51 protein-coding genes, 1 tRNA gene and 1 pseudogene (2 of these 53 only partly in view) are annotated in these 56,647 nt (G+C 73.2%); 22 read left to right on the forward strand and 31 right to left on the reverse strand.

The window, feature by feature from the left end:
- Together LIX60_RS12750 and LIX60_RS12755 are read right to left on the reverse strand one after the other, a co-directional pair.
- On the reverse strand, nt 1-473 hold the 5' portion of the coding sequence (locus tag LIX60_RS12750; protein WP_227962744.1) for a YdcF family protein. 142 nt of this gene lie to the left of the window's left edge; the window shows 473 of its 615 coding nt (coding positions 1-473); its start codon is at nt 471-473; the stop codon falls past the left edge of the window.
- A gap of 53 nt (nt 474-526) precedes the next feature.
- Nucleotides 527-1,321 (reverse strand): GntR family transcriptional regulator, encoded by a 795-nt coding sequence (locus LIX60_RS12755; RefSeq protein WP_227958524.1) that lies wholly within the window; start codon nt 1,319-1,321, stop codon nt 527-529.
- A 389-nt stretch (nt 1,322-1,710) separates the two neighbouring features.
- Between LIX60_RS12755 and LIX60_RS12760 the strand changes: the two genes are divergently transcribed.
- The 12 genes from LIX60_RS12760 (at nt 1,711) to LIX60_RS12815 (ending at nt 11,624) form a co-directional block, all read left to right on the forward strand.
- Nucleotides 1,711-2,022 (forward strand): hypothetical protein, encoded by a 312-nt coding sequence (locus LIX60_RS12760; RefSeq protein WP_227958525.1) that lies wholly within the window; start codon nt 1,711-1,713, stop codon nt 2,020-2,022.
- Nucleotides 2,019-2,660 carry a GGDEF domain-containing protein gene (locus tag LIX60_RS12765; protein WP_227958526.1) on the forward strand — a complete coding sequence of 214 codons (642 nt, stop codon included), beginning with the start codon at nt 2,019-2,021 and terminating at the stop codon, nt 2,658-2,660. Before LIX60_RS12760 ends, LIX60_RS12765 begins: the two co-directional genes overlap by 4 nt.
- Nucleotides 2,657-3,676: a DUF2637 domain-containing protein gene (locus tag LIX60_RS12770; RefSeq protein WP_227958527.1), complete on the forward strand. Its 1,020-nt coding sequence runs from the start codon at nt 2,657-2,659 to the stop codon at nt 3,674-3,676. Before LIX60_RS12765 ends, LIX60_RS12770 begins: the two co-directional genes overlap by 4 nt.
- The gene (locus LIX60_RS12775; protein WP_227958528.1) at nt 3,676-4,011 is read left to right on the forward strand and encodes a hypothetical protein; all 336 of its coding nucleotides are present in this window, start codon (nt 3,676-3,678) and stop codon (nt 4,009-4,011) included. The genes LIX60_RS12770 and LIX60_RS12775 overlap by 1 nt, the downstream gene beginning before the upstream one ends.
- An 83-nt stretch (nt 4,012-4,094) precedes the next feature.
- A complete protein-coding gene (locus LIX60_RS12780; protein WP_227958529.1) occupies nt 4,095-6,287 on the forward strand; it encodes a cell division protein FtsK in 2,193 nt (730 codons plus the stop codon).
- Between the two features lie 140 nt (nt 6,288-6,427).
- On the forward strand, nt 6,428-6,679 hold the full coding sequence (locus LIX60_RS12785; RefSeq protein ID WP_227958530.1) for a hypothetical protein: 252 nt from the start codon (nt 6,428-6,430) through the stop codon (nt 6,677-6,679).
- Nucleotides 6,680-6,702: 23 nt separating this feature from the next.
- Nucleotides 6,703-6,891, forward strand: coding sequence for a hypothetical protein (locus tag LIX60_RS12790; RefSeq protein WP_227958531.1), 189 nt, complete (start codon nt 6,703-6,705; stop codon nt 6,889-6,891).
- Nucleotides 6,892-6,908: 17 nt separating this feature from the next.
- Nucleotides 6,909-7,505 carry a hypothetical protein gene (locus LIX60_RS12795; RefSeq protein WP_227958532.1) on the forward strand — a complete coding sequence of 199 codons (597 nt, stop codon included), beginning with the start codon at nt 6,909-6,911 and terminating at the stop codon, nt 7,503-7,505.
- Nucleotides 7,506-7,507: 2 nt separating this feature from the next.
- Nucleotides 7,508-7,873, forward strand: coding sequence for a hypothetical protein (locus tag LIX60_RS12800; RefSeq protein WP_227958533.1), 366 nt, complete (start codon nt 7,508-7,510; stop codon nt 7,871-7,873).
- 88 nt (nt 7,874-7,961) lie between these two features.
- Nucleotides 7,962-9,758 (forward strand): DnaB-like helicase N-terminal domain-containing protein, encoded by a 1,797-nt coding sequence (locus tag LIX60_RS12805; protein WP_227958534.1) that lies wholly within the window; start codon nt 7,962-7,964, stop codon nt 9,756-9,758.
- A 283-nt stretch (nt 9,759-10,041) separates the two neighbouring features.
- Complete coding sequence (locus LIX60_RS12810; RefSeq protein WP_308101259.1) at nt 10,042-10,251, forward strand: helix-turn-helix domain-containing protein; 210 nt, start codon at nt 10,042-10,044, stop codon at nt 10,249-10,251.
- Nucleotides 10,251-11,624: a tyrosine-type recombinase/integrase gene (locus LIX60_RS12815; RefSeq protein ID WP_227958535.1), complete on the forward strand. Its 1,374-nt coding sequence runs from the start codon at nt 10,251-10,253 to the stop codon at nt 11,622-11,624. The genes LIX60_RS12810 and LIX60_RS12815 overlap by 1 nt, the downstream gene beginning before the upstream one ends.
- Before the next feature lie 184 nt (nt 11,625-11,808).
- On the opposite strand, the gene LIX60_RS12820 is transcribed toward LIX60_RS12815, so the two are convergent.
- Nucleotides 11,809-11,890, reverse strand: a tRNA-Tyr gene (locus tag LIX60_RS12820).
- 192 nt (nt 11,891-12,082) lie between these two features.
- On the opposite strand from LIX60_RS12820, the gene LIX60_RS12825 reads away from it, so the two are divergent.
- A complete protein-coding gene (locus LIX60_RS12825; RefSeq protein WP_227962745.1) occupies nt 12,083-12,571 on the forward strand; it encodes a YajQ family cyclic di-GMP-binding protein in 489 nt (162 codons plus the stop codon).
- 187 nt (nt 12,572-12,758) lie between these two features.
- Here the strand turns inward: LIX60_RS12825 and LIX60_RS12830 are convergent, their stop codons facing one another.
- Nucleotides 12,759-13,658, reverse strand: coding sequence for an AAA family ATPase (locus LIX60_RS12830; protein WP_308101260.1), 900 nt, complete (start codon nt 13,656-13,658; stop codon nt 12,759-12,761).
- 350 nt (nt 13,659-14,008) lie between these two features.
- On the opposite strand from LIX60_RS12830, the gene LIX60_RS12835 reads away from it, so the two are divergent.
- Nucleotides 14,009-14,665: a GNAT family N-acetyltransferase gene (locus LIX60_RS12835; RefSeq protein ID WP_227958537.1), complete on the forward strand. Its 657-nt coding sequence runs from the start codon at nt 14,009-14,011 to the stop codon at nt 14,663-14,665.
- 94 nt (nt 14,666-14,759) lie between these two features.
- Here the strand turns inward: LIX60_RS12835 and LIX60_RS12840 are convergent, their stop codons facing one another.
- From LIX60_RS12840 to LIX60_RS12900, 13 genes are all read right to left on the reverse strand, one after another.
- Nucleotides 14,760-15,152, reverse strand: a complete 393-nt coding sequence (locus tag LIX60_RS12840) for a YccF domain-containing protein (protein WP_019707798.1) — start codon at nt 15,150-15,152, stop codon at nt 14,760-14,762.
- A gap of 216 nt (nt 15,153-15,368) precedes the next feature.
- A complete protein-coding gene (locus LIX60_RS12845; protein WP_227958538.1) occupies nt 15,369-16,733 on the reverse strand; it encodes an SGNH/GDSL hydrolase family protein in 1,365 nt (454 codons plus the stop codon).
- Between the two features lie 318 nt (nt 16,734-17,051).
- Nucleotides 17,052-17,909 (reverse strand): zinc metalloprotease HtpX, encoded by an 858-nt coding sequence (htpX, locus tag LIX60_RS12850; RefSeq protein WP_227958539.1) that lies wholly within the window; start codon nt 17,907-17,909, stop codon nt 17,052-17,054.
- Nucleotides 17,910-18,349: 440 nt separating this feature from the next.
- On the reverse strand, nt 18,350-19,999 hold the full coding sequence (locus LIX60_RS12855; protein ID WP_227958540.1) for an NADH-quinone oxidoreductase subunit N: 1,650 nt from the start codon (nt 19,997-19,999) through the stop codon (nt 18,350-18,352).
- Nucleotides 19,996-21,585, reverse strand: coding sequence for a NuoM family protein (locus LIX60_RS12860; protein WP_227962746.1), 1,590 nt, complete (start codon nt 21,583-21,585; stop codon nt 19,996-19,998). The genes LIX60_RS12855 and LIX60_RS12860 overlap by 4 nt, the downstream gene beginning before the upstream one ends.
- A gap of 30 nt (nt 21,586-21,615) precedes the next feature.
- A complete protein-coding gene (locus tag LIX60_RS12865) occupies nt 21,616-23,826 on the reverse strand; it encodes an NADH-quinone oxidoreductase subunit L (protein ID WP_227958541.1) in 2,211 nt (736 codons plus the stop codon).
- Nucleotides 23,823-24,227, reverse strand: coding sequence for an NADH-quinone oxidoreductase subunit NuoK (gene nuoK / locus LIX60_RS12870; RefSeq protein WP_227958542.1), 405 nt, complete (start codon nt 24,225-24,227; stop codon nt 23,823-23,825). The genes LIX60_RS12865 and nuoK overlap by 4 nt, the downstream gene beginning before the upstream one ends.
- Complete coding sequence (locus tag LIX60_RS12875) at nt 24,227-24,970, reverse strand: NADH-quinone oxidoreductase subunit J (RefSeq protein WP_227958543.1); 744 nt, start codon at nt 24,968-24,970, stop codon at nt 24,227-24,229. The genes nuoK and LIX60_RS12875 overlap by 1 nt, the downstream gene beginning before the upstream one ends.
- Nucleotides 24,967-25,593: an NADH-quinone oxidoreductase subunit I gene (locus LIX60_RS12880; protein ID WP_227958544.1), complete on the reverse strand. Its 627-nt coding sequence runs from the start codon at nt 25,591-25,593 to the stop codon at nt 24,967-24,969. Before LIX60_RS12880 ends, LIX60_RS12875 begins: the two co-directional genes overlap by 4 nt.
- A complete protein-coding gene (locus LIX60_RS12885) occupies nt 25,593-26,558 on the reverse strand; it encodes a complex I subunit 1 family protein (protein WP_227958545.1) in 966 nt (321 codons plus the stop codon). The genes LIX60_RS12880 and LIX60_RS12885 overlap by 1 nt, the downstream gene beginning before the upstream one ends.
- Nucleotides 26,555-27,640: an NADH-quinone oxidoreductase subunit C gene (locus LIX60_RS12890; protein ID WP_227958546.1), complete on the reverse strand. Its 1,086-nt coding sequence runs from the start codon at nt 27,638-27,640 to the stop codon at nt 26,555-26,557. Before LIX60_RS12890 ends, LIX60_RS12885 begins: the two co-directional genes overlap by 4 nt.
- Nucleotides 27,637-28,578 (reverse strand): NADH-quinone oxidoreductase subunit B, encoded by a 942-nt coding sequence (locus LIX60_RS12895; RefSeq protein ID WP_227958547.1) that lies wholly within the window; start codon nt 28,576-28,578, stop codon nt 27,637-27,639. Before LIX60_RS12895 ends, LIX60_RS12890 begins: the two co-directional genes overlap by 4 nt.
- Nucleotides 28,569-28,979 (reverse strand): NADH-quinone oxidoreductase subunit A, encoded by a 411-nt coding sequence (locus tag LIX60_RS12900; RefSeq protein WP_227958548.1) that lies wholly within the window; start codon nt 28,977-28,979, stop codon nt 28,569-28,571. The genes LIX60_RS12895 and LIX60_RS12900 overlap by 10 nt, the downstream gene beginning before the upstream one ends.
- 262 nt (nt 28,980-29,241) lie before the next feature.
- Here LIX60_RS12900 and LIX60_RS12905 point away from each other — a divergent pair, with 262 nt between their 5' ends.
- The 6 genes from LIX60_RS12905 to rarD all read left to right on the forward strand — a co-directional run bounded on the left by LIX60_RS12905 (nt 29,242) and on the right by rarD (nt 37,971).
- Nucleotides 29,242-30,474 (forward strand): sensor histidine kinase, encoded by a 1,233-nt coding sequence (locus LIX60_RS12905; protein WP_227958549.1) that lies wholly within the window; start codon nt 29,242-29,244, stop codon nt 30,472-30,474.
- A gap of 333 nt (nt 30,475-30,807) precedes the next feature.
- Nucleotides 30,808-32,145: a sensor histidine kinase gene (locus LIX60_RS12910; protein ID WP_227962747.1), complete on the forward strand. Its 1,338-nt coding sequence runs from the start codon at nt 30,808-30,810 to the stop codon at nt 32,143-32,145.
- A 226-nt stretch (nt 32,146-32,371) separates the two neighbouring features.
- A complete protein-coding gene (locus LIX60_RS12915; RefSeq protein ID WP_227962748.1) occupies nt 32,372-33,031 on the forward strand; it encodes a response regulator transcription factor in 660 nt (219 codons plus the stop codon).
- A gap of 580 nt (nt 33,032-33,611) precedes the next feature.
- Nucleotides 33,612-35,561 (forward strand): 2-oxoacid:acceptor oxidoreductase subunit alpha, encoded by a 1,950-nt coding sequence (locus LIX60_RS12920; RefSeq protein WP_227958550.1) that lies wholly within the window; start codon nt 33,612-33,614, stop codon nt 35,559-35,561.
- Nucleotides 35,554-36,693, forward strand: coding sequence for a 2-oxoacid:ferredoxin oxidoreductase subunit beta (locus LIX60_RS12925; RefSeq protein ID WP_374117847.1), 1,140 nt, complete (start codon nt 35,554-35,556; stop codon nt 36,691-36,693). The genes LIX60_RS12920 and LIX60_RS12925 overlap by 8 nt, the downstream gene beginning before the upstream one ends.
- A gap of 183 nt (nt 36,694-36,876) precedes the next feature.
- Complete coding sequence (gene rarD / locus LIX60_RS12930; RefSeq protein WP_227958551.1) at nt 36,877-37,971, forward strand: EamA family transporter RarD; 1,095 nt, start codon at nt 36,877-36,879, stop codon at nt 37,969-37,971.
- Between the two features lie 63 nt (nt 37,972-38,034).
- On the opposite strand, the gene LIX60_RS12935 is transcribed toward rarD, so the two are convergent.
- The 3 genes from LIX60_RS12935 to LIX60_RS12945 all read right to left on the reverse strand — a co-directional run bounded on the left by LIX60_RS12935 (nt 38,035) and on the right by LIX60_RS12945 (nt 39,937).
- Complete coding sequence (locus LIX60_RS12935) at nt 38,035-38,445, reverse strand: ester cyclase (protein WP_227958552.1); 411 nt, start codon at nt 38,443-38,445, stop codon at nt 38,035-38,037.
- Nucleotides 38,446-38,523: 78 nt separating this feature from the next.
- Nucleotides 38,524-39,114 carry a Uma2 family endonuclease gene (locus LIX60_RS12940; RefSeq protein WP_227958553.1) on the reverse strand — a complete coding sequence of 197 codons (591 nt, stop codon included), beginning with the start codon at nt 39,112-39,114 and terminating at the stop codon, nt 38,524-38,526.
- 160 nt (nt 39,115-39,274) lie between these two features.
- Nucleotides 39,275-39,937 (reverse strand): alpha-ketoglutarate-dependent dioxygenase AlkB, encoded by a 663-nt coding sequence (locus LIX60_RS12945; protein WP_227958554.1) that lies wholly within the window; start codon nt 39,935-39,937, stop codon nt 39,275-39,277.
- A gap of 431 nt (nt 39,938-40,368) precedes the next feature.
- On the opposite strand from LIX60_RS12945, the gene LIX60_RS12950 reads away from it, so the two are divergent.
- Nucleotides 40,369-41,748 (forward strand): M28 family peptidase, encoded by a 1,380-nt coding sequence (locus tag LIX60_RS12950; protein WP_227958555.1) that lies wholly within the window; start codon nt 40,369-40,371, stop codon nt 41,746-41,748.
- A gap of 138 nt (nt 41,749-41,886) precedes the next feature.
- On the opposite strand, the gene LIX60_RS12955 is transcribed toward LIX60_RS12950, so the two are convergent.
- The 10 genes and pseudogenes from LIX60_RS12955 to LIX60_RS13000 all read right to left on the reverse strand — a co-directional run.
- Nucleotides 41,887-42,948 (reverse strand): sulfite exporter TauE/SafE family protein, encoded by a 1,062-nt coding sequence (locus LIX60_RS12955; RefSeq protein ID WP_308101264.1) that lies wholly within the window; start codon nt 42,946-42,948, stop codon nt 41,887-41,889.
- On the reverse strand, nt 42,945-43,541 hold the full coding sequence (locus LIX60_RS12960) for a rhodanese-like domain-containing protein (protein ID WP_227958556.1): 597 nt from the start codon (nt 43,539-43,541) through the stop codon (nt 42,945-42,947). The genes LIX60_RS12955 and LIX60_RS12960 overlap by 4 nt, the downstream gene beginning before the upstream one ends.
- 274 nt (nt 43,542-43,815) lie before the next feature.
- Nucleotides 43,816-45,204, reverse strand: a complete 1,389-nt coding sequence (locus tag LIX60_RS12965) for a rhodanese-like domain-containing protein (RefSeq protein WP_227958557.1) — start codon at nt 45,202-45,204, stop codon at nt 43,816-43,818.
- Nucleotides 45,205-45,437: 233 nt separating this feature from the next.
- Nucleotides 45,438-46,664, reverse strand: a complete 1,227-nt coding sequence (locus tag LIX60_RS12970; protein WP_374117974.1) for an FAD/NAD(P)-binding oxidoreductase — start codon at nt 46,662-46,664, stop codon at nt 45,438-45,440.
- A 162-nt stretch (nt 46,665-46,826) separates the two neighbouring features.
- Nucleotides 46,827-47,813, reverse strand: coding sequence for an ABC transporter permease (locus LIX60_RS12975; protein WP_227958559.1), 987 nt, complete (start codon nt 47,811-47,813; stop codon nt 46,827-46,829).
- Nucleotides 47,800-48,939 (reverse strand): ABC transporter ATP-binding protein, encoded by a 1,140-nt coding sequence (locus tag LIX60_RS12980; protein WP_227958560.1) that lies wholly within the window; start codon nt 48,937-48,939, stop codon nt 47,800-47,802. The genes LIX60_RS12975 and LIX60_RS12980 overlap by 14 nt, the downstream gene beginning before the upstream one ends.
- 155 nt (nt 48,940-49,094) lie before the next feature.
- Complete coding sequence (locus tag LIX60_RS12985) at nt 49,095-50,462, reverse strand: DUF2092 domain-containing protein (protein ID WP_227958561.1); 1,368 nt, start codon at nt 50,460-50,462, stop codon at nt 49,095-49,097.
- A 332-nt stretch (nt 50,463-50,794) separates the two neighbouring features.
- Complete coding sequence (locus LIX60_RS12990) at nt 50,795-51,805, reverse strand: polyprenyl synthetase family protein (RefSeq protein ID WP_227958562.1); 1,011 nt, start codon at nt 51,803-51,805, stop codon at nt 50,795-50,797.
- A gap of 274 nt (nt 51,806-52,079) precedes the next feature.
- Nucleotides 52,080-53,273: an FAD-dependent oxidoreductase gene (locus LIX60_RS12995; RefSeq protein WP_227958563.1), complete on the reverse strand. Its 1,194-nt coding sequence runs from the start codon at nt 53,271-53,273 to the stop codon at nt 52,080-52,082.
- 472 nt (nt 53,274-53,745) lie between these two features.
- Nucleotides 53,746-54,966, reverse strand: a pseudogene (locus LIX60_RS13000) (ATP-grasp domain-containing protein); the annotation flags it as partial.
- Between the two features lie 285 nt (nt 54,967-55,251).
- Between LIX60_RS13000 and fahA the strand changes: the two are divergent.
- The gene (gene fahA / locus LIX60_RS13005; protein WP_227958564.1) at nt 55,252-56,475 is read left to right on the forward strand and encodes a fumarylacetoacetase; all 1,224 of its coding nucleotides are present in this window, start codon (nt 55,252-55,254) and stop codon (nt 56,473-56,475) included.
- Between the two features lie 153 nt (nt 56,476-56,628).
- Here fahA and nuoN read toward each other — a convergent pair whose 3' ends face one another.
- Nucleotides 56,629-56,647, reverse strand: the final stretch of a protein-coding gene (nuoN, locus tag LIX60_RS13010) for an NADH-quinone oxidoreductase subunit NuoN (RefSeq protein ID WP_227958565.1). 1,634 nt of this gene lie beyond the right edge of the window; only the last 19 of its 1,653 coding nucleotides appear in the window; its start codon lies beyond the right edge, outside the window; the stop codon is at nt 56,629-56,631.

Here is a 56,647-nt window from a genome sequence, read left to right on the forward strand (position 1 = left end):
AGCGCACCGACGAGCATGTCAACCACCATTCGCACGTCGTGAATTGACTCGACGTACTGCTCGAAGCTCATTGGTGTTGAGGCGCAGATGAACTCAGCTTCGGGCCACAGCTTGCACGCAGTGGCGTATGCGCGGCGCTCTTCGTACGGCTTGCTGACCAGCAGGACAGAGGAGACTTCGGCGCCGGCCTCTTCCAGAAGCGCGCGTGAGAAGCGGATGTTCTCGCCCGTGTTGCGCGCACGCGGCTCCACCAGGACGGCCGAGCTGGGCACGCCCAGCTCCAAGGCCCGTTCCCGGTAGTGCACGGCTTCGCCCCTGGGCATACGTTCGCGCGTCGTCGGGCTGGTGGCGCCGGTGAACACGATCAGGGGGACCATTCCGCGGCGGTATAGGTCCACCGCGGTGTCTGCCACGCCCAAGTCGTGACTCCCCAGGCCGATAGCGACAGAGCACGGGCGGACCTCGTGTCGCATGTGGTGGTAGTCCCACAGCAACTGCGCGTCTGCCCACGCCTGCTCAGAGATCCTCACGGCGTTTCCTTCCCGTCCCGCGCCGTGTCCGGCACCTTGAACTCGTACTCCCAGGCGAAGCGCGATGCGGCATGAAGGCCGATGGCGAACTCCACCACGGTGCCATCGGCGGTGTACGTGGTCCGGTGAAGCTCAACGACTGGTTCGCCCGGGGGCAACTGCAGCAGCTTGGCCTCATCCGTTGTGGGGATCCGCGCGAACAGCTCTTCCTTCATGTGGTCGATCTCGTATCCCGCGTCGTACAGCACGCGGAAGCCACCGCCCCGGCCGGCCGGACCAGGAGCCGGATCCACGATGCGGGTCCCCTCGACGTGCTCCGGGCGGTAATAGCTGGTCAGCGTGTGCGTGGGCTGATCGCCTTCCTTCACAAGACGTGCCCGTGCATAGACCTGCGCGCCTTCCGGTAGCCCGTGCGCAACCGCGACCGCTGGCGGTGCCTCGACAAGGCTCACTGTCTGCGTCTGCTCATTGCGTCGGTACGCGCGGCCGGAGGCGACACGGTCGGCGATGAAGGCCACTTCGTCGCCGTCCCGCCACTTGGCCTTGTCGTACCGCATGATCCCGAGCCGCTTCAGCGGAGTCTGTTGCCGCACGACGGTGCCGTGCCCACGGGACGAGGTGACAAGGCCCTCTGCTTCCAGCGCCTTGTAGGCCGCGTGAACGGTGGACTTGGAGCCCTCACCCGCTTCGACGAGGTCTCTGATGTGCGGCAGCTGTTGCCCGGGCGCGTACTCGCCACTTCTGATCGCCTGGGCCAGCTTGTCCGCCAGCTCTCGCCATTTCGGCGCCATGTGGGACTCCTCTCCTCAAGGGCAAGTCAAACACAGTCCCAGGACTGTTGACAGTCCCGGGACTGTGCGCCATTGTCTTGCTCAAGCGGTTCGCAGTCCCAGGACAGCGCAACTGAAGGGCCTTCTTTGGGCTGCCTTCGGTGCGTATGTGACCCGCTGCAAGCGCCCGGAGGGCCCGGTGACAGGGGCCCGAAGGAAGCGCCTGTCCCTTGAGAACTCCAAATGGCCACCGCCTCCACTGAAAAGGCGGCCCGCTCGGCCTTGAGACGAGCGCACGTCCCGGCACTCCGCCGGGATCGATCGACCAACCCCACAGCACCAAGGCGGCGGCACACCCGTGCAAGGACAGCCCGCCGCCTTGGTGCTCCCAACCCATCTGGAGAGACACGATGCGCACCTTCATTGGCGGACAGGAGGCGGTCACCGCCTCCGAGTTCGAAGAGCTGGCGCTCGGCTTCGATGAGCGGCCCATGGGGCTCGACCGTGAGCTGTTCCTCGGGGCCGCCGAGGAGACGCCGGCCGAACGCGCGGCCCGGCTGGACGCGGCGTGTGACGTGCTGGCCGACCTGCGGGAGCAGGGCGAGACGGACGAGATCGCCGCGTGGGACGCGCTGTACGCCGACGCGCTGTCGCGGACCGTGCCGCTGCTGCGGTCCGCCGCCCGCGTCCGTCGTGCCCCGTGGACGGGGGAAGCGGCATGAACAGCCTGTTCCCCGCTATGGCGGCTGCCGGTCCGATGGCGGCGGCCTGGACGGCTCACACGGTGTGGATGCGGCGCAGGCTCGACGCTGCCCGCCGCGATCCTTTGACCGGGCTGGACACCCGTGCTGCGTTCGAGCGTCGGGCCGTGCGTGGGCTGGCCAAGGGGCCGCATGTCGTCCTGGTGCTCGATCTGGACGGCTTCAAGAAGCTCAACGACACGTTCGGACACGCGGCCGGGGACGAGGCGATCCGCTCCACTGCCGCGAGCCTGGACGACACGCTTACCGACCGGCCGGGCAGTGTGGCGGCCCGCTTGGGCGGGGATGAGTTCGCCGCCATCGTGCCGCTGCCGGATGCGGCCGTGCTGCCGTGGCTGCTGGGGGGCCTTCACGGCGAGATCACCGCCCCGTTCGCCTACCGGGGCCGCACGCTGGCCGTGGGCGCCTCCATCGGCGCCGCCCTCACCGCCGCCCTGCCGACGCCGTCCCTGTCGCTGGCACTGCGGCGGGCAGATGAGGCGATGTACGCGGCCAAACGGAGCGGCGGCGGCTGGCGGGTGGCCGAGGGCATCGAGCCGCTGCCGACCGTCAACGGCCGCCGGGCCGGGCGGTCCGGCACCCATGGGGGTGCGCGATGACCGTCAAGCTCACCAAAGACCAGCCCGCGCCGGGAGCTGCGGCCGGGGTGCCGCCGCTGTCCAAGCCGGAACGGGTCCTGCTCGGCACGGTGGCCGTGGCGGCCGGCGCGGTCGGCATCCTCGGTCTGGCCTCGTCCTTCGACGCCGTGTCGGCCGCGGCCGCGCGGTGGGGGTTCGGGGCGCCGTGGATGCTGCCGGTCGGCATCGATGTGGCGATCCCGGTGTTCACGGCCGCCAACCTGCTGCTGATCCGGGTGAACATGCCGCTGGCGTGGGTCCGCTTCGTGCCCTGGGCGCTGACCCTGGTGACGTGCTGGCTCAACATCGCGGCCGGGCACAGCCTGTCGGCGAAGCTGGCGCACGGCACCATGCCGCTGCTGTGGGTGGTGCTCTCCGAGATCGCCGCCCACGTCTACGCGAGCCGCATCGGCGCGGTGACCGGGCGCCGGATGGAGAAGATCCGCCGCTCCCGCTGGCTGCTCGCCTTCCCCTCCACCTTCGCCCTGTGGCGGCGGATGACGCTGTGGGAGATCACCTCCTACTCCGACGCCCTGGCACGGGAGCGGCAGCGGCAGTTGGACCGGGCCGAGCTGCGCGAGCGCTACGGGCGCCGGTGGCGCAAGCACACCCCGCACCGCACCCGCGTCCTGCTCAAACTCGGCGAACTCGCCCCGGCCGCCGAGGCGGACACCCCGCCGCCGCTGCCGCCCGGCAACAGCGACCAGGAGCAGCCCGAGCCGAAGCCGGAACAGCCGGTCCGGCGCCCGCGCAAGACCGCTGGCAAGGCCAAGCCCAAGCCGAAGGGGAAGTCGGTGCGGTCAGCGGATGAGCTGCTGGCCGAGGCCCGGACCGTGACCGCCGCGTGGGCGGGTGAGGACCTGACGGCCGAGGCAATCCGCAAGACCGTCCGCACCTCCCAGGCCAACGCCCGCACCCTCCGCGACGCCCTCAAGGCTGAGCGAGCCGAGGCGGCCCGGTTCCGTCGGGAGGCCGAGGCCGGGGCGGAGGCCGCGTGATGGCTGAGCCGATCGTTGGGGCCGCTCTGTGGCGGCGCGTGATGGAGGCCGCGGGCTACCGCTGCCAGTGCGCAGGGCAGTGCGGCAACCCGCACACCAAGGGCGAAGGCCGTTGCTCCAAGGTGCACGACAAGTACGCCAGCAGGCACAGCGGCCCGGTCCGTCTGTTGGCCGCCGCTGCCGACCCGGCCACTCCGTCCCGCGCGGCGGCCCTGCTGCCGGTGGACGACCTCCGGGCATGGTGCCCGACCTGTTTCGACGCCGCCCGCCGCGCCGCCCAACGTCTGACCCGGGCCGCTCCGGATCCCGCGCAGGGCGGCTTGTTCGACCTCTGACCTGTCATTCACGGGGCCCGGCCGCCTGCCGGCCAAAGCGTCGGCCGGGCCCCGCTCACCTATCCGCAAGGGAAGGAACCTCAGTGAAGCACGCAGATGACTACGGCTCCGAGCACGGCCGGTCGGCTGACCCCGGAGCCGAGGTAGTTGACCTCAGCAAGGCGCGGTCGGCCCGCGCCGAGTCGGCCGACCCGACCGCCGACCGGTCGGGCAACCGGGGCGCGGCGGAGTCGGGTGGGGAGTCGGCCGACTCCCGCACCCTCCTGGTGGACGGTCCGGACCCGACCGGGCCGGGGTTCATGGCGCGGGTGATGGGTGCCAAGCGGCATCCGATCGTGCCCGCGTGGCTGCGCTCCCGCGCCGAGCTGGCGACGGCCGCGCGGTGGGCGGCCGGGCACTACGGCCACTTGGCCGGGTACCACGCCTTCCGCGCCCCGGTGTACGCCGGTCGGTTGCTGATGCAGTCGCCGCGCGGCACGGCCCGGTTCGTCGGGGGCACGATGCGGTGGGTGGCCGACCGGGAGGGCGAGCCGGTCCGGCTGGCCGCTGTCGGGCGGGAGGACGCGGCGGAGTACCTGAAACTGTCCCGGCAGCGCGACGCCCGGGTCCGCCTGCGGACCCTCGTCACCGTGCTCGCCCTGCTCGTCGGGACCGGTACCGCGCTGGCGCTGTACGTGCTGGCACCGGGGTGGCTGCAAGGGGTATCGGTGGGCGCGCTGCTGCTGGCGCTGGGTGCGGCCGGCACCGCCCCGGATGCCCCGGTGGCCACCCGCGCGGTGGATGTGCCCAAGGTGCAGAAGCTCACCTCGGACATCGTGCTGCGGGCCCTGGGGGCGCTGGGCATTCCGGCGATCAATCAGGCGATGGGCAAGGGCCGGGACGGCTTCACCTTCACCGCACCCATCACCCGGGACGGGCCCGGCTGGCGGGCGGAGGGCGATCTCCCCTACGGCGTCACCGTGACGGACGTGATCGACAAGCGGGACAAGCTCGCTTCCGGACTGCGGCGCCCGCTGGGCACCGTGTGGCCGGAGGCCGTGCCCGAGGAGCACACCGGGCGCCTGGTGCTGTGGGTGGGGGATCAGGACATGGCCAAGGCCAAACAGCCCGCCTGGCCGCTGCTCAAGGGCGGCAGCGTGGACCTGTTCAAGCCGGTGGCGTTCGGCACCGACCAGCGCGGCCGGTGGGTGGAACTCACCCTGATGTACATCGCGGCCGTCATCGGCGCCATCCCGCGCATGGGCAAGACCTTCCTGCTCCGCCTGCTGCTGCTCATCGCGGCCCTGGACCCGCGGGCGGAGCTGCACACCTACGACCTCAAGGGAACCGGCGACCTCGACCCCGTCGGCGACCGCGTCTCCCACCGGCACCGGGCGGGGGACGAGGACGAGGACATCGAGTACGCCATCCGCGACATGCGCGCCCTGCGCCAGGAGCTGCGCCGCAGGGCGAAGATGATCCGCTCCCTGCCCCGGGACATCTGCCCGGAGTCGAAGGTGACATCGGAGCTGGCCAGCAAACCGAAGCTGGGTCTGCATCCGATCGTGGTCGGGGTGGATGAGTGTCAGGTGTGGTTCGAACACCCCAAGTACGGCGGGGAGTTCGAAGAGATCTGCACCGACCTGGTCAAGCGCGGTCCGGCCACCGGCATCGTGCTGATGCTCGCCACGCAGCGCCCGGACGCCAAGGCCCTGCCGACCGGGATCAGCGCGAACGCCTCCGCCCGGTTCTGCCTGAAGGTCATGGGCCAGCTGGAGAACGACATGGTGCTGGGGACCTCCGCCTACAAGCGCGCGGTGCGGGCCACGATGTTCGCCTGGGCCGACAAGGGCGTGCACTACTTCGTCGGCGAAGGCTCCGACGCCCGGATCGTGCGGGCGGTGTTCGCCGACGCGGTCGCCGCCGACCGGATCGCCCTGCGGGCCCGCAAGCTCCGGGAGGACGCCGGAACGCTGTCCGGGCACGCACTCGGAGAGGACCCGGAGGCGGACGAGGGCACGGGTTTCGACCTGCTGGCCGACATCCTGGCCGTGGTCCCGGCGGCCGAGCCGAAGGTGTGGTCGGAAACCCTGGTGGAGCGGCTGGCCGAGCTGCGGCCGGAGGTCTACCAGGGCTGGGCGGCCGAGCAGCTGACGGCCGCGCTCAAGCCGTACGGCATCGACACGGTGCAGATCGGCCGGCGTGTGGACGGCAAGGTCGTCAACCGGCGCGGGATCGACCGCGCCAAGGTCACCACCACTGTTGCGGAGCGTGACGGAAACCAGGTCGCGGGATGACGCTTCGGGGCCGCTATCGCTAGCAGCGACCCCCGCTAACGTTAGCGGCCCCGCTAGCACCGAACATCCCGCCTGATCAGGCCGCTAGCGGATAGCGGCCCTCCCCGGAAACACCCTGAAACCGGCTCTGGGAGGCCCTTGTGACCCCCGTTCTGGGCGCTATCGCCTGCCTGCTCGCCATCACGCTTGGTTACGCGGCTCTGTGTGCCGCTTCGCCGTTCGGCAACTGCCGCAAGTGCCGCGGCTTCGGCTACCGGCTCACCACCGACCGGCGCGGGCGGCTCAAGCCCGGGCGCACCTGCCGCCGCTGCCGAGGCGACCGCAAGCGCATCCGCTTCGGCCGCCACCTGTTCAACCTCGCCGCGCGCATCCACCGCGACGGCACCCGCTGACACCCACCAGGAAGGGACCAACCGTGGTCGTCACCATCTCCCTCGTCGTCCTCTTCGGCGCAGCCCTGGCCGCGCTGCTGAAGTTCAAGTCCCTCGGCTTCGGCTCCGCGTTCGTCGCCGTGATGTTCGGCTTCTACCTCGCCTCCACCGGCGCCGCCGAGCCGGTCAACAACCTCACCGCGGCTGTCGTCAACGCCGTCCGCGACCTCTGAAACGGAGGGCACCGCCGATGCACGAACACACCACCGCCGGCCACTGGCTCACCGCCGCACTCCCCAAGGCGGCCCCGGCCCTGGCCACCTCCACCGTGCTCATCCTGGCCCGGATCTGGAACGCCAACGGAGCCGAACACAGCACCGGCAACGCCGTGCTGATGACCGCTCTCTCCCTCGGCGCAGCAGCGGCCGGCGCCTGCGCCTCCGTCGGCCGGGCCGGGGACTCCACCATCGCCGCAACCGCGTTCGCCACGTCCGGTGGCCTGGCTCTGGCCGGGGTCGCCGGATACGCCGACGGGCTGTCCCTGCCGCTGCTGCTGTGGGCGCTGTCCACGACCGTGGCCTACGGCCTGGCCGCCCGGTACTGGCGCACCGACCGCCGCACCGCAACAGCCCACGACCGGCGCACCGCCGAGCGGCGTGAGGAGCACGCGCACGCCGAGCGCATCGAAGCGCTGCGCTGCCGCACCCAAGTCGAAGTGGCCCGGGAGGGCACCACCTACGCGGCCGCGTTGGCCGAAGCCCTCACCGCCCGCGCGGCCCTGCCCGGCTACGACCCGGCCGCCCTCACCCGCGCCGGACTTCCGGCACTTCCCACCAAGGAGCACTGACCATGACCAGCCCCACCACGTCCGCTGTCGAACTCGCGCAGCAGGCTGCGGACGCCGTCCAAGGCCTCAACCACACCACCTACCGCAGCGGGACGCCCGGCTGGTACCAGCCCGGCGACGCTTACGACACCGTCGGCAAACTCGCCGCGCTCTCCCGCCGCCTGCCGCAGACCTTCCAGCAGATCGCCGCACTCCTGGAGACCCTGCACACCGCCGGACACCTCACCAGCAGCGACCACCGCATCCCCGGCGAACACGTCGCAGCCCTCGCCCGGGCCCTGGAATCCGCGACCGCAGCGTCCCAGTTCATGACCGACGCCCTGGACAAGGCACACGCGGCCCTCAGCCCCATCGGCCACGCCGAATAGCGGCGCCCGGGGCGGCGGCACACCCGTGCAAAGGACAGCCCGCCGCCCCGGTTCTCCCATCCCAACCAGGAATCAGGAGGCGTCCAGCATGACAGCTGACCCCGCTCCACCGCAGTACGGCAACGTGCTGCCGATCCACGGCCCGGCGGCCCGTCCCGCAGGGCCACCGCAGGACCTCGACGCCGAGCAGTGTGTCTTGGGCGCCATGCTGCTGGACCCGGCCGCCATCGAGGACGTGGCCGCCGTCATGGACCCGGCCGACCACTACCGGCCGGCACACGAGACGATCCACCGGGCCATCCACGAGCTGCATGACACCGGTCAGCCTGCCGACCCCATCACTCTGGCTCACCACCTCGACCGGCGCGGCGATCTGGCCCGGGTGGGTGGCGCCTCGTACCTTCACACGCTCGTACAGGCTGTGCCGACGGCCGCCCATGCCGAGTACTACGCGGAGATCGTGCGGGACAAGGCCGAGCGGCGCCGCCTGATCGAGACCGGTACCCGGCTCGTCCAAGCCGCCTCCGCGCCGGACGCCGATGCGGAGGAGATCCGGGCCGCCGTGCTGGCCCAGGTCACCGAGCTGACGGCTCGCGACGCTCTCAGCGACGGCCCGGCCGAGGAGACGCCCACGGGGCCGCCCAATCCGCTCTACGACCCCGCGCCGGGCCTCCGCCGTCCGCACCGGCCCGGACCCACTCCCCACCCTGACGTGTTCTGCGGGTGGGTCGGCGAGACGGTGCGGGAGCTGGACCCCACCAGCGAGGCCGATCCCGTCGCCGTGCTCGTCAACCTGCTCTCCGCCGCCGGGGCCATCATCGGCCGCCGTCCGCACGTCATGGTGGGCAACGACCGGCACCCCACCCTGATCTGGGCACTCACCATCGGCCCGACCTCCACCGGCCGCAAGGGCTCGGCGACCTCGACCGCGCGCCGCGTGCTCGCCGAGGCCCTGCCGGACTTCTTCGGCCCCGAGCACACACCGCGCGGGCTGAACTCCGGGGAAGGGCTGATCGAGTACGTCAAGGACGACGACAGCGACACCGCCTCCCACGCCAACATCGACAAGCGGCTGTGGGTGGTGGAGTCGGAGTACGCCGTCACGATGAGCCGGGGCCGCCGGGAAGGCAGTTCGCTGCCCGGCGTGCTGCGGCAGGCGTGGGACGGGGATTCGCTCGGCTCGATGATCCGCGACTCCCTCAAGGCCACTGATCCGCACATCGCGATCCTCGGGCACATCACCCCGGAGGAGTTCCGGGCCAAGATGCAGGACTCCGAAATGGCCGGCGGCACCTACAACCGCTTCCTGCCGATCTTCTGCCAACGCAACCTGATCCTCCCCGGATCACGCGGCGCGAGTCCCGAACTGGTGGCCAACCTCGCCGCGGGCTGGCGCACGGTGCTGGAGGACGCATCCCGAGTCGAACACGTCCGGTTCAGCCCGGAGGCGTGGGCGCTCTACTGCGACGCCGTCTATCCCGCGCTCAGCGACGATTCCGCCGGAGGCGTCATCGCACAGTTCACCGCCCGCGCCGCCCCGTACGTGCAACGAGTCGCCATGGTCTACGCCCTGTGCGACCACACCGACACCATCGCCGAGCACCACATGCGCGCAGCATGGCGCCTGCTCGACTACGCCCGGGCCTCCGCCGTCCACCTGCTCGGCAACGTCACCGGTGATCCCAAGGTGAACAAGCTCGCCGACGCGGTACGGGCCGCCGGGGCGGACGGGCTGAGTGCCGACCAAATCCGGCGGCTGTTCAAGAACACCAGCCGGGCCGAGCGGGACCGGCTCACCGCCGAACTGCTCGACCAGCCCGGATACGTCCGCACTCAGCGGCCGACCAAGGGACGCCCGACCACCGTCATCAGCTACGCGGGCTGAGGGCGGTAAGGGCGGAAAGGTCGATAAGCCCACTGACCTGCGGAAACGGTGGGGCGATAAGGGGTGCGAAAAGAGGGCGGTAAGCCCTTCGGGCCGGAACCCTCAAGCGGGGAAGCGCTCCCCTTCACGGGGTCCGGAACTCCGGTCGCTGGACTTATCGCCCCACTTACCGCCCCCCTTATCGCCCCCGGGAAATCGCAGGTCAGGCGGCTTATCACCCTTACCGCCCTTACCGCCCCGCCCTCCGACATGCCGAACGCCACGCACCCGAGGAGCAAGCACCGTGAGCACGCCTGCCCGCAAGCGCCGTGCGCCCGCCGATGAACTGTTGCCCCTGAAGGACGTTCTGGAGGAACTGGGGATCACCCGGGCCTCTTGGTACCGCTGGCGCAACCGTGGCCAGTGCCCGAAGACCCATCGCCTGCCCAACGGTCATCTGCGTATCCGCCGCAGTGATCTCGACGCCTTCAAAGCGGACCTGGAGGTCGCGTAGTGGAGTGGAGTTACACCGTCCGCGTCTGGAGCATCCGGAAACGGCCGTACCGCAAGCCGTACCAACTCCGCTGGCAGGTGGGGACGCGGCCGCATTCGGAATCGTTTCTGACCTCCGGTCTGGCCGAGAGCCGACGCGCGCAGTTCATCACTGCTGCGCGCGCCGGTGAACCATTCGACGTGGAGAGCGGCCTGCCCAAATCGATGCTGCGGGAGCAGCAAGACGTGTCATGGTACGAGCACGCACGCCAGTACATCGAAATGAAGTGGGCGCACTCCCCCGCGTCCACGCGGAAGACGCTGGCCGAAGCCATGGCCACCGTGACGCCCGTGCTCGTCCGGGACACCAAGGGCATGGCCGATCCGCGCACCGTCCGGGCCGCGCTCTACGGCTGGGCGTTCAACGTGAACCGCTGGGACGAGGAACCGCCCCCGGAGTTCAAGGCGGTGCTGTCCTGGTTCGAGCGGAAGTCGAAGCCGACTTCCGCACTGGCGGACAGGATGCTTGTCCGCAGGGTTCTGGACGCTCTCACGAAGAAGTTGGACGGGGGCACGGCCGCCTCTTCCACGATCCGCAGGAAGCGGGCCATCTTCCACAACGCTCTCGTGTACGCCGTGGACGCCGGACTCCTGGCGGAGAATCCGCTCCCGCAGGTTCGATGGAAGCTGCCCGAACCGGTGGAAGAGGAAATCGACCCGGCCTGCGTCCCCGACCCCGAGCAAGCCGCGGAACTGCTGGCCGCCGTCCGGGCCCAGGGACAGCGCGGCCGGCATCTCGCCGCGTTCTTCGGCTGCATCTACTACGCCGGTGCGCGGCCCGCTGAGGTCGTGGGGCTGCGCCGGGAGGACTGCACACTCCCCCGGCGCGGCTGGGGTCTCCTACAGCTTCAGGAGACCCGCCCACGGGCGGGAGCAGCGTGGACCAATGACAGGGAAGCGCACGACCGGCGAGGGCTGAAGCACCGGTCGCGCAAGGCCGTGCGGCCGGTGCCGATACCGCCGGAATTGGTGGCCATGCTGCGCTGGCACGTCTCCGCCCACGGGGTGGCGCCGGATGGCCGGCTCTTCCGCACGCTGCGCGGCGGACTCGTCCAGGAGAGTGGCTACGGGGAGGTCTGGGCGCGCGCCAGGGAGAAGGCGCTCACCCAGGCCGCCGCAGCGTCGCTCATGGCCAAGCGGCCGTATGACCTCCGCCACGCGGCTGTCTCCACTTGGCTCAGTTCGGGGGTGGAGCCCCAGCTCGTCGCCAAGCGGGCCGGGCACAGCGTCGCCGTGCTCTTCCGGGTGTACGCGAAGTTCCTGGGCAACAGCGACGACGCGGCGAACGCCAAGATTTCCGCTCGTCTGCGGGAGCGCAGGACTCCCCCGGCTTGACCACGGCCGCGCCCCTTCCGCCTCCGCAGGTCAGGGCGGAGAATCCCGTCCACGCACCGTCCAGGAGCACTGGTAGAGGGCGGGAACGAACGAGACAGAGCGAGACAGTTCGCACCGCACGACCCTCGCAAGAGAGAAGGCCCCTGCCTGCGTATTCGCAGGTCAGGGGCCTTTTCTGTTCCTGTGGCGGCGCCAGGATTCGAACCTGGGAAGGCTGAGCCGGCAGATTTACAGTCTGCTCCCTTTGGCCGCTCGGGCACACCGCCTAGGAGGTGTCGCCGCCGTCCCGCTCGGTGGCGGTGCCCGGTGGCAACGTCGTAAACCATACCCGATGAACCGGGGTGGTCCGCCACCCGGTTGATCGCGGTTGGATCATGGATCGGATGGCTAGGCTGGGCGCTGCGGACCGGGATGGTTCCGCGGTACCGGATGATCTAGGGATGAGGAGCCAACTCACGATGGCCGACTCCAGTTTCGACATCGTCTCGAAGGTCGAGCGGCAGGAGGTCGACAACGCTCTCAACCAGGCCTCCAAGGAGATCTCGCAGCGCTACGACTTCAGGAACGTCGGCGCGTCGATCGAGTGGTCGGGCGAGAAGATCCTGCTGCAGGCGAACTCGGAGGACCGGGTCAAGGCGATCCTGGACGTCTTCCAGTCCAAGCTGGTCAAGCGCGGGATCTCGCTCAAGGCGCTGGACGCCGGGGAGCCGCAGCTCTCCGGCAAGGAGTACAAGATCTTCGCGAGCATCCAGGAGGGCATCTCCCAGGAGAACGCGAAGAAGGTCGCGAAGATGATCCGAGACGAGGGCCCCAAGGGCGTCAAGGCGCAGGTGCAGGGCGACGAGCTGCGGGTGTCGTCCAAGAGCCGGGACGACCTGCAGGCGGTGCAGCAGCTCATCAAGGGCGCGGACCTGGACTTCGCGGTGCAGTTCGTGAACTACCGGTGAGCCCCGTGGCCTGAGGTCCGCGTCCGCGCGGTCGGCTGCGGCACAGCGAGGGCAGTACGTCGGAATCGCCGTCCGACGCACTGCCCTCGTTGTGTGCTCGGGTGACGTACGTACGCGCGGGCGGCGAGGAGCTTCCGTTCATGTTCCGGCGCTCGCTCGCCGGTCTGGACCGCGGGCACGCCGGGGGTCAGCCGGCGGCGAGTTCCGCGGGTGGGCCGGCGGTCAGGGTGCGGGCGACGGCCAGGGCGCGGGCCGGGTTGCCGCCGGAGGCCCGGTGCACGGCGTCGGTCAGCCGGCGCGGCAGCCGGTGGCGGGCGAGGAGTTCGGCGGTCGAGGCCGGGTCGAGCGGCGGCACGGGGATGGTGTCCCGGGGGGTGGCGCCGCAGAGGGCGTGGGCGACGGGTTCGCGCGGGTCGCCGGGCGCGGTGCGTTCGGCGATCAGCAGGCGCAGCTCCGCCGGCACGGTCCCGGCGCCCGGGTGCAGGACGGAGCGGAGCAGGAGCACGCTCTCCTCGTCCAGCCACTGGGCGTCGTCGATGACGAGGAGCACCGGCCACTCCCCCGCCAGTCTGCGGAGCAGCGCCGGAACGGAAGCGGCGGGGCCGGCGCCGAGCGGGCCGCTCCCGCGGGCCCGGCCGGTGCCCGCGCCCGCAGTGCGGCGGGCTCCGGCGGTACGGGTGCTCCGGCCGCCGCCGGTACGGGGGGTGGTGCGGGCGCTTCCGGCTGCGAGGGCGCCCGGACGCGTACCGCTGCCGGGGCGGGGACCGGTGCCGGGAACCGCGCCGAGGGCCGGGCTCGCGCCGAGGGCGGGCAGGCTGCCGGGGCCCGCGCGGAACGACATGCCGGGCAGGGGGGCGAGTGCCGCGGTCGGAATGGCGGCGAGGAGTTCGGTGGCGGCGGCGCCGGGCACCGTACGGTCGCGTTCGGCCGGGGTCAGGCGCAGTACGGTCTCGCCGTGCGACTCGGCGGTCGCGGCGACGACGTCCAGGACCGCCGACCGGCCGGCTCCGGGCGCACCGGTGAGCACGGCGCGGCCGTGGCTGCGCAGGGTCTGGTGGAGCCGGTCGAGAAGTTCCGAGCGTCCCACGGGGGCTCCGGGTCGTCCGACGGGTACTCCGCCGTGCACTGTCGACCGCATGACACGTCCACCGCCTTCGCGCGTCGTTGCGTCGCCGCATCGTTGATCCACGGGCCGCGATCCCGTGTCCCGTTGGGGAGTTGGGGTGGAGACGGGATCGCGGAGCGCGGGGGACCAGCCGGACCGGGTCACCACAGAGGGGGAGGCGGTGACCGGTTCTCCGAGCGTAGGTTCGGGCTCGCGGACCCGATACGGGGAAAACCCTTGTCGGGACCCTGAACCCCCGGTGGGGGCAGGGGAGGGTTCCGTGGCTGGTGAGGCCCGTGGACGGGCTCCGACGGTGCGTCAGAATGGCGGGCATGGGCGGCATGGACGGCACCCCGGCGGACGGTGTGAACGGCATGGCCCGCGGCACGGCGGGCGGTCGTCCCGACGCGGTGGCGGCCGGCCTTCCCGGCGGCGCCGTCGTCCGGGAAGCCCGGGACGAGGAGTTGGCGGCCGTCGCCGCGCTGCGGTGGGAGTGGCTGCTGGAGAACGGGGGAACGCCCGTCACCACGCGCGAGGAGTTCCTGCGGTACTTCGTGGACTGGGCGCGGGAGAACGCGGGGTCGCACCGCTGTCTGGTCGTGCTGCGGGGCGCGGCGGTCATCGGGATGGCGTGGCTGGCGGTCGTGCGGCGGGTGCCGAGCCCGCGGGCGCCGGCCCGTGCGTCCGGCGATGTGCAGTGCGTGTACGTCGTCCCGGCGGAGCGGGACCGCGGTCTGGGCGGGCTGCTCATCGAGGCCGTGCGGGAGCTGGCGCGGGAGGCGGGGCTGGAGCGGGTGACGGTGCACTCCAGCCCCCGGGCGGTCCCGGCGTACCGCCGGCACGGGTTCGTGGCCTCGCCGCGGCTGCTCCAGGCGCCGGGAGGCGGGGTGGCCGGCGCGGGTCCGGCCGGTCCGGCCGGTCCGGCCGGTCCGGCCGGTGGTTCGGGTGGTACTCCGGAATCTCCGGCTTCCGGTGGCTCCGGCAGGTGAGCCGCCGTCCCGCCGACCGGAAACGCCGGGCCCGGTGGCGGGTTCGGGCCGGTGATACGGGCGGCCGCGCGTCACCGCTGCGGCGGCCGCCGCCTCAGCGGGTGGCGAACGGGCGGTCCGAGGGGACGATCTCGCGGCCGAGCGGCATCAGGGAGATCGGGATCATCTTGAAGTTGGCGATACCGAACGGGATGCCGATGATCGTCACGCAGAGGGCCAGTCCGGTGACGATGTGCCCCAGCGCGAGCCACCAGCCCGCGAAGATGATCCAGAGGACGTTGCCGATCAGCGAGCCCGCGCCCGCGTCGCGCCGCTCGACGGTCGTCTTGCCGAACGGCCACAGGGCGTAGCCCGCGATCCGGAACGACGCGATGCCGAACGGGATCGTGATGATCAGGACGAAGCAGATGAGCCCCGCCAGCACATAGGCGAGGGCCAGCCAGAAGCCGGAGAGCACGAGCCAGATCAGGTTCAGGAGTGTCTTCACCCCTCCAGCCTGCCAGGGGTGCCGCTCTTGTGCTCGCTCCCCGCTCGGTCCCTGCCCGGCCGTGCGCACGGCGGGCACGGCAGCGGGGGCGCGTACGGCAGCAGGGGCGCGTACGGAGGGCGCCCGCGCGGTGCACGGGCGCCCTCGGCGCGCTCACTCGGTGTGCGGAGGCGCCCTCCCTGCGTCATTCGACGGGCGGGACCGCCGCGTTGGCGTTCATCCCGCCTGTGAGTCCGTCGGTCCGCTGTCGGCGGTCCGGCCGCCGCGGCGGCGTACCGCGAAGACCATGCCGGCACCGGCCGCCAGCACCAGCACGGCCGCCCCCGCGACGATCGGGGTGGTGCTCGACGAGCCCGCGGTGGCGAGGCCGCCCTTGGGCCCGGGCCCGGAGCCCTCGCCGGAGCCGGCCGTTCCGGCCTTGTCGCCGTCGCCGTCGTCTCCGCCGCCGCCCTTGCCGTCGTCGGTGCCGTCCGGGGCGGGCTTCTTGCCGTCCGTCCCGGTGCCCGGGGCGCTACCGTCCCCGGAGGGCTCCGCCGACGGGGTCCCGCCCGGGTCCGTGCAGTCGTCGCCGGGCGCGGTCCGCGGCAGGACCTCGGCGAAGGTGGCGGCGATCAGCTCGTGGCCGGCGGCGTTGGCGTGGATGTCCTGATGGGTGCACTGCCAGGTCAGCTCGCAGATCTTGGCGACGTTGGCGGGCACCGATCCGATGCCGGGCAGTTCGACGCGGGTGTCGAAGTCGTCCGAGCCGAAGGCGGCGGCCACATCGGCGACCTTGTAGTCGGCGGTGCGGTAGACCCCGGCGATGGCCTCGTTGCCGGCCTTGACGACGGCGGCCGAACTCTTGGCGGTCTGCTGCCCGGACTCGCCGAGGAGCCAGGCGGCCAGGAACGGGTTGTAGTACGTCATGCCCGCGTACTGGGTGCTCGCCGAACCGGCCTTGCGGAGCTTGCCGGTGATCTCGGTGAGGTTGGTGCCGATGGTCCGGGACGCCTCGGCCATGCAGGCGGGGTCGATGGCGCCGGTGGCGCCGGAGCAGGCCCTGATGTCGTTGGCGCCGATGTCGATGGTCACGTACGCGACGCTGCCCTTGTGCTCGTACAGGGCCTGAAGGGCGGCGTCCAGCTGGGAGTTCGCGTCGGGGTAGTCGCACTTGCCGCCGCCGATGAACGTCTCGGTGGTCTCACCGGAGCAGCCGAGGCGTATGTGTTCGAGGCCGGGGTTGCTCTTCTTGAGGGTCTCGAACAGCTTGTCGGTGTAGGCGACGTCCGTGTCCTGGCCGGCATCCGGCTGGTAGCCGGAGGCGAGGGAGTCACCGAGGGAGACGTAATAGGTCGCGCCCCGGCCGGACTTGCCGCCGTCCGCTCCGTCCGCGCAGTCGGCGGCGGCCACGCCGGACGCACCGAACAGGACGGCCGCGGTGGCGGCGGCGAGCAGTCCGCCACCCCGGAGCCCGGGGACGGGGGAGGTCCGCCGCCGTCGCGGTTCCCGGCGGCCGGCGGCCGAGGCCGGGGCGGGCGGTGGCGCGGAGGCCGCGGGACGGACGGTGCGCGATAAGCGGGTGAGCCGCCGTATCAGGGTCATCAGCGGGAACTTTCCTTCGGTGGCGGTGGCGGTCGGGCGGGGCGCGGCCGAGGCGACCCGGAGCCGGTGCCGGCAGCGCGGCCGCGGCGCCGAGTACGCGGTGCGCCTTCTCGCGCCTCTCGCGGCCTGTCGCGGCCTGTCGCGGCCGGTACGGAGTTACGGGGCAGCGCAGCGTAATTCGGGATCGTACGCCGGGGTCATCACGGGAAAAAGGGGCGGCCCTCCACGGCGGGGCAGCCGATCATGTTCGTTCGCCGTCCGCTTCGGGATGCGGCGCCGGAATCCGGGGGCACGGGGCGGGCGGGACGGGCGGTCCCGTCAGCGGCCGCCCGCCATGCGCTCCAGCCGGGCCACGCGCTCGGCCATCGGCGGATGGGTCGAGAAGAGTTTCGACACCGTGCCGGGGCGGAACGGGTTGACGATCATCATGTGGCTCGCCGTCTCCAGACGCGGTTCGGGGGGCAGCGGCAGCTGCTTCGTTCCCGCGTCGAGCTTGCGGAGGGCGCTGGCCAGGGCCAGCGGGTCACCGGTCATCCCGGCGCCCGACGCGTCGGCCTCGTATTCACGGGACCGGCTGACGGCGAGCTGGATGAGGGAGGCCGCGAGCGGGCCCAGCAGCATGATCAGCAGGAAGCCGAAGAGGCCGGGGCCCTCGTCGTCGTCGGTGCGGCCGAACGGGATCAGCCAGGCGAAGTTCACCAGGAACATCACGACGGAGGCGAGGCCACCGGCGACCGAGGAGATCAGGATGTCGCGGTTGTAGACGTGGCTCAGCTCATGGCCGAGGACACCGCGCAGCTCGCGCTCGGTGAGGATGCGGAGGATGCCGTCGGTACAGCAGACGGCCGCATGGCGCGGATTGCGGCCGGTCGCAAACGCGTTCGGTGCCTGGGTCGGGGAGATGTAGAGCCGCGGCATGGGCTGCCGCGCGGCGGTGGAGAGTTCACGGACGATGCGGTAGAGCTGCGGGGCCTCGAACTCGCTCACGGGCCGGGCCCGCATCGCGCGCAGGGCGAGCTTGTCGCTGTTCCAGTACGCGTAGGCGTTGGTACCGAGCGCCACGAGCACCGCGACGACGAGACCCGTACGGCCGAAGAGGCCACCGATGGCGATGATCAGTGCCGACAGCGCACCGAGGAGTACGGCGGTCTTCAGCCCGTTGTGCCGGCGGTGCACGGTACGCCCTCCTGGTGCTGTGGTGGGGAACTTGCCGCTCTGTGCTCCACCTTCCAGTGGCCCCTGTCCTTCCCGGTCAACGCCGGGCGGGGGTGGTGAGTTCCCAGGTGGCCGCGGGGGTGCACGGGCACCGCGGGGCGAGCGCGGGGGCGTCCGGCCGACCGGGGCCGCGGCTCGCCGGGCCCGTGACCGCGAGGAGCGCGCTCCGGCGTGCGCCCCCGAGGAGCAGGACGGACGGCCCGGTGAGCGCGTGTGCGAAGCCCTTCACGGCCGCTCCGGGACGCGCCGGGGAGGGCCGTACGAGTGCCTGGCCGCCGGGACCTGCCGGCGTGGCGGACGGTGGCCCGCGCACTGCCCTGCACTGCCCGTGCGCTGCCCGCGCGGGGACCGGCCGCGTCCCGCCCGCCTGCCCGTGCCGTGCCGGGCGGGCCCCCGTCAGCTCACAGCAGTGCGGCGGTGGCGAAGCGCAGGACGAGCTGCGGTGCGCCGGAGAGAGCGATGCCCAGGACGGCGGCGAGGCCGATGGCGGCGGCGAGGGGAGCCGGGGCCCGCGGCGGCCGGGCCGGTGTGACGGCCGGGGCGGCGACGGAAGCGGTGGCCGGGGCGGACGGGGCGGACGGGGTGGCCGCGAGTCCACCGGCAGCAGGCTCCGGTGCCGCAGCGGCCGCCGTCTCCGCCGTACCCCCCGGAGCCCCGGCCTGGACCGGCTCCGCGGCCGGCTCCGGGGCGGGGGCGCGGAAGAGGACCGCCGTCCAGCGGAGGTAGTAGTAGAGCGCGATCACGACGTTCACGGCCATGACGACCGCGAGCCAGCCGAGCCCGGCCTCGACCGCCGCCGAGAAGACCGCCACCTTGGCGAAGAGCCCGATGATCCCCGGCGGCAGCCCCGCGAGGGCGAGCAGGAAGAAGCCGAGGGAGAGCGCGGCCAGTGGCCGGGCGGCCCACAGGCCCCGGAAGTCGGTGATCCGGCCCTCCGGGTGCGTGCGGGCGACCAGGGCGGTGACGCCGAAGGCACCGAGGTTCACCACCGCGTACATCAGGGCGTAGGCGACGGTGGTGCCGATGGCGTCGTTCGGGTCGTCCGTGTACGCGGCGGCGGCGATCGGCACCAGGAGGTAACCGGCCTGGCCGACGGACGACCAGGCCAGCAGGCGGACGGCGCTGTGCGCGCGGCCGGGGTTCTGGCGCAGCGCGGCCGCGTTGCCGGCCGTCATGGTGAGCGCGGCCAGCACGGCGACGACCGGGCCCCAGACCTCCGCGTGCGAGGGGAACGCCAGTACGGCCACCAGGATCAGCCCGGAGAACCCGGCCGCCTTGCCGACCACCGACAGATAGCCCGCGACGGGCACCGGCGCGCCCACATAGGTGTCGGGCACCCAGAAGTGGAAGGGCGCGGCGGCCGTCTTGAAGGCGAAGCCGACGAGGGTGAGGGCGACACCCGCGGTGGCGAGGGTGGACAGCTGTGCGGGCACCGCGTCGAGGCCGCCCGCGACCCGTGAGAGGTGCATCGAGCCGGTGGCCGCGTAGACGAAGCTCACGCCGAGCAGCATGACGGCGGTGGCGGCCACGGACGACAGGAAGAACTTGAGCGCCGCCTCCGAGGAGAGCCGGCTCCCGCGGCGCAGGCCGACGAGGGCGAAGGCGGGCAGGGAGGCGACCTCCAGGGCGACGACCAGCGTCGCCAGATCGCGCGAGGCGGGGAGCAGGGCTGCACCGGCGGCCGAGGCGAGCAGCAGGAACCAGTACTCGCCGGCGGGAAGGCCGAGGTCCCGGATGGTGTGCACCGACAGCAGGGCCGTCAGCAGCGCCCCGCCCAGCACGAGGAACTGAAGGGCGAGAGCGAACGGGTCGGCCGCGTAACTGCAGGTGTCCGGCGCGGTGGTGAGGCAGAAGGTGCGCCGGTCGCCGTCGAGCAGCGGCAGCAGCGACAGCGCCGCGAGGACGAGGCCCGCGAGCGCGAGGGCGCCGAGTAGCGGCTTGCGGCGCTCGGGGAGGAAGAGGTCGGCGACGAGCACCACCAGGGCGGCACCGGCGGCGATGGCGGGCGGGGCGATCGCGAGCCAGTCGACGGACTGGACGAGGGAGGTCATCGGCTGCCTCCGGTCAGGAGCGTCTGCACGGCCGGATCGCTCAGGCCGAGGAGGACGGCGGGCCAGAGGCCGGCGAGGACGGTGAGGACGACGAGCGGGGTCCAGGCGGCGAACTCGTGGCCACGGACGTCGGTGAACACAGGGGGTGCGGCCTCGCCGCCGTCGGGTCCGTCGCCCATGCAGACGCGGCGGACGACGACGAGCAGATAGGCGGCGGTGAGCAGGGTGCCGAAGGCCCCCACCGACATGAAGACGAGGAAGGCGGGGCGGCTCAGGCCCTCGGCGGGCCGGAAGGCCCCGAAGAGGGTCAGCATCTCGCCCCAGAACCCCGCGAGTCCGGGGAGGCCGAGGGACGCGACGGCGGCGAAGGCGAGCAGCCCGCCGAGGCGGGGGGCGCGGCCGTAGAGGGCGCCCCCGGAGACGCCGGCGAGACGGTCCAGGTCAGCGGTGCCGTAGCGCTCCTTGACCGCGCCGACGAGGAAGAAGAGGAGGCCGGTGATCAGGCCGTGGGCGACGTTGGCGAACAGCGCGCCGTTGACCCCGGTGGGGGTGAGGGTGGCGATGCCCAGCAGCACGAAGCCCATGTGGCCGACGGAGGAGTAGGCGATCAGGCGTTTCAGGTCGCCGCCCGCGCCGCTGCGCGCCAGGGCCAGGCAGGCGAGGGACCCGTAGACGATGCCGGCGGCGGCGAAGGCGGCCAGATACGGGGCGAGGGTCAGCATCCCGTCGGGGGCGATGGGCAGCGCGATGCGGACGAAGCCGTAGGTGCCCATCTTCAGCAGGACGCCGGCGAGGAGCACCGAGCCGGTGGTGGGGGCGGCGGTGTGGGCGTCGGGGAGCCAGCTGTGCAGCGGCCACATCGGGGTCTTCACGGCGAGGCCGATGCCGATGGCGAGGACCGCGATCAGTTGCGTGGTGTGACCGATCGACGACCCGTTGTCAGTGGCGAGTGCCACCATGTCGAACGTGCCGCCGCGGAGTCCGAGGAGGAGGAGGCCGAGCAGCATCACGACGGAGCCGAGCAGCGTGTAGAGGATGAACTTCCAGGCCGCCCGTTCCCGGCCCTCGCCGCCCCAGCGGGCGATGAGGAAGTACATCGGGATGAGGACGGTCTCGAAGGCCAGGAAGAAGAGGAGCAGGTCGAGGACGGCGAAGGTGGCGAGGGTGCCGCCCTCCAGGAGGAGGAGCAGCGCCACATACCCCTTTGCAGAAGAAGAGGAAGCGCCGGAGGCGTCCGGGGTTCCGCCGGGCCCGCGGTAGTAGGCGTGGACCGCGCAGAGGAAGGTCAGCAGCGAGGTCAGCACGAGAAGGGGGAGCGAGACACCGTCGACGCCCAGGTGGATCCGGGTGTCCAGGGCGGGGATCCAGCTGACGTCCGTGGTGGCCTGCATGCGCGCCGGGTCATCGCGGTCGAAGCCCGCGGCCAGGGCGATGGACAGCAGCAGGACGGCGCCGGTGACGGTGACGCCGTGGCGGAGCACGGCCTGTTCCGGGTCGCGGCCCCTGAGTCCGGGGGGCGCGGGGAGCAGGGCGGCGGCGGAGCCGAGCAGGGGGAGAAGGACGATCGCGACGAGGAGGTACCGCATCACGGTGTCATTGAGCAGGCCACTCACGGGTCACGCTCCGGTTCCGGTGGCGACGAGGACGGCGGCTACGGCCAGGACGACGGAGCCCGCGAGCAGGGCGCCCAGATAGGTCTGCACATTGCCGGTCTGGGCACGGCGGACGGCGGCGCCCAGGAGGCCCGGTCCGGCGGCGGCACCGCGGACGTAGGTCTCGACGACCTCGCGGTCGAGGAAGTTCACCAGGCGTGCGGCGGCGCGGACGGGGCGGACGAAGACCGCGGAGTAGAGCCGGTCGAGGTGGAAGCCGGCGGCGGCGTGGCGGTGCAGCGGGCCGAGGAGGAGCCGTCCGGGGTCGGCGGGGTCGGGGGCGGAGGCGATGTCCCCGTAGGCCGGTTCGTGGGTGGCGATGGCCTCCGCCTCGGAGCGGGCGGGCTCCCCGGTCCCGGGGTGCGCGGGCACGGCCGCCGCCGGGAAGGGGCGGGCCGCCGGGCGGGCCAGCGCGGTGGTGTGCCGCCAGGTGGCGTAGGTGAGGAGGATGCCGACGAGGGCGAGTCCGGTACCGAGGACGGAGGTGACCAGGGTCGGGGCGAGCGAGTCGCCGTCGAACCAGCGGGGCAGCCACCCCACGGCGGCGCCGAGCCCGGCCGCGGGGAGGAACAGCACCCAGAGCACGGCGTTCATGACCACGGGCGTGGGGCCGTGGTGCGGGGCACCGGGCGTGAGACCGGGGGCGCCGGCCGCACCGGGTTCCCCGGCCGGGCCGGCGCCGGCCGGTGCGGGGCGCGCCTCCTCGCCGTCGTCCGGGACGGTGGCCGCGGCCGGCTCCGTACCCCGGCCGGCGGCCGGGATGGTGGCCGGGGTGGCGCCCGGAGCCGCGGCCGGAGCGGCGTCCGGGGTGACGGCGGACGCGCGGGCGCCGGGGACGCCCATGAGGAGCCAGAGACGGGTGGCGTAGGCGGCGGTGAGGAGGGCGGTGAGCAGGCCGGCGGCGAGCACGATCCAGCCCGCGGCGGCCGGGATGCCCGGGGAGTCGCCGAGGGCGGTGTGCTCGGCGGCGCCCAGCACGGCCTCCTTGGAGAAGAAGCCGCTGAACGGCGGGACGGCGGCCAGCGCCAGCAGCGCGACCGTCATCGTCCAGAAGGCGTCGGGCGCGCGCCGGCGCAGCTCTGGCATCCGGGACATGGCGGCGAGCGAGTTGGTCCCGGCGACGTGGATGAGCACGCCCGCGCCGAGGAAGAGGAGGGCCTTGAACGCTCCGTGGGTGAGGAGGTGGAAGACGGCGGCACCGCGCTCGCCGACGGCCAGGGCCCCGGTCATATAGCCGAGCTGGCCGAGGGTGGAGTAGGCAAGGACGCGTTTGATGTCGTCCTGGGCGAGGGCGGCGAGCGCGGAGCCGGCCATCGTCACGGCGGCCATCAGCCCGAGGACGACGAGCGCGACGGCGGAGGAGGTGAAGACCGGCAGCAGCCGGGCGACGAAGTAGACACCCGCGGCGACCATCGTCGCGGCGTGGATCAGCGCGGAGACCGGCGTGGGGCCGGCCATCGCGTCGGGCAGCCAGGTGTGGAGCGGGAACTGCGCGGACTTGCCCGCCACACCCGCGAGCAGCAGCAGCGCGATCAGGGTGGGGTGGGCGAGTCCGTCACCGGAGGAGGCCGCGGTGAGGACGCCGCTGATACGGAAGGTGCCGGCCTCGTCGGCGAGCGCGAACAGGCCGATGAGGAGCGGGACGTCACCGAGCTTGGTGACGAGGAACGCCTTGAGGGAGGCGGCGCGGGCGGCTTCCGTCTCCCAGTAGTGGCCGACCAGGAAGTACGAGCAGATGCCCATGATCTCCCAGCCGACCAGCAGCACCATCAGATCGCCGGAGTAGACGACGAGCAGCATCGCGGCGGTGAAGAGGGAGACCAGGGCGGCGTAGGAGGCGTAGCGGGGGTCGTCCCGGAGGTAGCCGGTCGAGTAGAGCTGCACACAGGTGGCGACGGTGCCGACGAGCACGGCGACCAGCACCGCGAACCCGTCCAGGTGCAGGGCGAGATCGATCGGGACGGATCCGGTGGGCGTCAGCCGGGTCCCGGCGTCCAGGGCCTCGCCGCCGCCCTGCCGCACGGCGGTGAACCCGGCCAGGATCGCGGCCGCGAGGGTCGGCAGCACGGCGAGGGGCCGCACGAAGCCGGGGGCCCGCCGGCCGGTGAGCAGGATCGCCGCGGCGCCGAGGAACGGCAGGAGGGGGACGAGGACGGCAAGGGTCGTGGTCGTCACGCGGCGGCCTCTGCCTTCTGTTCCGGTGCCTGCTGGGTGCCGTCCGCCGCCGCGGCGGTGGTCCCGTCCGGGTCGGTGTCCGGGCCGGGTCCGCCGGGTTCGGCGGTGTCCCGGAGCCGGTCGATGTCGGAGCTTCCCCGGTTGCGGTACACGAGGAGGACGATGGCGAGGCCGATGCCGATCTCGGCGGCGGCGATGGTGATGGTGAAGAGGGTCAGCGCCTGCCCGGCGTGCAGGGTGTCGCGGAGCCAGACGTCGAAGGCGACCAGGTTGAGGTTGACGGCGTTGAGCATCAGCTCCACCGACATGAGGACCAGGATCGCGTTGCGCCGGGCGAGGACGCCGTAGAGGCCGGTGCAGAAGAGGAGGACGGCCAGCACGGCGGGATAGGCGAGATGCATCAGCCCTGCTCCTTGTCGTCCCGGTCGCCGTTCCGGCCGGTGCCGCCGCCGTTCCCGGCGCTGCTGCCACGCGTGCTGCCGGCACTGCTGCCGGCACCGCCGCGGCCGGTGGTGTTTCCGGCCCGGCCCGGGGGCGGGGTGCCGGGGCCGGCCGGCGGAGTGGCCGGGGTGCCGTTTCTGCGGGAGAGGACGATCGCCCCCACGAGGGCGGCGAGCAGCAGCACGGACAGTGCCTCGAACGGCAGCACCCAGTGGCTGAACAGCATCCGGCCGGAGGCCTCCGTGCTGCCCCGCGCGGGCCCGCCGAGGTCGATCCAGGTGGTGCGGAAGGCGTCCGCGACCACCCAGACCAGGGTCACCGCGGCCACCGAGGCGACCGCCAGGGCGACCGGGCGGTTGCCCGAATCCGCGTCCGGGGAACGGCCGATGGGCGCCCTGGTCAGCATCAGCCCGAAGAGCAGCAGGACCACCACCGAGCCCACATAGATCAGCACCTGCACCCAGGCGATGAACTCGGCCGTCAGCAGCAGGTACTCGACGGCCAGTCCGCCGAGCGCCACCACCAGCCAGAGCGCGGCGTGCACCAGTTGCCGGGTGGTGACGGTGACGACGGCCGCGCCCAGGGTGACCAGGCCGACCAGCAGGAAGGCGATCTCCACACCGGAGGGCGACAGGAAGCCCCGGGTCTGCTCGGCGGCGGCCAGGGTTCCCGCGGCGAGAAGCGCCGGACCGGTCCCGGTCATGCGCCGCCCTCCCGCCGCTGCTCCGGCTGCTCGGGCCGGCCCGGCTGCTGTCCGCCCGCCGCCTGTCCGCCCGCCGCCTGCTCGGCCTCGGCCGCCTGCTCGGCCGCCGCGATCTTGTCGGCGGTCTTGCGGGCCGCCGCGATCTCCTTCGGCTCCTCGGCCGCCGCGTCGAGCGCGGGCGGAGCGGGCACCGTCCACATCCACTCGCGGAGCTTGTCGCGCTCGTGGGTGAGTTCGAGGATGTCGGTCTCGGCGTACTCGAACTCCGGTGACCAGAACAGCGCGTCGAAGGGGCAGACCTCGATGCAGATGCCGCAGTACATGCAGAGCGCGAAGTCGATGGCGAACCGGTCGAGCACATTGCGGCTGCGTTCGCGCCCGCCCGGCGCGGCCGGGGGCACCGTCTCCTTGTGCGAGTCGATGTAGATGCACCAGTCCGGGCACTCCCGGGCGCAGAGCATGCAGACCGTGCAGTTCTCCTCGAACAGCCCGATCACACCGCGCGAGCGCGGCGGCAGTTCGGGCTGCACATCCGGGTAACGGGCGGTGTGCGCGCGCCGCGTCATCGTCCGCAGTGTCACGGCCAGCCCCTTGGCGAGGCCGCTGCCCGGCATGGGGGACATCAGGAAATCACCACCTTGACGACACCGGTGAGCGCGATCTGGGCGAGCGCGAGCGGGACGAGCACGGTCCAGGCGAGCTTCTGCAACTGGTCCTCGCGGAGCCTCGGGTAGCTGACCCGCAGCCAGATGACGACGAACGCGAGCAGCCCGGTCTTGAGCAGGGTCCAGACCCAGCCGAGTCCGTCGGCCGCGAACGGCCCGTGCCAGCCGCCGAGGAAGAGCACGGCGGTCAGCGCGCAGAGGACGACGATCCCCGCGTACTCGGCGAGCAGGAACAGCGCGAAGCGCAGCCCGGTGTACTCGGTGTACGCGCCGAAGATGATCTCGGAGTCGGCCACCGGCATGTCGAACGGCGGCCGCTGCAGCTCCGCGAGCCCGGCCGTGAAGAACACCAGCGCGCCGGTGATCTGCCACGGCACCCACCACCACTGGAAGCCGTCCACGATGCCGGTGAGCGACACCGTCCCGGCGGCCATCGCCACGGAGGCGGCGGCCAGCAGCATCGGCAGCTCGTACGCCAGCAGCTGGGCGGCCGTGCGGAGCCCGCCGAGCAGCGAGAACTTGTTCGCCGACGCCCAGCCGCCCATCAGCGAGCCGAGCACGCCGACGCCCAGCACCGCCAGCACGAAGAAGATGCCCGCGTCCAGGGACTGGCCGACGGCGTCCCCCGGACCGACCGGGATGGCGACCAGCACCAGCAGATACGGCAGCAGCGCGACGGCGGGCGCGAGCTGGAAGACGCGCCGGTCGGCCCGCGCCGGGACGATGTCCTCCTTCTGCGCGAACTTGACGCCGTCCGCGACCAGTTGGGCCCAGCCGTGGAAGCCGCCCGCGTACATCGGGCCGAGCCGGCCCTGCATATGGGCCATGACCTTGTGTTCGGTCTGGCCGACCACGAGCGGCAGGACGAGGAACGCCAGGAAGACCGCGAGCAGCCGCCATACGACGTCGAGCACGTCGCTCACGAGTCGCCTCCCGCGGAGTCGGAGCCGGAGTCGGGGCCGGAGTCCGCGTCGGGGCCGGGGTTGAGCCAGGGCGCGTCCGGGGAGCGCGGCGCCGGCTTCCGTCCGGCGGACTCCCCCGCCGGGCGCTTCCCGGCCGCGCGACCGCTGTCGCGCGGGCCGCTGTCGCGCGGGCCGCTCTCCGGCGTGCCGGTGTCCCGGGCGGGCTCGTCCGTTCCCGTCGCGGGCGGGGCCGCCGCGCCGTCCGGGGGCGTTCCCTCCCGCTCCGCCGCCCGCTGGCTCGCGGAGCCCGCGCTCGCGCTGCGGGCCCGGCGCGGCCCGCGCTCGGCCGCGCCCGCCGGGGCGGCGGCGCCCGCCGCACCGGCCCGGCCGGCCGCTCCGGCCGCCCGCGCACCGCGGGCGGCGCGGGTGGGCGCCGGGGGCAACTGGCCCTTCAGCGGTCCCCATTCGTTCGGGTCCGGCACGCCCGGCGGCAGCATCTGCCGCCGCTTGGGCCCGCCGTGCCCGGACTCGCCGGGCTCCTTGGCTCCCGGCCACGCCTTGGCGACCCGGGCCGCCAGGACGAAGTCCTTGCGCAGCGGGTGACCCTCGAAGTTCTCGGGGAGCAGCAGCTTCTCCAGTCCGGGGTGGCCGGTGAAGCCGATGCCGAACATCTCGTGCGTCTCGCGCTCGTGCCAGGCCGCGCCCGCGTACACGCCCGTGGCGGTGGGCAGTTCGGCGGCGTCGTGCGGGACGGTGGTCCGGACGAGCAGCCGCCGCACGCCCGTGCCGGAGGCGGCGTCGGGCAGGGAGACGAGGTGCGCGGCCACCCGGAAGCCGGTGCCGGGCTCGTCCACGGCGCTCAGCCAGTCGAAGTACGTGCAGCGGAGCGCGTCCCGGGCGATCTCCAGGGCGAGCACCCAGGAGGCGGCCGGCACATCGACGGTGAGCAGGTCGTAGGCGTCCGAGGCCGTCGCCCCGGCGCCGAACAGTTCTTCGGCGGCCCCGGGCAGCCAGCCGACGGGCGGCACGGGCGGCTGGCCGGTGGCACCGCCGTCGGCCTCGCCGGGCCCGGCGGCCTCGTCGGGCCGGTTCGGCTCGGTCATCGGTCGCCCTCCTCGGGGGCGGTCGGCGGCTTCGGCGCGCTGCCGGGGTGCCCGGGTCCGGCCGCCGGGCCCTCGTCCGCCGGGGATGCGGCGGACGGGCGGTCGGCGGGCGGGCGGTCGGCGGGCGGGCGGTCGGCGGGCGGCTCGGGCGGGGCGGTGCCGGCCGCGGTGCCGCCGCCGGAGCGCGGCTCGCCGGCGGCGGTCTCCGCCGCCGCTGCCGCCGGGGTGGGCTCGGCCGTGGCACCCGCTCGCGCGGCCGGGTCCGTACCGTCCCCCGCCGGGGCGGGCGGTGCCGGGACCGGTCCGCTGCGGAGCTGGGCCGCCGTGGGGCGGCGCCCGGCGGCCGGGCCGGTCCCGGGTCCGTACCGCTCGCCCAGCGACTCCCGCGCGATCTTCTCCTGGAGCTTGAGGATGCCCTGGAGCAGCGCCTCCGGCCGGGGCGGGCAGCCGGGGACGTACACGTCGACGGGGATGATCTGGTCCACCCCCTTCGTCACCGAGTACGAGTCCCAGTACGGGCCGCCGCAGTTGGAGCAGGCGCCGAAGGAGATGACGTACTTCGGCTCGGGCATCTGTTCGTACAGCCGGCGGACCGCGGGCGCCATCTTGTCGGTGACCGTGCCGGAGACCACCATCAGGTCGGCCTGGCGCGGGCCGGGCGCGAAGGGGATCACGCCGAGCCGGATGAAGTCGTGCCGGGCCATCGAGGCGGCGATGAACTCGATCGCGCAGCAGGCGAGTCCGAAGTTGAAGACCCAGAGGCTGTAGCGGCGGCCCCAGTTGAGGACCACCTTCATCGGCTCGGGCGCGAGCCGGGAGAGCACCCCGAGACGGCGCGGCTCCGGCAGGAACTCGGGGCCGGCGGGGGCTCCGTGCTCGCCGGGGCCACCGTGCTCGGCGGGGCCGCCGGGGCCACCGGCCGTGTTCGTCACGTCCATTCCAGGACGCCCTTCTTCCAGGCGTACAGCAGGCCGACGGCGAGGAAGCCGAGGAAGACGAACATCTCCACCAGCGTGACGCCGCCGAAGCCCGGCGCGGCGAAGATCGTCGCCCACGGGAACAGGAAGATCGAGTCCACGGCGAAGATCACGTACAGGAAGGCGTAGACGTAGTAGCGGACCTGGGTGTGCGCCCAGCCCTCGCCCACGGGGTCGACCCCGCACTCGTACGTCAGCAGCTTCTCCGGTGTCGGCACCACCGGCCGGAGCAACCGCCCGGCCGTGAACGCCACGACGACGAAGAGCACCCCGACGGCGGCGAGCACGCCGACGACCGCGTAGCCCTCGAAGTAATCCGCCGCCAACTGGACAGGTGCCGTGCGTACGGTCGGCTCCAGCACGTCCGCCCCTCGTTACTCGGCTGCGTTCTCTCCACGTCGTCCGAACGTCTTCCCGACGCCGTCCACACTCTCTTCACGACGTCCGCACGGGCGCCCTCCCGGCCGTCCGTCCGACGATCTGTACGCAGGGAGTCTAGGCCCTGCCCGCCCGCGTGTGAGCAGCCCGTACCGCACCTGGTGGGGGAACGGTGGGGTTGTCCCCACCCCCGGCCCCCGGGCGTCCCCATGGCGTGGGCCCCTCCCCCTCCGGCAGGCTGAGCGCATGACCGAGACTTCCGCTCCCCGCGCCACCCGCCGCCCCGGGCCGCGGGGAGGACGCGCGGACGGGACGGGCCGGGCCCCGGAGGAGGGTGAGCGGCTCCCGTCGCCCGGCTTCGCGTACGGGGCGCAGACCTGGCGGGAGACCGCGTATCTCCTCGCCAATCTGCCGCTGGGCGTCGCGGGGTTCACCTATGTGTCGGTGTGGCTCTACGCGGGCGCGGCGCTCTCCGTGACGGTGATCGGTCTGCCGGTGCTGGCCCTCGGGCTTCTGGGCGCACGCCAGTTCGGCAAGCTGGAGCGGGCCCGCGCACGGGTGCTGCTGGCCCTGCCGGTCGAGGAGCCCAGCCCCATCCGGGGCCGCGCGCACGGCGGTTTCTTCCCCTGGCTGTGGAGCAGCCTGAAGGACCCGGTGGGCTGGCGGACCGTGCTGTACTCGCTGATCAGGCTGCCATGGGGGGTGCTCACCTTCACCGTCACCCTCGTCTCCCTCTTCGCCGCCTGGCCCGTGCTGGGGTGGACGGCGCGGTTGCTGACGCACGGTGACCGCGCGATGGTGCGGGGGCTGCTGTCGCCCTCGGACGAACTGGAGCGGCGCATCGCCGAACTGGAGTCGGGCCGGGGGACGGTGGTGGACACGGCCGCCGCCGACCTGCGCCGCATCGAACGCGACCTGCACGACGGAGCACAGGCCCGCCTCGTCGCCCTCGCCATGGACCTCGGCCTCGCCAGGGAAAAACTCCTCGAAGACCCCCAAACCGCCGCCAAAATGGTCGACGAAGCCCACGGCGAAGTGAAAACCGCCCTCCGCGAACTCCGCGACCTCGCCCGCGGCATCCACCCCGCCATCCTCACCGACCGCGGACTCGGCCCCGCCCTCTCCCACCTCGCCGCCCGCTGCACCGTCCCCGTCACCGTCACCACCGACCTCCCCCACCGCCCCGCACCCGCCATCGAAGGCATCGCCTACTTCACCGTCTCCGAACTCCTCCAGAACATCAGCAAACACAGCGGGGCGCGGACGGCCCGGGTGGAGATGTGGCGCAGCGGCGACCGGCTGCTGATCCAGGTGCGGGACGACGGCAAGGGCGGCGCGAGCCCGGACGGGGGCAGCGGCCTGACCGGGCTGGCGGAGCGGCTGGAGGCGGTGGACGGGCTGTTCGTCCTGGACTCGCCGCCGGGCGGGCCGACCACGGTGACGGCCGAACTGCCGTGGCGCGAGCGGCCGGTGGCCTGAGCACGCCCGACCGGCCCGCCCGGGCCCGGCGGTTCCCCTCCGGCCCTTCCGGCCCTTCCGCCCCTTCCGGCCCTACGGCCTGCTCCCGCTCAGGCCCGCTCCGGCCCGCTCCGGACCGCTCCGGACCGGCGGCCGTGGCGCTCCCCCGGCCGCCTCCTCATCCGTCTCCCCCGGCCCGCCTCTCCCCCGCCGGTGGGGAAAACCCCACCCGCGGACGCCGACCCGCTCCATGGTCCCGCCGGTCCCCGCCGCCGCAGCATGGAACCACCCCCACCCGGCGGACCGCGCGGCACCGGCCCCGCGGCCACCACGGCAGAACGGACGGACGACACCATGGCCACCGCGTACGACGCATCGGAGACCCGCGTCCGCAGGCTGCCGGCGGCGCTGCGCGCGCCGCTGGAGGGCCGGACCTGGCGGGAATTCCTCTATCTGCTGCTGAATCTGCCGATGGCGCTGGTGATGTTCGTCTTCGCGGTCTCGATGACGGCCACCGGTCTCGGGCTGCTCGTCACCTTTCTCGGCATCCCCGTGCTCGCCGCCGCCCTGGCCGGCTGCCGGGCGCTGGGCGCGGTGGAGCGCGGCCGGGCGCGGATGCTGCTGGACCTGGACGTCGGGGCGCCGGCGCCGGTGCGTCCGGAGGCTCCCGGGATGTTCGCGTGGGTCGGGGCGCTTCTCAAGAGCGGGGTCTCCTGGCGGCATCTGCTCTACGCCGTGGTGCACTTCCCGTGGGCGGTGTTCGGCTTCTCCGTGGCGGTCTCCCTGTGGACGTCCGGCTGGTCGCTGCTGCTCTACCCGCTCTGGTTCCGGTTCCTGCCGGACGGCGCAGGGCCGTCGGGTATCCAGCTCTACGGCGACGGGCGCGGCAACACCTTCTATCTCGACACCCCGTTCGAAATCCTGCTGACGGGTGCCGCCGGCCTGCTGGTCGTCCTGGCAACGCCGTGGGTGTTCCGCGGGATGACGATGGTGGACCGGGGGCTGGTCGGCGGTCTGCTGGGGCCCTCGCGGCTGGCCGCCCGGGTCTCGGAGCTGGAGTCGGGCCGGGGGACGGTGGTGGACACGGCCGCCGCCGACCTGCGCCGCATCGAACGCGACCTGCACGACGGAGCACAGGCCCGCCTCGTCGCCCTCGCCATGGACCTCGGCCTCGCCAGGGAAAAACTCCTCGAAGACCCCCAAGCCGCCGCCAAAATGGTCGACGAAGCCCACGGCGAAGTGAAAACCGCCCTCCGCGAACTCCGCGACCTCGCCCGCGGCATCCACCCCGCCATCCTCACCGACCGCGGACTCGGCCCCGCCCTCTCCCACCTCGCCGCCCGCTGCACCGTCCCCGTCACCGTCACCACCGACCTCCCCCACCGCCCCGCACCCGCCATCGAGGGCATCGCCTACTTCACCGTCTCCGAACTCCTCCAGAACATCAGCAAACACAGCGGCGCCCGCCGGGCCACCGTCGACATCTGGCGCGCCGGCGACCGGCTGATGCTCCAGGTCTCCGATGACGGGACGGGCGGTGCGACGGCGGCCATGAGCGCCGACGGCCCGGCTCCGGGGACGGGACTGGCCGGGCTGGCGGAGCGGGTCGAGGCGGTGGACGGGATCCTCGCCGTGGACTCCCCCGCCGGCCGCGGCACCGTGGTCACCGCCGAGCTGCCCTGGAGGGACTGACCGGGCGGGGCCCGCCGCGGCGGTCTTCCCCGTCCCGGCGGTGTTCCGTCCCGGCGGCTCCGCCCCCTCGGCTCCGTGTCCGGCCGGCGACAGGCGCGCGCCCGTATCCGATACCTGGGATGCTGGTGCCGACCGTCGGGGGATCGCGGAACTGGGGGACGAGGACGTGAACGACAGGGACAGCACGGCACGGACGGCACGGACACGGGAGCGGGGGAACACCGGGGTGCGCGTGGTCATCGCCGAGGACTCGGTCCTCCTGCGGGAGGGCCTGACCCGGCTGCTCACCGACCGGGGCCACAAGGTCGTCGCCGGGGTGGGGGACGCGGAGGCGCTGCTCAAGGTCATCGGGGAGCTGGCGGCCGACGGGGCGCTGCCGGACGTGGTGGTCGCCGACGTGCGGATGCCGCCCACCCACACCGACGAGGGCGTGCGGGCGGCGGTGCGGCTCCGCCGCGAGCACCCCGGGGTGGGGGTGCTGGTGCTGTCGCAGTACGTGGAGGAGCAGTACGCGACCGAGTTGCTGGCGGCGAGCAGCCGGGGCGTCGGCTATCTGCTCAAGGACCGGGTCGCCGAGGTGCGGGAGTTCGTCGACGCGGTGGTGCGCGTCGCCGCCGGCGGCACCGCCCTGGACCCGGAGGTCGTGGCCCAGCTCCTGGGCCGCAGCCGCAAGCAGGACGTGCTGGCGATCCTCACCCCGCGCGAACGGGAGGTGCTGGGGCTGATGGCCGAGGGACGGACGAATTCGGCCATCGCGCGCCAGTTGGTGGTGAGCGACGGCGCGGTGGAGAAGCATGTGAGCAACATCTTCCTGAAGCTCGGCCTCTCACCGAGTGACGGGGATCACCGCCGGGTGCTGGCGGTCCTCACCTATCTGAAGTCCTGACCGTCTTCCGGTCCCAGGTTCTGACCGTCTCCCGGAGGGCCTTCGCGGCGCGGGCCGCGCCGTGCACGGGCGTACGGCCGTACGGGCGTGCGGGCCCCGGCCGAGCCCTTCGGGCGGCCCCCGGGCGGCCCCTCCGCCCCCGCCGGCCCGGCCGCCCGGCGGGGGCGGAAGAGAGGCGGCCACCGGAGTGTTGGACCATGGGCCGGGCGGGGCGTTGCGGCGGTCCGCCCGAGCCGCGGCCCCCGCGTGCGGGTGGGTACCGCCGGAAGGCCGGTCCGCGGGAGCCCCGGCGGGGGACGGAACGGGCCGGGAACGGCCGCGGGAAGCACGAAGAGGGACCGAGGCGGGAGAGAAAGGAGAGGCGGAGGCAGCCGGCCAGGAGCACCACCGGAGAAAGCCCGGAAAGGTACGGGGGAATGGCGGAAATGACCGATGCTGACCTTTCATGTCCGTCTCATAATCATGTCCACCATATGAACTATCCAGGGAAGGCCACCCTTACCGACGTAGAGTGGCCAGCGGGACGGCCGGCCGACGTGTCCGGATCCCGGAGTCGCCGCCTCAAGGGAGGTCCAGTTCAGTGACCAGCCAGGTCAGTAGCCCAGCCGAGCAGGACGGCGGGGCAGCCGCCGGGGACCGGACGGCCGGCGCGGCCGGTGCGCCCGGCACGCCGGGCAAGGAAGTCCACCGCCTCGACCGTGTGATCATCCGCTTCGCGGGTGACTCGGGCGACGGCATGCAGCTGACGGGTGACCGCTTCACCTCGGAGACCGCCTCCTTCGGCAACGACCTCTCCACGCTGCCCAACTTCCCCGCCGAGATCCGCGCCCCCGCCGGCACCCTGCCCGGCGTCTCCAGCTTCCAGCTGCACTTCGCCGACCACGACATCCTCACCCCGGGTGACGCGCCGAACGTCCTGGTCGCGATGAACCCGGCCGCGCTCAAGGCCAACCTCGCCGACCTGCCGCACGGCGCGGAGATCATCGTCAACACCGACGAGTTCACCAAGCGCGCCATGGCCAAGGTCGGCTACGCCGCCAGCCCGCTGGACGACAGCTCCCTGGAGGCGTACCGGGTGCACCCGGTGCCGCTGACCACCCTGACCGTCGAGGCCCTGAAGGGCTACGACCTGTCCCGCAAGGACGCCGGCCGCTCCAAGAACATGTTCGCGCTGGGCCTGCTGTCCTGGATGTACCACCGGCCGACCGAGGGCACCGAGCGCTTCCTGCGCAGCAAGTTCGCCAAGAAGCCGGAGATCGCCGAGGCGAACGTCGCGGCCTTCCGCGCGGGCTGGAACTTCGGCGAGACCACCGAGGACTTCGCGGTGTCCTACGAGGTGGCCCCGGCCGCCGCCGCGTTCCCCACCGGCACGTACCGCAACATCTCCGGCAACCTCGCGCTGTCCTACGGGCTGATCGCCGCGTCTCAGCAGGCGGACCTCCCGCTCTACCTGGGCTCGTACCCGATCACCCCGGCCTCGGACATCCTGCACGAGCTGTCCAAGCACAAGAACTTCGGTGTGCGCACCTTCCAGGCCGAGGACGAGATCGCCGCCATCGGCGCGGCGCTCGGTGCGGCCTTCGGCGGGGCGCTGGCGGTGACCACCACCTCCGGCCCCGGGGTGGCGCTCAAGTCGGAGACCATCGGGCTCGCCGTCTCCCTGGAACTGCCGCTGCTGGTCGTCGACATCCAGCGCGGCGGCCCCTCCACCGGCCTGCCCACCAAGACCGAGCAGGCCGACCTGCTGCAGGCCATGTACGGCCGCAACGGCGAGGCTCCGGTGCCGGTCGTCGCCCCGGCGACCCCGGCGGACTGCTTCGACGCCGCGATCGACGCCGCCCGGATCGCGCTCGCCTACCGCACCCCGGTCTTCCTGCTCTCCGACGGGTACCTCGCCAACGGCTCCGAGCCCTGGCGCATCCCCGAGGTCGAGGACCTGCCCGATCTGACCGTGCGCTTCGCCTCCGGCCCCAACCACGAACTGGCCGACGGCACCGAGGTGTTCTGGCCCTACAAGCGCGACCCGCACACCCTCGCGCGCCCCTGGGCCGTACCCGGCACCCCCGGTCTCGAACACCGCATCGGCGGCATCGAGAAGCAGGACGGCACGGGCAACATCTCCTACGACCCGGCCAACCACGACTTCATGGTCCGCACCCGCCAGGCCAAGATCGACGGCATCGAGGTCCCGGACCTCGTGGTCGACGACCCGTCCGGTGAGGCGAAGGTGCTGGTCCTGGGCTGGGGCTCGACCTACGGCCCCGTCACGGCCGCGGTGCGCCGCGTCCGCGCCGGTGGCCGTTCCGTCGCCCAGGCCCATCTGCGCCATCTCAACCCCTTCCCGCGGAATCTGGGCGAGGTGCTGAAGCGGTACGACCGGGTGGTCGTACCGGAGATGAACCTCGGCCAGCTCGCCGCCCTGCTGCGGGCGAAGTACCTGGTCGACGCCCGCTCGTACAACCAGGTGAACGGAATGCCGTTCAAGGCCGAGCAGCTCGCCGGCGTGGTCAAGGAGGCCATCGATGACTGAGACAGCGACGGAGGGGGCCACCGCGGGGGCGGCGAACGGCAGGTCCGCCGCCCCGTTCGAGGCGCTCTCCCTGGTGCCCCGCGCCGAGGCGCCGCAGTCGATGAAGGACTTCAAGTCGGACCAGGAGGTCCGCTGGTGCCCCGGCTGCGGTGACTACGCCGTGCTGGCCGCCGTGCAGGGCTTCATGCCCGAGCTGGGGCTGGCCAAGGAGAACATCGTCTTCGTCTCCGGCATCGGCTGCTCCTCGCGCTTCCCGTACTACATGAACACCTACGGGATGCACTCGATCCACGGCCGCGCGCCGGCGATCGCGACCGGTCTCGCCTCCTCCCGGCGCGACCTGTCCGTCTGGGTCGTCACCGGCGACGGCGACGCGCTCTCCATCGGCGGCAACCACCTCATCCACGCGCTGCGCCGCAACGTCAACCTCAAGATCCTGCTCTTCAACAACCGGATCTACGGGCTGACCAAGGGCCAGTACAGCCCGACCTCCGAGCTCGGCAAGATCACGAAGTCGACGCCGATGGGCTCGCTGGACGCGCCCTTCAACCCGGTGTCGCTCGCGATCGGCGCCGAGGCGTCCTTCGTCGCCCGCACGGTCGACTCCGACCGCAAGCACCTCACCGAGGTGCTGCGCCAGGCCGCCGACCACCCGGGCACCGCGCTGGTGGAGATCTACCAGAACTGCAACATCTTCAACGACGGCGCCTTCGAGGTGCTCAAGGACAAGCAGCAGGCGCAGGAAGCCGTCATCCGCCTCGAACACGGCCGGCCGATCCGCTTCGGCCTCCCGTGGAGCGAGGAGGAGGGCGGCGACGGCCTCGGCTCCAAAGGCGTCGTCCGCGACCAGGCCACCGGCGACCTCCTGGTCGTCGACGTGACGGCGGAGAACGCCGCCGCCGTCCTGGTCCACGACGCCCACGCCACGTCCCCGACCACGGCCTTCGCCCTCTCCCGGCTGGCCGACGCGGACACCCTGCACCACACGCCCATCGGCGTGCTGCGCAGCGTCGAGCGCCCGGTCTACGACACCCTCATGGCCGACCAGCTGGAGGCCGCCGTGGAGCGCCACGGCAAGGGCGACCTGTCCGCCCTCCTCCACGGCAACGACACCTGGACGGTCGCGGGCTGATCCGCCCGCCCCGAACCGGGCTCCGAGGCAAGGGCCGCTGCCCCTGGGCAGCGGCCCTTGCTCGTGCCGGGCCCTACCTCTCCCGTCATGACCATGGAGCGATACGGACATGACAGGTGCCCCCCGGCGGCGTTACCGTCGTTGCTGTCGCCGTGCCGCCCCAGGAGGAACCCCTTGAAGCCGATGAGCGAGCACCGGACCGGGCTGGTCTACGGATTCGCCGCCTACGGGATCTGGGGCCTCTTCCCGCTCTACTGGCCGCTGCTGGAACCCGCCGACGCGGTGGAGATCCTGGCGCACCGCATGGTGTGGTCGCTGGCCGTGGTCGGGCTGGTGCTGCTGGTGCTGCGCCGCTGGTCCTGGCTGCGTCCGCTGCTGCGGCAGCCCCGGCGGATCGGGCTGATCGCCCTGGGCGCCACGCTGATCTCGGCCAACTGGGGCCTGTACATCTGGAGCGTCAACTCCGGCCATGTCGTCGAGGCCGCCCTCGGCTACTTCATCAACCCCCTGGTCAGCATCGCCTTCGGGGTCCTGCTGCTGCGCGAGCGGCTGCGGCCCGCGCAGTGGTCGGCCGTCGGCATCGGCGCCGTCGCGGTGCTCGTGCTCACCCTCGGCTACGGCGAGCTGCCGTGGATCGCGCTCTCGCTGGCCTTGTCCTTCGCCCTCTACGGCCTGGTCAAGAAGCATGTGGGGCTGGACGGCCTGGAGTCCCTGGCCGCCGAGACCTCCCTGCAGTTCCTGCCGGCCCTGGGCTTCCTGCTCTTCCTGGGCTCGCGCGGCGAGAGCACCTTCACCACCGAGGGCACCGGGCACGCCGTGCTCCTCATCAGCGCCGGCGCGGTCACCGCGCTCCCGCTGGTCTGCTTCGGCGGCGCCGCCGTCCGGCTGCCGCTGTCCACGATCGGCCTGCTGCAGTACCTGACCCCGCTCACCCAGTTCGTCCTGGGTATCGCCGTCTTCCACGAGGAGATGCCGCCGGAGCGCTGGGCCGGCTTCTCCCTGGTCTGGCTGGCCCTGTCCCTGCTGACCTGGGACGCGCTCCGCACCGCGCACCGGACCCGGGGCGACCTCCGCCGGGCGGGCGCCGCGGCGGCGGAGAAGGCCGCGGCCGAGGCGGCGGCCGCTGTAGAGGCGGCGGAGAGGACGGGCACCGGGCCCGGCGGCGGGCCCGGTGGCGCGGACCACCCCCGTACGGATCTCCCCTTGGCGGGCCCCGTCACCGAGACCGAGGCGGCGGCCACCGCCCGCGCGGAGGGCCCGGGGACCGCGGGTTCCTGAGCCGTCCGGGGGCGGCGGGCCGGGACGCCCGCGGTCTCGTACGGGCGAGCGGGGCGGGGCCCGTCAGCCGCCGAGCGCGCCGAGGCGGGTCATCATGCCGAGGACATCGGAGACCACCCAGTACTCGGCGAAGCGGCGCCCCTCGGCGCGGAAGATGTCGTGGCCGGTGAAGCTGATCCGGGTGCCGGGCGGGGCGGTGGTGCCGGGGATTCCGCCCTGGTAGGTGCCGTGGAAGGTCCAGCGGGCGGCGAGCCGGTCCCCGTCGATGACCGGGCCGACGTCGAGGGTGGTGTTGATGTCGCCGAAGAGGGCGTGGGACTGGCGGATCGCTTCGACGGCGCCGTCCGGGCCGTGCACGTCGCGGTCGGGCCAGTGGCCGGTGAAGCCGGGGGTCAGGATCTCGGGCGCCAGGTCGAAGTCGCCGCCCCAGAGGTCCTGCAGCCAGTGCCGGTAGAGCTGTTCGAGATGGTCCATGCAGCCCAGTCTGCGGCGGACGGAGGGCCGCGTCACCCCGGGAGCCATCACCGGGGCGGGACGCTCCGGCCCCTCAGCTCAGTCCTCCAGGTCGTCCAGCAGGGCCGCGACGTCCAAGTCCACCGGGAACGCCCCGCCGACCTCGACGCTCTGCTTGCCGGTGACGCGCTGGACTTCGCGGTACGTGTCCCCGGAGAGCTCGTGCACCAGCACGGCCGGCTCCGGTTCGAGCTCGATCCGCCAGTACGCGGGGACCTTGGCCTGGGCGTAGAGGGCGGGCTTGAGGACGCGGTCGGCCGCGCGGCTGTGCGGCGAGACGATCTCCGCCAGCAGCAGCACGGCCTCCAGGGGAACCGCGACCGTGTCCCGCCGGACGGCCGACCGGTCCACCACCACGATGTCGGGGATGAACAGCCGGGACTCACCGATCACGATGGACGCCTCGACGAGGAGGAAAGGGGCCCCGGCGGCGGCGATCGCGTCATCGATACCGCGTGCGAGACACTGGGAAGCAATCTGGTGCGCCAAGCCGGGCGCGGGGGACATCATCAGCACACCGTCCACCAGCTCATAGCGGGCGCGTGCCGGATGCTCGGGGAGGGCGAGGACGTCTTCCACGGTCCAGGGACCTTCGTGGTCGTCCACGCACTTGTGCTTCATGACGCTCATCGTCGTTACCGCCTCCTCCTCGCGCGTCCCGGCAGCCGCATCCATGCAGTCCGTATCCCGCCGAGTCTCGGCCTCCGCTGCATACCCGCGAGGGAGGATGCGGATGGGACCCCCGGACGGGCTAACGCGGTCAGCAGCGGCTTGACGGCGGGCAGTCTGCTCAGTCCGCGGGGAGGCCCGTTTCGCGGAGGGTGATGTTGAGGCGGCCGGTGAGGCCGAGGGCCGGGTCGGCGGTGCCCGGCAGGGTCCTCGGGACGGCGTGGTAGGCGTAGCGGGAGGGGCCGCCGAAGACGAAGAGGTCGCCGGAGGCCAGTTCGAGGTCGGTGTACGGCCTGGTACGGGTCTCCGTGTTGCCGAAGCGGAAGACGCAGGTGTCGCCGAGGGAGAGGGAGACGACGGGGGCGGCGGAGCGTTCGTCCTTGTCCTGGTGCATGCCCATGCGGGCCGCGCCGTCGTAGAAGTTAACCAGCGCGGTGTCGGGGGCGTACGCGGTGCCGGCCGCCGGGTCCCCGTAGGCCTCGGCCACGGCGCGGCGGCCCAGTTCGGCCAGCCAGCCCGGCAGTTCGGCGACCCGGCCGCCGCCCGCGTCCACGGCGGTGCGGGTGTAGCGGTACGGGGACCAGTGCCAGCCCAGGCAGACCGTCTGCACGGACATCACGCCGCCGCGCGGCAGCCGGGTGTGCCGGATCGGCACCGGGCCGCGGGCCCACGCGCGGCAGGCGGCGACCAGACGGCGCTGCGCGGCCGGGTCCAGCCAGCCGGGCACATGGACCGCACCGGGCGCGATCTCCCGGCGGGCGGGCGGGAAGAGGGCGTCGGTCATGCGGGGGCCTCACCGTTTCCGTCCCTGTCCAACGCTCCGGCCTGTCCTGCCGACGGCCGCTCAGCCGCTCAATCGCTCTGCCGCTCAGCGGCTCCGCCACCGGCGACCCTAGGCGGCGGGGCGGGACGGGCGCATCCCGGAATCCGGAGCGGCCGGCACGCGGCGCCCCGGCTCTCTCTCCTCTCCTCCCCTCCCCCGGGCACGGCCGGTCGACCGGCCCGACTGCCCGACGCCAGGGTGGGCCCTGTGTCCGATTTCCGAACGCCCCAGTCCGGATTGCGTCTTGACGGAACCGTGGCGCGGAGTCGACCATCATGCCCACGTCAATCGAACGTTCAGCTGAACATCCCGCCCCGCGCCCACCCAGCGCGGGGCGGCCCGCGCGGTCCGTCATCCAACCGTTCGCACCCACGTCCGGAAACGGAGCCCCCATGCGCCTCACTCCCCCGCACCGCGAGCACCGCCCCGCCCGAAGACCACGTCCGCGTCCCCGCCGGGCCTCCACGGCCGCGCTCGCCACCGCCGCCGCCGTCGCGCTGCTCGCCCCGGCCGCCGTCGCGTCGGCCGCGTCCGCCGCGGATTCCGCGCCCCGGGCGTCCGCCGCCGCGGCCCCGGACATCCCGCTCTCCGCCGTCAAGGCGCATCTCTCCGATCTGCAGTCGATAGCCTCCGCCAACGGCGGCAACCGCGCCCACGGCCGGCCCGGGTACAAGGCCGCCGTCGACCACATCAAGGCGAAGCTGGACGCCGCCGGGTACACCACCACCGTCCAGCAGTTCACCTCGAACGGCTCCACCGGCTACAACCTCATCGCCGACTGGCCCGGCGGCGACACCGGGAACGTCCTCATGGCCGGAGCCCACCTCGACTCCGTGAGCAGCGGCCCCGGGATGAACGACAACGGCTCCGGTTCGGCCGCCGTCCTGGAGACCGCGCTCGCCGTGGCGCGCGAGGGCCACCAGCCGGACCGGCACCTGCGGTTCGGCTGGTGGGGCGCGGAGGAGCTGGGCCTGGTCGGCTCCAACTACTACGTGCGCAACCTGACGAGCACCCAGCGGTCGGCGATCGGCGGCTATCTCAACTTCGACATGATCGCCTCGCCGAACCCCGGTTACTTCGTCTACGACGACGACCCGGCCATCGAGAAGGTCTTCAAGGACTTCTTCGCGGCCAAGGGCGTGCCGACGGAGATCGAGACCGAGGGCGACGGCCGCTCCGACCACGCCTCGTTCAAGAACTACGGCATCCCGGTCGGCGGTCTGTTCACCGGCGCGAGCCGCACCAAGTCGTCCGCGCAGGCGCAGAAGTGGGGCGGCACGGCCGGGCAGTCGTTCGACAACTGCTACCACTCGTCCTGCGACACCCTGGCGAACGTCAACGACACCGCCCTGGACCGCAACAGCGACGCCCTCGCCCACGCCGTCTGGACCCTCGGCGCGGACGGCGGCGGCCCGGACGACCCCTCCGGCGTCTACGAGAACACCACCGACGTCACCATCCCCGACGGCACCTCGGAGGCGGTCTCGGCCATCGAGGTGGCCGGCCGCACGGGCAGCGCCCCGGCGGCGCTCAAGGTCGGGGTCGGCATCAAGCACAGCTACCGGGGCGATCTGGTGATCGATCTGCTGGCCCCGGACGGCACCGCGTACCGGCTGAAGGACTCCAGCAGCTGGGACGGCGCCGACGACGTGATCGCCACTTACACGGCCGATGTCTCCGGTGAGACGGCGAACGGCACCTGGAAGCTCCGGGTCCGCGACGTGTACCGCCAGGACACCGGCTACATCGACAGCTGGAAGCTCACCTTCTGAGCCGAGCGGCGCGGGACCCCCGGCCGGGCTCCGCCCCGGCACACACGAGCCCGCGGTGGCACGGTGCGTACCGTGCCACCGCGGGCTGTGCCGCGCCGGGGGCGGCCGGGTTCCGGTCCGGAGACCGGGCCGGAGGGGTCAGGCCCGGTGCGAGCCGGTGCTCCCGGCCCGCTGCCGCTCGCGCCGCCGGGCCTCGGCGGCATCGGCGCCGGCGTCGCTCTCGCCGTCGTCCGGCCGCTGGTCCCCCGCGCCGGAGGCCGCGTCCTCCGCGGCCCGCGCGGCCTTGGCGTCCTCCCGTGCGGCGATGTCGCGCTCCGCCGGGCAGCCGGGGCCGTCCTGGCCGGCGGCGGTACCGGCGGCGCAGTTCCTGCGCCGGATTCCGAAGATCAGGAACGCTGCCAGGACGGCGACCACGGCCCAGGTGACCGGGCTGGTCAGCACGGTCTCACGGATGTCCGCGCTGACCTGCTGGCCGAGGACGAAGACGCCCATGACGACCACGAACCAGCCGAAGCCCTTGCGGAGCGTTTCCTGCGGAATGCGTCCCGCGAGCCGTCCGCCGACCAGGCTGCCGACCACGGCCGCGGCGGTGACGATGCCCGCCAGGCCCCAGTCGATCTGCACGCTGGAGAGGTAGCCCGCCAGTCCCGCGAAGGACTTCATGGAGATCACCAGCAGCGAGGTGCCCACGGCGACGCCCATCGGGAGCCCGCCCAGCAGGGCCAGGGCCGGGACGATGAGGAAGCCGCCGCCGGCGCCGACGAGGCCGGTGACCAGGCCGACGACCACACCGTCCACCAGGACGTGCAGGACCGGCATCTCCTCGTGCTTGCTCTTGAGCTCCTTCTTGCGGCCCTTGAGCATGGCGACCGCCGTGGCGAGCATCATCAGGGCGAAGGCGATGAGCAGCACGGTCCCGGGGATGAACTCGGCCAGCCGGCCGCCCGCGTAGGCACCGGTCATACCCGCCACACCGAACAGGAGTCCGGTCCGCCAGCGGACCCGGCCCGCACGGGCGTGCGAGACCAGACCGGCGAGCGAGGTGACGCCGACGACCAGCAGCGAGGTGGCAATGGCCTCCTTCGCGTCCATGCCGGCCAGGTAGATCAGGATCGGGACGGTCAGGATGGAGCCGCCGCCGCCGAGGATGCCGAGGCTGATCCCGATCAGCAGGGATCCGGCGATGACCAGTGCAATCATGCGCGGTCACCCCGCAACGACTGGATGACGGTCTTGAGGTCCGTCTTCGGTCCACGGTTGTAGGGGAGCTTGGAGAGCATCATTCCCATGGCGCAGGTGTTGCTGAGCGCCGCGAAGGTCAGACCCGCGCCGACGAAGGTGCCGACGAGGTGCCAGCCCGGGAAGAAGATCCCGGCGATGCCGCTGATCAGGACGATCGAACCGGCGACCAGCCGGACCTGGCGCTCCAGGTCCCAGCGGTCGGCTCCGCGCCTGACGTCGCCGCCCGATGTCTCCCAGGCGACCATGCCGCCGTCGAGCACGCGCAGATTGGGGAGGCCGGCCTCGGCCAGCGCCTGCTCGGCCTGGGCCGCACGGCCACCGGAGCGGCAGATCAGCACGACGTCCTCGTCCAGGTGCGTCAGCAGCTCCTGGCGGTGTTCCTTGAGGGTGTCGAGCGGGACGTTGTAGGAGCCGGGGATGTGGACGCTCTGGAACTCGCCCGGAGTCCGAACATCCAGCAGGCGGGGGCCTCCGCCGTCCCGGATCAGCGCCTGCAGGGCGTCCGGACCGAGCTTCGCGGTGGTGGTGTCGCCCGTGGAGTTGGGGCTCATATCTGGATCCTCACTGTTTCGGGGGCGTGGGTGCACTGGGGATGCACCGGGGTCATTGGGGTATTGACCGGTGGTCTCGGGTCTCCGGAGGTCTTCCGGGAGCGGGCACCCGGCCCGGGGGAGCCGGGTGCCCGCCGGCGGCTCGCCGGTAACGGGGGCCTGCGAGCCGGCGGGCTCCGGCGGCGGTGTCGTCAGGGCAGGACTTCTCCGCCGCCGGCGCCCGGTACGGGCCGCGCCCCGGGGGGACGGGCGCGGACCGCGCTGGGGGCCCGGGTCAGGACCGGGCCGCGGGCTCGGGCAGCAGCAGCCAGGCGCCGTAGCCGCCGAGCAGGTCGGAGACGTCCTCGCGGCCGGCGTGCCGCAGCAGGCTGGCGCCGATGGAGGAGCGGTGGCCGCCCGCGCAGTGGACGACGACCGGGCGGTCCGCCGGGATCTCGTCCTGCCGCTTGGCCAGCTCGGCCAGCGGGATGTGCAGGGAGCCCTCGATGAAGCCCTCCTCGCGCTCGCCGCCGCCGCGCACGTCCACGACCACCGGTGCCTGCTCGGAGGCGAGCACCTTGCGGAGCTCGTCCGCGGTGACCCGGCTGGCCTGGGTCATCTCCGCGGCCAGGCCGGGGAAGACGCCCTCCGGGTCGCGCAGGTAGCCGGCCACGTGGTCGAAGCCGATCCGGGCGAGCCGGGTGACGAGCTCCTCCTCGCGGTCCTCCGGGGCGACGACGATGATCTCCGCGTCCGGGGCGACCACGGAGCCCGCCTGCTCGGCGAAGCGGCCGTCGGCCGGGACGTTGACGGAGCCGCGCAGGTGGCCCGCGGCGAACTCCTGCGGGTCGCGGCCGTCGACGATCACCGCTCCCGCGTCCCGGCGGGCCAGGAACTCCTCCACGGAGAGGGAGGGCGCCGTGGTGCTCGGGTCGAACAGCTCGTGCGACTTGCGGTTGAGGATCGCGTCGTAGACGAAGTAGCCGGGGGCGGAGGGCTGACCCGCCGTGACCACGGCCAGGAACTGGTCCTCGTCCATCGGGGCGCAGGCGTAGTTGGTGGCGCGCTGCTCGCCGATGGTGGACTGCCGCTGGGTGGAGAGGTTCTTGCCGCAGGCGGAGCCGGCGCCGTGGGCCGGGAAGACCCGCACCTCGTCCGGGAGCGCCATCAGCTTGTTGTGGACGCTGTCGTAGAGCATCCGGCCGAGCTCGTCGGCGGTGACGCCGATGGAGGCGAGCAGGTCGGGGCGGCCGACGTCGCCGATGAAGAGCGCGTCGCCGGTGAGGACGCCGTAGGCGACCTCGTCGTCGGCGTGCTCGTAGACCAGGACGCTGACGGACTCCGGGGTGTGGCCGGGGGTCTCCATGATCTGGAGGGTCACGTCACCGAGGCTGATGCGCTCGCCGTCGGTCAGCTTGCGGCTCTCGTACTCGGTCTCCGCACGCTGCCCGTAGCCGATCCAGGCGCCGGTCCGGTCGGCGAGCTCCAGGTGGCCGGCGATGAAGTCGGCGTGGAAGTGGGTGTTGATGACGCCCACGATGGTGAAGCCGCGGTCCTGGGCGTCGGCCACGTACTCGGTGACGTCGCGGCGGGGGTCGACGACGACGGCCTTGCCGGTGGTCTCGTCGGCGATCATGTACGAGGCCTGGGAGAGGCAGTCGAGGTAGTACTGGGCGAAGAACATGCGGAGCCTCCGTGTCGGGATCTCTCGGAACTCTCTCATACCCTGGGGGGTATATAAGAAGGTAAGCGATACCCAGTCGGGTATATTTCCGGCCCGCGGCCGGTCATGCGGAAAATCAGCGGATCAACAGGCCGGGAAGGCCGGCGGAGCAAGGAACGGCAAGAGAACGGGCGGGCCGGCAGGCCGGAAGCCGGAGCCCGCGGGCACCGGCGACCGGACCACCACCGGCCGGATCAGACGCGGCCGCTCATCATGCCGCGCCAGTAGATGACGGGCAGGACGTACCGCTTGAACACCCACATGTCGCGGCGCTCCTTGAAGGTGTTGATCAGCGGGAAGCTCGACTTCGGCTTCAGGTCGTAGTCGAACTCCGCGAGCAGCATCTTGTCGCGCGCGGTCACCAGCGGGCACGAGGTGTAGCCGTCGTACCGCGCCCCGGCCTCGGCGCCCTTCATGGCGGCGACCAGGTGCTCCACCACCACGGGGGACTGCTTGCGCACGGCCGCGCCGGTCTTGGACGTGGGCAGGTTCGCCACATCCCCGAGCGCGAAGATCTCCGGGTGGTCCGGGCTGCGCAGGGTGTGCTTGTCCACCTTGACGAAGCCGTAGGGGCCCTCGGCGAGCGGACTCGCCTTCACCCAGTCCGGGGCGCTCTGCGGCGGGACGAGGTGCGCCATGTCATAGGCGAGGACCTCCTCGGTGCCGGTCTTGAGGTCGGTGACGGTCAGCTCGCGGGCCGAGCCGTCCACGGCGGTCACCTCGGACTCGTACCGGACCTCGATGCCGTACCGCTCGACGACCTTCTCCAGCGCCTTGGTCCACACCGGGACCTTGAAGAGCTTGGGATCGGGCAGCACGAAGACGATGCGGATGGAGTCCAGGACACCCTGCTTGCGCCAGTAGTCGGCGGCCAGGTAGGCGATCTTCTGCGGGGCGCCGCCGCACTTCAGCGGGGTGGCCGGGTGGCTGAAGACCGCCGTGCCGGAGCGCATGCCCTTGATGAGCTCCCAGGTGTAGGGGGCGTACTCGGACGCGTAGTTGCTGGTCACGCCGTCGCGGCCGATGGCCTTGGCGAGGCCCGGGACCTTGTCCCAGTCGAGCTGGAGGCCGGGGGCCAGGACCAGGTAGTCGTAGCCGATCCGGCCGCCGCCGGCGACGGAGACCGTACGGGCGTCCGGGTCGACCGCCACGGCGGAGTCGCGGATCCACCGCACGCCGTCCGGGATCAGGGACTCCTCGGAGCGCCGTGACGTCTCCAGCGGGGCCTGACCGCCGCCGACGAGGGTCCACAGGGGCTGGTACCAGTGGGTATCGGAGGGATCGAGTACGGCGATGTCACCGACGCCCGCGCGGCGGAGCCGGGCGGCGACGCTGATACCGGCCGTTCCGCCGCCGACGACGACCACGTGGTGGTGGCTGGCGGAGCCCGTCGGCTCCGTGGAATGGGGGGACAAGTCCAGAACCTCCTCTCGATACCCCTATGGGTATCCATGGCAGGGAGCGTAAACCACTCGCGGCAGGGTTGGCAAATACCTCAGGGGGTATACAGGCCCGGCGTTGTCGCAGCGGCCCGGCGTCCGGCCGTCCGGGACCCCGGCGGACGGCGGCCACGGCGGCCGCCGCTACACCGTGATGTCCCGGTTCGAGAAGCGTGCCCAAGCTACGGAGCCGAAGACCGCCGCGTACAGGGCCTGAAGGCCCAGGTTCCGCAGCAGGTCCTCCCAGTACACGGGGGCGCGGAGGAGATCCGCGAAGCTGAGCCAGTAGTGCGGGAAGAGGTAGGGGTGCACCGCGTCGAGCTGCGGGATGGTGTTGACGATCTGGACGGTGATCAGCAGGCCCACCGTGGCCGCCATCGCCGCGATGCCGCTGTTGGTGAGGGTCGAGACGAACAGGCCCAGCGCCGCGATCCCGGTCAGCGACGCGGCGACGGCGACCGCCACGGCCAGTGCGCGCAGCAGGCCCTCGCCCAGGGAGACGGTCGTCCCCGAGATCAGCGTGACCTCACCGACCGGGAACAACAGCGCCCCCACCACGAGCGCCGAGACGGCCACCGTCACCGTGGCGACCAGGCAGAAGGCCAGGACGGCGGTGAACTTGGCGAGCAGCAGCCGGGTCCGGCCGGCCGGGGCCACGAGCAGATAGCGCAGCGTGCCGGCGTTCGCCTCGCCCGCGATCGCGTCCCCCGCGACGACGCCGACGGCCATCGGGAGGAAGAGCGGGAGCGTGGCCGCCAGGCCGGTGAAGACCAGGAAGAGGCCGTTGTTGGTGATCTGCGCGATGAACGCCGGACCGCCGCCCCCGTTGCCGCCGCCGACCGAACCGCCGTCGCCGGTCTCGATCCGCACCGCGATCCCGATCAGCAGCGGCACGGCGGCGAGCACCCCGAGCAGGGCGAGCGTCCGCCAGCGGCGGAAGACCGTCACCAGCTCACTGCGGAAGAGCCCGAGAGCCCACAGCGGGCTGGGCCGGGTGCGGCGCAGCGAGCCGTCCGCCGCGGACGGACCGGGCGCGGCGGGGGCGGCACCCCGTGGCCCCGGGGTGGCGCGGGCCGCCGGTCCGGCCGGTCCGGTCCGCTCGTCCCGCCCGGTGCCCTCAGCCCGCGACATCGAAGCCCTCCCCCGTCAGTGCCACGAACGCGTCCTCCAGCGAAGCCCGTTCGAGCCCGAAGCCCCGGACCCGCACGCCGTCCCGGACGAGTGCGGCGTTGAGGTCCGCCGGGTCGAACGCCCCGGCCGTGCCCGGCGGTCCGGCCGGGGGCTCGCCCGTCACCCTGCCGCCGGTCACCACCAGGTTCGTCACCCCGTGCTCCCGGAGCACCCGGGCCGCGTCCGCCGTGTCCGGTGTGGTGACGGAGAGCCGGCCGCGCGCCCCGGCCGCCAGTTCGGCGACGGGGCCCTGCACCACCAGCCGTCCGCGGGCCATCACCGCGGCATGGGTGCACACCTGCTCGATCTCGTCCAGGAGGTGGGAGGAGAGGAAGACCGTGGTGCCGCCGTCCGCCACCTCCCGCACCAGGGCCCGGATCTCCCGCATACCCTGCGGGTCCAGGCCGTTGGTCGGCTCGTCGAGAACGAGCAGCCGGCGCGGCCGCAGCAGCGCCGCGGCCAGGCCGAGACGCTGCTTCATGCCGAGGGAGTAGGCCCGCGCCTTCTTGCTCCCGGCGGCGGCCAGCCCGACCCGCTCCAGCGCCGCGGCGATCCGGGCGCCGCGGGTGCGGGGGTCGGCGTCCGGGTCGGCGGCGTCGAGACGCCGGAGGTTGTCCCGGCCGGAGAGGAAGCCGTACAGGGCGGGGCCCTCGATCAGCGCGCCGACCTGGGGCAGCACCCGGCGCGCGGCCCCCGGCATGGGGGCGCCGAGGACACGGGCGCTGCCGGAGGTGGGCCGGATCAGGCCCATCAGCATCCGGATGGTGGTGGTCTTGCCGGAGCCGTTGGGCCCGAGGAAACCGAAGACCGAGCCGGCGGGCACGGTGAGGTCGAGCCCGTCCACGGCGAGCTGCCCGCCGCGGAACCGCTTGGTGAGACCGCGGGTCACGATGACGCTCCCGGCGGCGGCTCCGCCCGTGTCCTCGGCGGCGGCTCCGGCGGCCGCGGGCCGGGCGGCCGTCACGGCGGCGTTCTCGGCGGCGGGCGGGGTGGCCGTTCCGGCCCCGGTTCCGTCCTGGCTGACGGTCCCGGTCCCGGTCCCGGTCCCGGTCCCGGTCCCGGTCTCGGCGGCGGGCGGTCGCTTCATCGTTCTCCTGTCCGGCTGCGGCTGCGTCCGGCGCACGGCCGGGGGACGTACGGGACGACGGGCGGCCCCGGCCCGGCGCCTCGTACCCGGTCAACGGCGCGCTGCCCGCCCGGGATCCGGACGGGCAGCGCCGGCGGTGCCGGGACCGTGCGTCCCTACTCCGCCTTCTCGGCCTTCTCGGCGGCCTTCACCAGCGCGGCCTTGTCGACCGCGCCCGCGTAGACCCCGCCGTCGTCCGTCAGCAGGACGTTGACGAGCCGGGTGCTGAAGACCCGGCCGGTGCCGAAGTCGCCGCTGACCCGCTCGCCGAAGCTGTTGAGCAGCTGCTCCGCCTCGGCGGGCAGCTCCTCCGCACCGGCGCCGCGCTTGCCGGCCGGGGCCTGGAGCTGCGCGACGCTAGCCCAGCCCTCACCGATGACGTTCAGCCCGGCGGGACCGTCGCCCCGCGTCTCCGCGGAGCCGCGCTTGCCGTCCTCACGGTGCTCGCCGTTCTTCCGGTGCTCGGCGTGCTCGCCCGCGCGCTCGCTCAGGTCCTCCTCGGTGACCTTCGCGCCCTTCGGCGGCTTGAACGCGAAGGTGTCCGCCGCGGGCTTGCCGAAGTCCACGGACGTGAAGCCCACGTCGACCGCGGCCTTGCCGCCGCTCTTGGGCGTCAGCGTGAACTTCAGCGGCACGCCGTTCTCCGCGTCCACCGAGATCCGGACCGCCTCGACCGTGGACTCCCCGGCCTTCGGCGTGATCACGAGCTGGTACGCGTCGCGGCCGGCGACCTGGGCCGTGCCGTCCACCTCGACCGTGGTCGTCTCGTCGACGGCCTTCAGCGCGTGCTCGGCGAGCTCGCGCGGGGTGGCGTCCGCCGGCCCTTCCGGCAGGTCGTGCTTGCCGTGCTCGTCATCCTTGCCCTTGCCGTGGTGCTCGGCGTGCAGGTCGGCGTCGTGCTCCGGAAGCGTCGCGTGGTACGCGGAGTTGCTGCCCGAGTCGTACGCCCAGAGGTCCTCGCCGTTGCGGATGACGCTGTACTCCGCGGCCTCGTCCATGACCGACAGGCGCTGCTTGGCGGGGCCGTCGGCCGCGACCCGCAGGGTGTGCGTGCCGGACGCCAGCTCCATCAGCTTCGCCTGCGGATCGGCGGGCGAGCCCTGCTCGTCACCGCCCTTCCCCTCGCCCGCGTCTCCCCGGCCCCCGGCGGAATCGTCACCGTGGCCCGGTCCCATGCCGAAGCCGCCGCCCCCGCCGCTCATCCCGGGCAGCGCGGGGAGACCCAGGTCGGTGGTGATCTTGACGGTGCCGGACAGCCGCTCGGTGTCCGACTCGGCCATGCGCTCGATGAGTTCAGCCGCGGTGATCTCCGGCAGATCCGGACTGCCCGAGCTGGCGAGGGCCGGTACGAGACCGATGCCCGCCACCGCCACTCCCGCCACCGCGACCGGCACCCCCCAGCGCACCAGTCCGCGAGCCGGCGCCGCCGGGGCGCCCTCGCCGTCCCATTCGTCGGTGACCTGTGTCGGTCGCTTTCCTGGCATGTGCCCTACCTCCGTGGTCGGCGGCGGTTCGCGTAACACCTTCGGGCCCCGCCGTCCGGGCTTCCCGGCCGGACGGGGCGCTGCCCACCCGGTCCATTGTCTCCCGAGTCCGCCGCGTTCGTACTCCCATCACATCAAAGAGAACGGGGCGGGGCGTCAGCCGACGGCAGCAACTTCGGGTAGTCCCAGGGGAGGAGAACGCTCCTCCACCGGCCGGGTTCCGTACCACCTGAGGCGCAGCCACCCGTAGGGGTGACCGGGTCCGCTCCCGGACCGGGCACCGGAGTCCGGGCCGGGGCCCGCCCAGGCGGTGTTCCGCCGGGCGCGCGGCCTCAGCCCGCCCGGTGCACCACCGCGTCGCACAGGCTCTCCAGCGCCGCCTTCGCCGGGCCGTCCGGCAGCGGGACGAGGGTGGTGCGGGCCTCCTCGGCATAGCGCACGGTGTCCTGGCGCGCCTGCTCCAGCGCGGGGTGCTCGCGCAGCCGCCGCAGGGCCTCGGTCACCACCGCGTCGTCCGTGAGGTCGCCGTCCAGGAGTGCGCACAGCTCGCGGTCCTCCGGGCGGCCGTGCCGCTCGGCCGCCGCCCGCAGATGCAGCACCGGCAGGGTCGGGATGCCCTCGCGGAGGTCCGTGCCCGGGGTCTTGCCCGACTCGCGGCTGTCGCTGGCGATGTCGAGGACGTCGTCCGCGAGCTGGAAGGCGGTGCCGAGCCGCTCGCCGTACTGGGTGAGGATGTCCACGACCCGCTCGTCGGCGCCCGCCATCATGGCGCCGAAGCGGCCGGCGACGGCGATCAGCGAACCGGTCTTGCCGGCGATCACGTCGAGGTAGTGGGCGATGGGGTCGCGCCCGGCGCCCGGGCCGGCGGTCTCCAGGATCTGACCGGTGACCAGCCGCTCGAACGCCTCGGCCTGGATGCGGACGGCCTCCGGGCCGAGGTCGGCCAGCAGGTGCGAGGCGCGGGCGAAGAGGAAGTCGCCGGTGAGGACGGCCACCGAGTTGTCCCAGTTGGCGTTGGCGCTGGGCACCCCCCTGCGCACATCGGCCTCGTCCATGACGTCGTCGTGGTAGAGCGTGGCGAGATGCGTCAGCTCGACGACGACGGCGGACGGCACGACGCCCGGCGCGTGCGGGTCGCCGAACTGCGCGGCGAGCGTCACCAGCAGCGGGCGGAACCGCTTGCCCCCGGCGCGGACGAGGTGCTGGGCGGCCTCGGTGATGAACGGCACACCGCTCTTGGTGGCCTCCAGCAGGCCCTCCTCGACAGCCGCCAACCCGGCCTGGACATCGGCTTCCAGAGCCTGGTCCCGCACGCTCAGCCCGAAGGGCCCGACGACGGTCACGAGGGGTTCTCCTGTCTGCGGACGACCCCGCGGCTCATGTGCGACCCGCGGAATGTCGATGTATCGCTGTCACGGCCATCACCATCACGCGCAGCGTATCCGGTCGCCCGACGATCACAGCGGGCGGCCGTTCACCGGGAAAGACCGCTGGGGACGCCTTCCCGCACCCGCTTCCGGCACTCCGCCGCGCCGGGCGGCCCCCGATGTGTTGTTCGTCACGCCGTACGGGCCCCGCAGTCGGCCCCGGCCCGCGGGCCGCGGGGCCCGCGGGCCGTCACCAGCAGTCGGCGGCCACCGCCTTCGCCAGCCGCGGCGAGGCGTACTCCGTACCGCAGACGAAGCGCATCACCGGCCCGTACGAGAACGCCGCCGGCAGCCCGGTGAAGTAGAGGCCGGGGAGCGAGGAGCGGTAGCCCGCGCGGAGGGCCGGGGAGCCGCGGTCGGCGGCCAGTCCGGTGCGGAGGCCGGGCCCGAGGAAGTCCATCGCGGCCAGGTCCACGCGGTAGCCGGTGGCGGCCATGACGTGGTCGGCGGAGAGTTCCGCGGTGGCGCCGTCGAGGCCGGCGACGGCGAGGACCGGGCGGCCGTCCTCGATCCGGAGCGCCCGGATCGCGCGCATCGGCGTCACGGGGACGCGGCCCTCGAACCGCTCCCGCAGCCACCAGGCGCCGAGCGGGCCGAGCACCCGGCGCACGAGGTGGTGGCGGGCGCGGGCGGGCAGGAGGCGGTAGGCGTCCGCGTAGTGGCTGACCGCGTGGAGGGACCAGGCCCGTCCGAACGGCGAGTCGGGGCGGAGGCGGGGCTGCCGCCAGGGCGGGGAGCCGAAGCCGACGGCGCCCCGGCCGCGGGCGACGACCCGGACCTCGGCCCCCGCCTCCCGCAGCAGCACCGCGTTCTCCAGCGCCGACTGCCCGGCGCCGACGACCAGCACCGACCGCCCGGCGAAGCGGCTGAGATCCCGGTGGTGGGAGCTGTGCGAGACGGGGCCGGTGGCCGAGGGGCCCCCGGGGACGGCGGAGGCCAGCGCCGCGGGCAGCCGGGCCAGCCCGCTGAGGCCGGTGGCGACGACCACGGCCCGGGCGGTGAACTGCTCTCCGGAGTCCAGCTTCAGCTCGTAGCCGCGGCCCCCGGCCCGCCGCTCCACGGAGACCACCCGGACCTCCTCCAGCCGGGGCACCAGCCGCTCCCGGAACCAGTCCCCGTAGGCGGCGAAGGTCTCCACGGGGACCAGGTCCTCGTCGGTGACGAGCCGGCGGATGCCCGCCGCGTCGCAGTAGTCGGTGAGGGTGTGCCCGGCCTGCGGCGCGTCGATGGCGGAGGCGGCCGGGGTGGACTTGAGGAGCATCCCGGCGGGCATGTGCTCACGCCAACTGGACATCGGGGAACCGAAGACCCGCACGGGAAGGGAGCGGGCCCGCAGATGGGCGGCGGTCGACAGACCGTACGGGCCGGCCCCGATGACGGCCACGGGACCGGGATACGACGCCCGGTCACCGGGCCGGCCGGACGCACCGGACGGGGCGCCGGACGGCGCACCGGACGGACCGTGCGGGCCGGACGGTTCACCGGACGGCGACGGCGCGGAGGAGGCTGCGGGACTGGTCACGGACGATTCCCTCCCGGGGACACGACGGGGCTCGGCACCGGCGGAGGACACCGCGGGGCCGCTTGCTGCTGGTACGTCATCCGGCTTTCCGCCGGGGTCTGCCGGCGGCGCGGCGGCCGAACACGGCCCGGACGGCGGCCGTCCGCATCTGCCGGACCGCCACGCTCCGGACCACCGTGCTCCGGACCGCCGGGCCCCGCGGCCCGCTGCCGGGGGAGGCCGGACGCCGGGCCGCCGGGTTCCCGGCGGACGGGCTCCCCACCGGTGGACCACCGTCCGGTGCCCCCGCCCCCGCGTCACCCCGGCGCCGTTCCGCGCGCAGCTCGTCCGCCCGCCGCCGTTTGGCGCGCCGCCGCTGCAGCAGGTGCCGGGCGCCGGGCCGGACGAAGCGGGCGAGCATGGTGAAGAACGGCCTGAGGTCGTCCCGGGCCAGCCAGGCCAGCTCCGTACCGGCCGGCCGCGCCGGGGCGTGCGGGGTGGTGTAGCCGCTGCGCCGGTAGGCCAGCAGGGCCGGCAGGTCGATGTTCTCCACCACGAAGCGGTGCCCGGAGCGCTGTGCGGCGCCGGGCACCGGGCGGCCGGTGAGGTCGAGGTGGAGGGCGCGGACCACGTCGACACCGGCGGCGTTCTCGAAGAGCCGGAACTGGGCGCCCATCCGCGGGTTGAAGTCGAGCAGCTTGTAGCGGCCGTCACGGCGGTCGTGCCGCAGATCGAGGTCGACGACGCCGGTGAAGCCGATGCGTTTGACGAAGCGCGCGGCGAGCGCGGCCAGTTCCGGGTTGTCGACGACGTAGGCGCTGGCGGTCATGCCCGCGTGCGGCGGCCAGGAGCGGACCTTGACGCCGGTGAAGAGGGCGAGCGCGTCGCCCTCGGCGTCGAAGTAGCCGTGGACGATCCAGTCCTCCGCCTCCTCGCGCGGCAGGTACTCCTGGAGCACCACCCCCGGCCGCGGCCCCCAGCCCTCCGCGAGCCGCAGGAGTTCGGCGGCGCCGCCGATCCGGGTGGTCCCGGCCACCGCGGGGGCGCTGCGGCGGACGAACGCCTCCCGGTTCTTGGCGACGACGGGGAAGCGTGCCGTGGCCGCGAACTCCTCGACGTCGGCGTACGAGTCGGGGAAGGCGGCGGCGGGCGAGGGCACCCCGTGCTCGGTGCAGAGTTCGTGCAGGCCCTGCTTGCTGGCCAGCCGGCGCGGCAGCCCCGGTTCGACCCGGGGGAAGAGGAAGCGCTCGGCGAGGGGCCCGGCGTGCTCCGCGATGAGCACCGCCGCCTCCTCGTCGGTGGGCACCAGGACCGCCGGGCGGCCGATCTCCCGGCCGATGTCGAGGAGTTGGCCCACCAGCCGCTCCGGTTCCTCCCGGCCGGTCGTGGGGCGGACGAAGGCCCGCCGCAGATAGCGGGAGACGGCCGCGGGCGTCCAGCGGTCCTCCGTGAGGGCGTACATCGGCACGCCGAGTCTGCCGAGACTGCGGATGGCGCCCACGCCGCCGTGGTGCAGTGGGTAGTTCCCGATCTTGACGATCAGTCCGGGCACGGCCCGGTCGGCCCGTAAGGGCATGCTTCGGCTCGCCACTCCCCCGCCCCCCTCGGCCACAGCGGCCAGCGGCCCCCCGCTGTCCGTGACCCGCCAGGGAACGTACGCCGGAATGTCCAGTTCCAGCAATCCTTTTCCTGACATTGCACGCTCTGTGCACCGTTTCCGCTCACTTCACAACGGAACCCCTTCGCCTGGGACCGCATCGGCCCGGCCCCCGATCGGCCCCCGGGCCCGGCACATCGCGCCCTCCGCCCCGTAACCTGAGGCCGAGCACGAGCCGGGCGATATGAAGGCGAGGCAGTGTCCATGCCCCAGCAGGATCCGTTCGATCCCCCAAGACCCGCGGCGCACGCCGGCGACGGTCTCTACGGTCCGCAGAACCTGCCGTACGGCGTCTTCAGCACCCCCGACGAGCCCGGCCGCAAGCGCATCGGCGTGCGCTACGGCGACCGTGTCCTGGACGTGCACACGGCCGCCACCGCCCTCGGCTCCCCGCACGCCGACGTCCTGGCCCACCCCACCCTCAACCCGCTGATGGCCGCCGGACGCCCCACCTGGCGGGCCGTCCGGGCGAGCGTGGCCACCTGGGTCGGCTATCCCGCCATCGAACCGTTCCTGCACCCGCTCACCGAGGTGACGCTGCACCTCCCCTTCGAGGTCGCCGACTACGCCGACTTCTACTCCAGCGAGCACCACGCCACCAACGTCGGGCGGATCTTCCGGCCGGACGGAGCCCCGCTCACCCCCAACTGGAAGCATCTGCCGATCGGTTACCACGGCCGGGCCGGCACCGTCGTCGTCTCCGGCACCCCGGTCATCCGCCCCGGCGGCCAGCGCCTCGCGGGCGACACGCCCGTCTTCGGCCCCACCCAGCGGCTCGACATCGAGGCCGAGGTCGGCTTCGTCGTCGGCGCGCCCTCACGGCTCGGCGAGCGGGTGCCGCTCTCCGCCTTCCGCGAGCACGTCTTCGGCCTCTGCCTGCTCAACGACTGGTCCGCCCGGGACATCCAGTCCTGGGAGTACCGCCCCCTCGGACCGTTCCTCGGCAAGTCCTTCGCCACCTCCGTCTCGGCCTGGGTCACCCCCCTCGACGCCCTCGACGCGGCCCGGACCCCGCCGCCCCCGCGCGACCCCCGGCCGCTGCCGTACCTCGACGACACGGCGGAGGCCGAGCCCGGCGGCTTCGACCTCCGCATCACGGTCGCCGTCAACGGCCACACCGTCGCGGAACCGCCGTTCTCCGCCATGTACTGGACGGCGGCCCAGCAGCTCGCCCATCTGACCTCGGGCGGCGCCTCCCTGCGCACCGGGGACCTCTTCGCCTCCGGCACGGTGAGCGGCCCGGATCCGCACCAGCGCGGCTGCCTGCTGGAGCTCACCTGGAACGGCCGCGACCCGCTCGACCTGCCCGGCGGCAAGCGCACCTACCTGGAGGACGGCGACGAGGTCACCCTCACCGCCTGGGCCCCCGGCCCGGAGGGCACCCGCCTCGGCCTCGGCGAGGTCACCGGCCGGATCGTGCCGGCGTAGCACCCTCCGGCCGCCGCCCCGGCTGCCCCAGCTGCCCCGGCTGCCCCGGCCGCGGCCGGCCGGACAGGCCGGTGGGCCGCCGCCCTCCAGGGGCGGCGGCCCACCGCCGTGCCGGGTGCGCGGCGCGGGCGAACCGCGCCGCGCCGTGGTGCGTCAGCGCACGAAGACCCCC

Origin of the sequence: Streptomyces sp. S07_1.15 (genome assembly GCF_020739505.1) — a bacterium.
Classification (GTDB): Bacteria; Actinomycetota; Actinomycetes; order Streptomycetales; family Streptomycetaceae; genus Streptomyces; species Streptomyces xinghaiensis.

What these genes read in the sequence shown, in the direction of transcription:
- LIX60_RS12960 (WP_227958556.1), bottom strand. Translation starts at nt 43,541, where the DNA reads ATGAGCCCCAACTCCACGGGCGACACCACCACCGCGAAGCTCGGTCCG.
- LIX60_RS12805 (WP_227958534.1), top strand. Translation starts at nt 7,962, where the DNA reads ATGACAGCTGACCCCGCTCCACCGCAGTACGGCAACGTGCTGCCGATC.
- LIX60_RS12860 (WP_227962746.1), bottom strand. Translation starts at nt 21,585, where the DNA reads ATGCGGTACCTCCTCGTCGCGATCGTCCTTCTCCCCCTGCTCGGCTCC.
- LIX60_RS12890 (WP_227958546.1), bottom strand. Translation starts at nt 27,640, where the DNA reads ATGACCGAGCCGAACCGGCCCGACGAGGCCGCCGGGCCCGGCGAGGCC.
- LIX60_RS12935 (WP_227958552.1), bottom strand. Translation starts at nt 38,445, where the DNA reads ATGGACCATCTCGAACAGCTCTACCGGCACTGGCTGCAGGACCTCTGG.
- LIX60_RS12925 (WP_374117847.1), top strand. Translation starts at nt 35,554, where the DNA reads ATGACTGAGACAGCGACGGAGGGGGCCACCGCGGGGGCGGCGAACGGC.
- LIX60_RS12825 (WP_227962745.1), top strand. Translation starts at nt 12,083, where the DNA reads ATGGCCGACTCCAGTTTCGACATCGTCTCGAAGGTCGAGCGGCAGGAG.
- LIX60_RS12800 (WP_227958533.1), top strand. Translation starts at nt 7,508, where the DNA reads ATGACCAGCCCCACCACGTCCGCTGTCGAACTCGCGCAGCAGGCTGCG.
- LIX60_RS12895 (WP_227958547.1), bottom strand. Translation starts at nt 28,578, where the DNA reads ATGGACGTGACGAACACGGCCGGTGGCCCCGGCGGCCCCGCCGAGCAC.
- LIX60_RS12975 (WP_227958559.1), bottom strand. Translation starts at nt 47,813, where the DNA reads ATGTCGCGGGCTGAGGGCACCGGGCGGGACGAGCGGACCGGACCGGCC.
- LIX60_RS12845 (WP_227958538.1), bottom strand. Translation starts at nt 16,733, where the DNA reads ATGACCCTGATACGGCGGCTCACCCGCTTATCGCGCACCGTCCGTCCC.
- LIX60_RS12950 (WP_227958555.1), top strand. Translation starts at nt 40,369, where the DNA reads ATGCGCCTCACTCCCCCGCACCGCGAGCACCGCCCCGCCCGAAGACCA.
- nuoK (WP_227958542.1), bottom strand. Translation starts at nt 24,227, where the DNA reads ATGCATCTCGCCTATCCCGCCGTGCTGGCCGTCCTCCTCTTCTGCACC.
- rarD (WP_227958551.1), top strand. Translation starts at nt 36,877, where the DNA reads ATGAGCGAGCACCGGACCGGGCTGGTCTACGGATTCGCCGCCTACGGG.
- LIX60_RS12835 (WP_227958537.1), top strand. Translation starts at nt 14,009, where the DNA reads ATGGGCGGCATGGACGGCACCCCGGCGGACGGTGTGAACGGCATGGCC.
- LIX60_RS12980 (WP_227958560.1), bottom strand. Translation starts at nt 48,939, where the DNA reads ATGAAGCGACCGCCCGCCGCCGAGACCGGGACCGGGACCGGGACCGGG.
- LIX60_RS12940 (WP_227958553.1), bottom strand. Translation starts at nt 39,114, where the DNA reads ATGAGCGTCATGAAGCACAAGTGCGTGGACGACCACGAAGGTCCCTGG.
- LIX60_RS12905 (WP_227958549.1), top strand. Translation starts at nt 29,242, where the DNA reads ATGACCGAGACTTCCGCTCCCCGCGCCACCCGCCGCCCCGGGCCGCGG.
- LIX60_RS12760 (WP_227958525.1), top strand. Translation starts at nt 1,711, where the DNA reads ATGCGCACCTTCATTGGCGGACAGGAGGCGGTCACCGCCTCCGAGTTC.
- LIX60_RS12945 (WP_227958554.1), bottom strand. Translation starts at nt 39,937, where the DNA reads ATGACCGACGCCCTCTTCCCGCCCGCCCGCCGGGAGATCGCGCCCGGT.
- LIX60_RS12770 (WP_227958527.1), top strand. Translation starts at nt 2,657, where the DNA reads ATGACCGTCAAGCTCACCAAAGACCAGCCCGCGCCGGGAGCTGCGGCC.
- LIX60_RS12910 (WP_227962747.1), top strand. Translation starts at nt 30,808, where the DNA reads ATGGCCACCGCGTACGACGCATCGGAGACCCGCGTCCGCAGGCTGCCG.
- LIX60_RS12755 (WP_227958524.1), bottom strand. Translation starts at nt 1,321, where the DNA reads ATGGCGCCGAAATGGCGAGAGCTGGCGGACAAGCTGGCCCAGGCGATC.
- LIX60_RS12775 (WP_227958528.1), top strand. Translation starts at nt 3,676, where the DNA reads ATGGCTGAGCCGATCGTTGGGGCCGCTCTGTGGCGGCGCGTGATGGAG.
- LIX60_RS12855 (WP_227958540.1), bottom strand. Translation starts at nt 19,999, where the DNA reads ATGACCTCCCTCGTCCAGTCCGTCGACTGGCTCGCGATCGCCCCGCCC.
- LIX60_RS12795 (WP_227958532.1), top strand. Translation starts at nt 6,909, where the DNA reads ATGCACGAACACACCACCGCCGGCCACTGGCTCACCGCCGCACTCCCC.
- LIX60_RS12955 (WP_308101264.1), bottom strand. Translation starts at nt 42,948, where the DNA reads ATGATTGCACTGGTCATCGCCGGATCCCTGCTGATCGGGATCAGCCTC.
- LIX60_RS12965 (WP_227958557.1), bottom strand. Translation starts at nt 45,204, where the DNA reads ATGTTCTTCGCCCAGTACTACCTCGACTGCCTCTCCCAGGCCTCGTAC.
- LIX60_RS12875 (WP_227958543.1), bottom strand. Translation starts at nt 24,970, where the DNA reads ATGACCGGGACCGGTCCGGCGCTTCTCGCCGCGGGAACCCTGGCCGCC.
- fahA (WP_227958564.1), top strand. Translation starts at nt 55,252, where the DNA reads ATGCCCCAGCAGGATCCGTTCGATCCCCCAAGACCCGCGGCGCACGCC.
- LIX60_RS12985 (WP_227958561.1), bottom strand. Translation starts at nt 50,462, where the DNA reads ATGCCAGGAAAGCGACCGACACAGGTCACCGACGAATGGGACGGCGAG.
- LIX60_RS12880 (WP_227958544.1), bottom strand. Translation starts at nt 25,593, where the DNA reads ATGTCCCCCATGCCGGGCAGCGGCCTCGCCAAGGGGCTGGCCGTGACA.
- LIX60_RS12765 (WP_227958526.1), top strand. Translation starts at nt 2,019, where the DNA reads ATGAACAGCCTGTTCCCCGCTATGGCGGCTGCCGGTCCGATGGCGGCG.